Annotated in this window: 40 protein-coding genes and 1 riboswitch (2 of these 41 only partly in view); of the genes, 16 read left to right on the top strand and 24 right to left on the bottom strand. The window is 35.0% G+C overall.

Annotation, left to right across the window (positions count from 1 at the left end):
• The 6 genes from HGP29_RS22050 to HGP29_RS22025 all read right to left on the bottom strand — a co-directional run.
• Nucleotides 1-488, bottom strand: partial view of a TolC family protein gene (locus HGP29_RS22050; protein WP_168884608.1) — the 5' end (the start) only. The gene continues 1,846 nt to the left of window position 1, outside the view; 488 of the gene's 2,334 nt are visible here — the first part of the coding sequence; the start codon lies at nucleotides 486-488; its stop codon lies off the left edge, out of view.
• A gap of 313 nt (nucleotides 489-801) precedes the next feature.
• A complete protein-coding gene (locus HGP29_RS22045) occupies nucleotides 802-1,251 on the bottom strand; it encodes a GbsR/MarR family transcriptional regulator (protein ID WP_168884607.1) in 450 nt (149 codons plus the stop codon).
• Between the two features lie 289 nt (nucleotides 1,252-1,540).
• Nucleotides 1,541-3,229 carry a ribonucleoside-diphosphate reductase subunit alpha gene (locus HGP29_RS22040; protein WP_168884606.1) on the bottom strand — a complete coding sequence of 563 codons (1,689 nt, stop codon included), beginning with the start codon at nucleotides 3,227-3,229 and terminating at the stop codon, nucleotides 1,541-1,543.
• 90 nt (nucleotides 3,230-3,319) lie between these two features.
• Complete coding sequence (locus HGP29_RS22035; RefSeq protein ID WP_168884605.1) at nucleotides 3,320-4,297, bottom strand: ribonucleotide-diphosphate reductase subunit beta; 978 nt, start codon at nucleotides 4,295-4,297, stop codon at nucleotides 3,320-3,322.
• Between the two features lie 160 nt (nucleotides 4,298-4,457).
• Nucleotides 4,458-4,660, bottom strand: a riboswitch (cobalamin riboswitch).
• Between the two features lie 440 nt (nucleotides 4,661-5,100).
• Complete coding sequence (locus HGP29_RS22030; RefSeq protein ID WP_168884604.1) at nucleotides 5,101-6,228, bottom strand: BamA/TamA family outer membrane protein; 1,128 nt, start codon at nucleotides 6,226-6,228, stop codon at nucleotides 5,101-5,103.
• Nucleotides 6,229-6,382: 154 nt separating this feature from the next.
• On the bottom strand, nucleotides 6,383-7,513 hold the full coding sequence (locus HGP29_RS22025; RefSeq protein WP_168884603.1) for a BamA/TamA family outer membrane protein: 1,131 nt from the start codon (nucleotides 7,511-7,513) through the stop codon (nucleotides 6,383-6,385).
• Between the two features lie 145 nt (nucleotides 7,514-7,658).
• On the opposite strand from HGP29_RS22025, the gene HGP29_RS22020 reads away from it, so the two are divergent.
• From HGP29_RS22020 to HGP29_RS22000, 5 genes are all read left to right on the top strand, one after another.
• Nucleotides 7,659-8,579 (top strand): exonuclease domain-containing protein, encoded by a 921-nt coding sequence (locus HGP29_RS22020; RefSeq protein WP_168884602.1) that lies wholly within the window; start codon nucleotides 7,659-7,661, stop codon nucleotides 8,577-8,579.
• A 397-nt stretch (nucleotides 8,580-8,976) separates the two neighbouring features.
• Nucleotides 8,977-9,717 (top strand): molybdate ABC transporter substrate-binding protein, encoded by a 741-nt coding sequence (modA, locus tag HGP29_RS22015; RefSeq protein ID WP_168884601.1) that lies wholly within the window; start codon nucleotides 8,977-8,979, stop codon nucleotides 9,715-9,717.
• Nucleotide 9,718: 1 nt separating this feature from the next.
• Nucleotides 9,719-10,111 (top strand): TOBE domain-containing protein, encoded by a 393-nt coding sequence (locus HGP29_RS22010; protein WP_168884600.1) that lies wholly within the window; start codon nucleotides 9,719-9,721, stop codon nucleotides 10,109-10,111.
• Complete coding sequence (gene modB, locus HGP29_RS22005) at nucleotides 10,112-10,777, top strand: molybdate ABC transporter permease subunit (RefSeq protein WP_168884599.1); 666 nt, start codon at nucleotides 10,112-10,114, stop codon at nucleotides 10,775-10,777. It begins immediately after the preceding gene.
• Nucleotides 10,774-11,643 carry an ATP-binding cassette domain-containing protein gene (locus tag HGP29_RS22000; protein ID WP_168884598.1) on the top strand — a complete coding sequence of 290 codons (870 nt, stop codon included), beginning with the start codon at nucleotides 10,774-10,776 and terminating at the stop codon, nucleotides 11,641-11,643. Before modB ends, HGP29_RS22000 begins: the two co-directional genes overlap by 4 nt.
• Here HGP29_RS22000 and HGP29_RS21995 read toward each other — a convergent pair.
• On the bottom strand, nucleotides 11,640-11,924 hold the full coding sequence (locus HGP29_RS21995) for a hypothetical protein (protein ID WP_168884597.1): 285 nt from the start codon (nucleotides 11,922-11,924) through the stop codon (nucleotides 11,640-11,642). The two genes, HGP29_RS22000 and HGP29_RS21995, sit on opposite strands and share 4 nt — an antisense overlap.
• A gap of 204 nt (nucleotides 11,925-12,128) precedes the next feature.
• Between HGP29_RS21995 and HGP29_RS21990 the strand changes: the two genes are divergently transcribed.
• Both HGP29_RS21990 and HGP29_RS21985 read left to right on the top strand, forming a co-directional pair.
• Nucleotides 12,129-12,809 carry a metal-dependent hydrolase gene (locus HGP29_RS21990; RefSeq protein ID WP_168884596.1) on the top strand — a complete coding sequence of 227 codons (681 nt, stop codon included), beginning with the start codon at nucleotides 12,129-12,131 and terminating at the stop codon, nucleotides 12,807-12,809.
• 14 nt (nucleotides 12,810-12,823) lie between these two features.
• A complete protein-coding gene (locus HGP29_RS21985) occupies nucleotides 12,824-13,225 on the top strand; it encodes a DoxX family protein (protein WP_262889544.1) in 402 nt (133 codons plus the stop codon).
• 23 nt (nucleotides 13,226-13,248) lie between these two features.
• On the opposite strand, the gene HGP29_RS21980 is transcribed toward HGP29_RS21985, so the two are convergent.
• The 4 genes from HGP29_RS21980 to dnaE all read right to left on the bottom strand — a co-directional run bounded on the left by HGP29_RS21980 (nucleotide 13,249) and on the right by dnaE (nucleotide 20,149).
• Nucleotides 13,249-14,625 (bottom strand): carbohydrate porin, encoded by a 1,377-nt coding sequence (locus tag HGP29_RS21980; protein ID WP_168884595.1) that lies wholly within the window; start codon nucleotides 14,623-14,625, stop codon nucleotides 13,249-13,251.
• A 153-nt stretch (nucleotides 14,626-14,778) separates the two neighbouring features.
• Entirely contained in the window at nucleotides 14,779-15,009 is a 231-nt protein-coding gene (locus HGP29_RS21975) for a hypothetical protein (RefSeq protein WP_168884594.1), read from the bottom strand.
• Between the two features lie 127 nt (nucleotides 15,010-15,136).
• The gene (locus HGP29_RS21970; RefSeq protein WP_168884593.1) at nucleotides 15,137-15,391 is read right to left on the bottom strand and encodes a hypothetical protein; all 255 of its coding nucleotides are present in this window, start codon (nucleotides 15,389-15,391) and stop codon (nucleotides 15,137-15,139) included.
• A gap of 492 nt (nucleotides 15,392-15,883) precedes the next feature.
• The gene (dnaE, locus tag HGP29_RS21965) at nucleotides 15,884-20,149 is read right to left on the bottom strand and encodes a DNA polymerase III subunit alpha (protein WP_168884592.1); all 4,266 of its coding nucleotides are present in this window, start codon (nucleotides 20,147-20,149) and stop codon (nucleotides 15,884-15,886) included.
• Between the two features lie 222 nt (nucleotides 20,150-20,371).
• On the opposite strand from dnaE, the gene HGP29_RS21960 reads away from it, so the two are divergent.
• Nucleotides 20,372-21,007, top strand: coding sequence for a trimeric intracellular cation channel family protein (locus HGP29_RS21960; protein WP_211093381.1), 636 nt, complete (start codon nucleotides 20,372-20,374; stop codon nucleotides 21,005-21,007).
• A gap of 61 nt (nucleotides 21,008-21,068) precedes the next feature.
• Here HGP29_RS21960 and HGP29_RS21955 read toward each other — a convergent pair whose 3' ends face one another.
• Nucleotides 21,069-21,305 carry a hypothetical protein gene (locus HGP29_RS21955; RefSeq protein ID WP_168884591.1) on the bottom strand — a complete coding sequence of 79 codons (237 nt, stop codon included), beginning with the start codon at nucleotides 21,303-21,305 and terminating at the stop codon, nucleotides 21,069-21,071.
• Nucleotides 21,306-21,586: 281 nt separating this feature from the next.
• Here HGP29_RS21955 and HGP29_RS21950 point away from each other — a divergent pair, with 281 nt between their 5' ends.
• Nucleotides 21,587-22,123, top strand: a complete 537-nt coding sequence (locus HGP29_RS21950; RefSeq protein ID WP_168884590.1) for a dihydrofolate reductase family protein — start codon at nucleotides 21,587-21,589, stop codon at nucleotides 22,121-22,123.
• Nucleotides 22,124-22,135: 12 nt separating this feature from the next.
• Here the strand turns inward: HGP29_RS21950 and HGP29_RS21945 are convergent, their stop codons facing one another.
• From HGP29_RS21945 to HGP29_RS21930, 4 genes are all read right to left on the bottom strand, one after another.
• Nucleotides 22,136-23,080, bottom strand: a complete 945-nt coding sequence (locus tag HGP29_RS21945; RefSeq protein ID WP_168884589.1) for a hypothetical protein — start codon at nucleotides 23,078-23,080, stop codon at nucleotides 22,136-22,138.
• A gap of 30 nt (nucleotides 23,081-23,110) precedes the next feature.
• The gene (locus HGP29_RS21940; RefSeq protein ID WP_168884588.1) at nucleotides 23,111-23,653 is read right to left on the bottom strand and encodes a hypothetical protein; all 543 of its coding nucleotides are present in this window, start codon (nucleotides 23,651-23,653) and stop codon (nucleotides 23,111-23,113) included.
• Between the two features lie 207 nt (nucleotides 23,654-23,860).
• A complete protein-coding gene (locus tag HGP29_RS21935; protein ID WP_168884587.1) occupies nucleotides 23,861-25,735 on the bottom strand; it encodes a SusD/RagB family nutrient-binding outer membrane lipoprotein in 1,875 nt (624 codons plus the stop codon).
• Between the two features lie 12 nt (nucleotides 25,736-25,747).
• Nucleotides 25,748-28,840 (bottom strand): SusC/RagA family TonB-linked outer membrane protein, encoded by a 3,093-nt coding sequence (locus tag HGP29_RS21930; RefSeq protein ID WP_168884586.1) that lies wholly within the window; start codon nucleotides 28,838-28,840, stop codon nucleotides 25,748-25,750.
• A gap of 809 nt (nucleotides 28,841-29,649) precedes the next feature.
• Between HGP29_RS21930 and HGP29_RS21925 the strand changes: the two genes are divergently transcribed.
• On the top strand, nucleotides 29,650-32,736 hold the full coding sequence (locus HGP29_RS21925; RefSeq protein WP_168884585.1) for a SusC/RagA family TonB-linked outer membrane protein: 3,087 nt from the start codon (nucleotides 29,650-29,652) through the stop codon (nucleotides 32,734-32,736).
• 38 nt (nucleotides 32,737-32,774) lie between these two features.
• Nucleotides 32,775-34,685: a SusD/RagB family nutrient-binding outer membrane lipoprotein gene (locus HGP29_RS21920; protein ID WP_168884584.1), complete on the top strand. Its 1,911-nt coding sequence runs from the start codon at nucleotides 32,775-32,777 to the stop codon at nucleotides 34,683-34,685.
• 137 nt (nucleotides 34,686-34,822) lie between these two features.
• Here the strand turns inward: HGP29_RS21920 and HGP29_RS21915 are convergent, their stop codons facing one another.
• Nucleotides 34,823-35,311 (bottom strand): hypothetical protein, encoded by a 489-nt coding sequence (locus tag HGP29_RS21915; RefSeq protein ID WP_168884583.1) that lies wholly within the window; start codon nucleotides 35,309-35,311, stop codon nucleotides 34,823-34,825.
• Nucleotides 35,312-35,796: 485 nt separating this feature from the next.
• Here HGP29_RS21915 and HGP29_RS21910 point away from each other — a divergent pair, with 485 nt between their 5' ends.
• From HGP29_RS21910 to HGP29_RS21895, 4 genes are all read left to right on the top strand, one after another.
• Entirely contained in the window at nucleotides 35,797-36,300 is a 504-nt protein-coding gene (locus tag HGP29_RS21910) for a GbsR/MarR family transcriptional regulator (RefSeq protein WP_168884582.1), read from the top strand.
• 53 nt (nucleotides 36,301-36,353) lie between these two features.
• Nucleotides 36,354-36,698: a hypothetical protein gene (locus HGP29_RS21905; RefSeq protein WP_168884581.1), complete on the top strand. Its 345-nt coding sequence runs from the start codon at nucleotides 36,354-36,356 to the stop codon at nucleotides 36,696-36,698.
• 19 nt (nucleotides 36,699-36,717) lie between these two features.
• On the top strand, nucleotides 36,718-37,101 hold the full coding sequence (locus HGP29_RS21900) for a hypothetical protein (protein WP_168884580.1): 384 nt from the start codon (nucleotides 36,718-36,720) through the stop codon (nucleotides 37,099-37,101).
• A 775-nt stretch (nucleotides 37,102-37,876) separates the two neighbouring features.
• On the top strand, nucleotides 37,877-38,902 hold the full coding sequence (locus HGP29_RS21895) for a hypothetical protein (protein ID WP_168884579.1): 1,026 nt from the start codon (nucleotides 37,877-37,879) through the stop codon (nucleotides 38,900-38,902).
• 47 nt (nucleotides 38,903-38,949) lie between these two features.
• Here the strand turns inward: HGP29_RS21895 and HGP29_RS21890 are convergent, their stop codons facing one another.
• Entirely contained in the window at nucleotides 38,950-39,735 is a 786-nt protein-coding gene (locus HGP29_RS21890) for a DUF3050 domain-containing protein (protein WP_168884578.1), read from the bottom strand.
• Between the two features lie 476 nt (nucleotides 39,736-40,211).
• Between HGP29_RS21890 and HGP29_RS21885 the strand changes: the two genes are divergently transcribed.
• A complete protein-coding gene (locus tag HGP29_RS21885) occupies nucleotides 40,212-41,171 on the top strand; it encodes a hypothetical protein (RefSeq protein WP_168884577.1) in 960 nt (319 codons plus the stop codon).
• Nucleotides 41,172-41,452: 281 nt separating this feature from the next.
• Here the strand turns inward: HGP29_RS21885 and HGP29_RS21880 are convergent, their stop codons facing one another.
• The 6 genes from HGP29_RS21880 to HGP29_RS21855 all read right to left on the bottom strand — a co-directional run.
• On the bottom strand, nucleotides 41,453-41,959 hold the full coding sequence (locus HGP29_RS21880; RefSeq protein ID WP_168884576.1) for a hypothetical protein: 507 nt from the start codon (nucleotides 41,957-41,959) through the stop codon (nucleotides 41,453-41,455).
• Nucleotides 41,960-42,286: 327 nt separating this feature from the next.
• The gene (locus HGP29_RS21875; protein WP_168884575.1) at nucleotides 42,287-46,948 is read right to left on the bottom strand and encodes an MBG domain-containing protein; all 4,662 of its coding nucleotides are present in this window, start codon (nucleotides 46,946-46,948) and stop codon (nucleotides 42,287-42,289) included.
• 135 nt (nucleotides 46,949-47,083) lie between these two features.
• On the bottom strand, nucleotides 47,084-49,219 hold the full coding sequence (locus tag HGP29_RS21870) for a sulfatase-like hydrolase/transferase (protein ID WP_168884574.1): 2,136 nt from the start codon (nucleotides 49,217-49,219) through the stop codon (nucleotides 47,084-47,086).
• 53 nt (nucleotides 49,220-49,272) lie between these two features.
• Nucleotides 49,273-51,900: a carbohydrate binding domain-containing protein gene (locus HGP29_RS21865; protein ID WP_168884573.1), complete on the bottom strand. Its 2,628-nt coding sequence runs from the start codon at nucleotides 51,898-51,900 to the stop codon at nucleotides 49,273-49,275.
• 217 nt (nucleotides 51,901-52,117) lie between these two features.
• A complete protein-coding gene (locus HGP29_RS21860) occupies nucleotides 52,118-53,530 on the bottom strand; it encodes a sulfatase family protein (RefSeq protein ID WP_211093380.1) in 1,413 nt (470 codons plus the stop codon).
• A gap of 187 nt (nucleotides 53,531-53,717) precedes the next feature.
• Nucleotides 53,718-57,671: the 3' portion of an MBG domain-containing protein gene (locus tag HGP29_RS21855; protein WP_168884572.1), read on the bottom strand. The gene runs 87 nt beyond the window's last position; 3,954 of the gene's 4,041 nt are visible here — the last part of the coding sequence; the start codon falls outside the window, past its right edge; its stop codon occupies nucleotides 53,718-53,720.

Below are 57,671 nucleotides of genomic sequence, written 5' to 3'. Positions count from 1 at the left end.
ATCCCTACATGTTGATATTTCACCAACTGGCTAAAATCCTTTAGGTCATCTTTATAAGAATAAGGAGTTATAAAGTAGGTAAAATTCTTTATTCCAGAACTTTTCTGTCTAAACGGTATTTCATCAATAATATCTTTATTGACAAAGCTTAGCAAGATGGTTGGCACTTCAAACTCAATATTTGATTCATAAAACATAATTGAATTAGCAATACCAAAAGAGAGTATAATATCTGCTTTATTATCTACAAGGGTTTTATAATTTAACCTTGCCTTTTGTGGGTCATTGTCACAAGACAATACTTCTTGAAAGTCGATGACATATTCTTTACCAACAAGATGATTAATTTCAGAGGTAAGCTGTTCGTACAAAGTCTGATTATCATTTGATTTAGCATCAACCATAATACCTATTGATAATTTCTCTTGAGCAAATAGAGAGAGACTAAGCATAAATACATAACATGTAAGTAGTAAATATTTTTTCATGATATTGATTTTTGTTTCCGACAATGGAAACTTATTAGAGATAATGATTTAACGATTTGTCTTAAGTTGACAGTGGAGAATTAGATGAAGATAGATTTTACCTTAATTTGTTATAATGATAGCAGTTACCGAGATAATAATTAAAGGTAAATACATTTTAATCCATTGAATGATATTGTCTTTTTTCATTTTTATTAGAGTTAAGTTTCCGTGAATAGAAACCAATAGGATGTAAAAATCAGCCCATATATCGAATGTTCTGATAATGGTATAGGAAAAATTACAGTTTTATTGAGTGACTAGGATCTTATAATTAATCCTTCGGAAAGTATTTATGTGTTACCAACTTAAGAAATTGAATAATCTCTTTATTGAAAGTAACTGTTTTACTCATCAACTCTTTAATATCAGGAGCATTATCATTTCTTCTAGAAACACATTCATCAATTAGTTCTGTTTCCCTAGTCATATTCTGTACAACAAGATCCATGTAGGTTGAAATACCATCAGAATCTAAGTAGAATAATCTTTTTCTTGATGAATTAGGATCCAAAATAGAGTCCACTCTATGTTTATCTTTTAATGATTTAAGGGCTTTACTTACTGCTCCTTTCGTTGCTCCAGTGATCTCCACTAAATCATTAAAAGTAAGGTATTTATCATTTGACAAATAAAATACACCTAATATCTTACCTGCTAATGGTGAGAAGCCTCCCCCTTGGTGGGTGATAGATAATTGCTCTAATATTTCTTCTTTATTCATCGTAAATAAATCTTGTTCTATTTATACTTTCCAACAAAGGAAACAAATAATTCAGAGAATTACATCAATTTAAGTCAGAAGATTATTCATTAAACTTTTATTGAAAACTCTTAACCACTTTAGTTTCCTTACTCAGAAACTATGATACAATTATACGGGTAAGTTTCCAAATAAGGAAACACAGTTAAACTGTATTAACATAAAAAGCAATAATTATGAAAAAGAGCAACAAAAAAGCTGCTACCCTACTAAAAGGATAACAGCTTCTAAATTTATCTTTGATTTGAGATTAACCCTCACATGAGACACAAACATCTTCTGTGACATTCATTTGAGCTCTCAAAATACTTTCACTTCTTTGGTAGTATAATGTTTTTACTCCTAAAGCATGTGCTTCAAGCATTACCGCATTAATATCTTTTACCGGTGTTGATGGAGGGAAGTTCAAGTTCAAGCTTTGAGATTGGTCAATAAATTGTTGACGTAACGCAGCTTGACGAACAATAGCCATCTGGTTGATTTCTTTGAAAGTAAGAAACAATTCTTTCTCTTCTGGAGTTAAAGCATTGATGTTTTGTACTGAACCACCATCTGCTAAAATTTGTTTCCAGATATCATCATTGTTCAATCCTTTTTCTTCTAACAACTCTTCTAACTGCTTATTTTTTCTTGAGAATACACCTTTAGCAGAGTCCATTACATAATAGTTACTTGCCATTGGCTCAATACCAGTAGAGTATCCACCAGCAATCAAAGCATTAGAAGTTGTAGGAGCAATAGTTAACAATGTAGAGTTTCTTCTACCTGTATCCATCATTACCTTAGGCTCACCATAAGCGTTCGCTAACTTTTCTGAAGCTCTGATAGATTGCTCTTTAATTTGTTTGAAGATAATTCTTGTCCAAGAATCAGCCGCAATACCAGCAAAAGGAATTTTCTTCTTTTGTAAGAAGCTATGCCATCCTAAAACACCCAGACCTAAAGCTCTATGGTTTTTAGCAAAGTTCACAGCTCTTTGCATATGATCAATACCTTTGGCTTTATCAATAAACTCTTCCATTACTGCATCTAAGAAGAAAGTAGCTGTCTCAACTAAGTCAGTATCTTTCCACTCATCATAACGCACTAAGTTTAATGATGACAAACAACAAACGAATGATTCTTCTTCATTAGAAGGAAGCATAATCTCAGAACAAAGGTTAGAGGCTTTGATTTCCATCCCTTGATCTTTGTACCATCTTGGACGTTGATTGTTCGCGTTATCTTTATATAAGACATAAGGAATGCCTTTTTCAATTCTCGATTTGATCACTTTTGCCCAAACCTCACGGCTACGTCTGTCTCCTTCTCTTACCTTTTGAATAAAGTTATCAGAAACAGTTACACCCATGAAGATGTTTTGAATTGTCTTTCCAACATCTTTAATAGTTAGAAATTCGTCGATATCTTCATGCTCAACGTCAAGGTAAGCAGCAAGCATACCTCTTCTTGTACTTCCTTGGTTTGTACCGTTGATTACTGAATCAAACATTTCCAAGAAAGGGTATACACCGTTAGAAGTACCATTATTTGTAATTTCAGCACCTCTAGGACGTACATCAGACATATTGATAGAAGTACCTCCACCAATTTTCGACATCATCATTACTTCTGCTAAAGTAGAACCGATACCAGCAATACTATCAGGCACATAACTACCAAAACAACTGATTGGTAATCCTCTTTCTGTACCCATATTTGACCATACAGGTGAAGCAGGACATAAATAGTTATTCCAAATAGCGTCAAAGAATCTTTTTTCGAAATCGGGTCTTTTTAATCGAGTTGCAGCAGCTTTAGCAATTCTTGTTACAGCATCTCTTACAGTTTCACCTTCTAATAGGTAACCGTTATTTAAAGTTTGCAATCCTTCATGAGTCATCCATTTTGGGCTTGCTTCCAAATTAGATGCTTCAGCAGTTAAAGTAATTTCAGACATAATTAAGAACTGAGGGTGTGTAGTGGTGTTTAGAAAGAAATTGAAATTACAAGGGAGAATAGCAGCTCCCTTGTATTGTAGTATTTTTGCTTAGAATAAATCGTCAGCGGTAACTGACTGAGTTTTCTTTGTATATTCTGTTGGACGTACGGCAAAGAAATCATCATGAGCAAGGCCGAATACTTCCTCATCAAACCATTGCATTTCTTTAAGTACTTCTTTGTCTACTTCGAAAGTTGGCTTTAAACCAATTTCTGATAAACTCTTATTTAAACGATCTCTCATGAAATGTACCAAGTGATTGATTGGTAAGAAATCAAACTCCCCATTTTCAAAGATGCCTGTAAGTAACCTTACTTCAACATCATGAGAAATCTTAGCCGCTTCATAAATACGGTTTTGTAATTCTTCAGTATTCAACTCAGGGTATTCAGCAATCATTGAGTTGTATAACCACATACCCGCTCTTGCATGTGAGTTTTCATCTTTCGCAGACCACTTAATGATATTACCAATACCTTTTAATTGGTTCTTGAATTTTTTGAATGAAAGAAGAATAGCAAACTGAGAGAATAAGTTTACATTTTCAGTGAAACAAGAGAAAATAGCAATCGACTGAAGTAAATCTTCTGGTTTTGCATTTCCTTGTGCATCAACTGTCACTTGTGATAACATTTCAAGACGTTCCATAGCTGTTTCATCTTCTAGGAATGCCTCAAAATTATCCAAATCTAACAATTCGTTTAAACGAGCGTACGCTGATGCATGTCTAGCTTCATTTTCTGCAAAAGTGATCGCCATTGCTTTAATCTCCGGTTTAGGAATAAATTGTCCGATCACACCCCAGAAATCATCCTGAACGTTTGTTTCTGTTTGTGCAAATGTCTTTAAAATATTACCAATAACATCACGCTCATGATCACTTAAGTTTGTTTTGAATTGCTGAATATCAGCATCAAAATTCACTTCTGAGTGAATCCAAAAAGTCTGATGAATTGCATCAATGAACTCTTGTGCTTTTGGGTATTCAAAAGGTTTGTAAGCTACACGTTTATCTAGTAAACTCATTGTTATATTTAAAGTTTTTAATGTAAACAACACTGACAACTAATTTGTTGCCGCACATTTGACGTTTGCTAATTTTACTTTACAAGACTCTTTGACTAAAACTTTGAAAAAATCCAAAGAAGATAGATCAACGATTTGCTCTCCCTTATCCCGAAGGAGGTAAATTAAGCACACGATGGCAGGTCTTCTGGCTCGTTTTCAAGTGATGAAATTCTCCCTTCCCATACCCAAAAGATATAGTGGTTAAAAATTGAACTCATCTAAAAACTTACAGCTGCGGGAACAGCATAGGAATTACACCTATTTCCCTTTTCACTGAAGCATTCTCAACTTCACTTCAGCACCTTCGTTTTAACAAATAAATAGCCTTTTCGTGATTATTGCAAACATTTTTGATGGTAATTTTATAAAAAAAAATATTCTCAATTTTATCATTTTTTACTTGACTGAATCAAAAATTAGCGCTAATAAGAAGAGAGCTAACTATCTATTAATAATTGTACTATTCTAATATTTCAAAAAGTAACACCTGTCCCAATCAATGAAACATTTTTTGTATTACTTGTTCAAAAAAAAATATAATATATAACACAATAAATCAGGATTTGTTTTCAGAGATCACATAACGACTATATACAAAATTAAATTTGGATTGTATCATGAAAAAAAAGCTCATTTTTAATAAAAGATTTTTTTTCATGATTCACCTTTTATTAAAAATGAGCTTAATGACTGTTTGTAAATTTCAAACAAACAGAGTTATTGTCTTGATTTTTTATTCAAAAAATAATAATGATGTCATCTTAAAAAGCTTCACCAAAAGTTAGATAAATTCCGGAGCTTCCATCAGGGCCAATTCCATAGTCCGCTCTTAGTGATGCTTTATCTTCTTCATTAATCAGTAACCTTACACCAACACCTCCCGAAAGTTTAGTTTCTGAAAAATTAAAATCACTGCTATTTTCATAAACGTTAGCAGTTGCAACAAAGGCTGTCATTCCTAATCTCCAGAACATGTGCTGCCTTACTTCTGCTTGAAAGGCGATCATATTATTATCTCTATATCTACCTTCATAGACACCTCTCATCATATTCAAACCTCCCATAAGTGCCATTTCTCTAAAAGGAACATCACCATATGTTGAGTTGTAAATACCCTGAAAAGCTAATACTGTTTTTCCTTCCTTCTCTCTACTCACATCAAAGTACTTTCTTGCATCCAAGTAAATACGTTCGAATTTATAATCGCTTCCTAAAAAAGAGTTATAGGTTTCGATTTTAGCTTCAATATAATGCCCGCCAGAAGGTGTCAATACAAGGTCTCTTGTGTCCCATTTGTACACAAATCCTAATCCTGAAAGTGAACCACCTGCAGACCCAGGTATTTCAGAGACATCACCATAACTTCCATCCTCTCTTGGTCCAACACTTATATCCCAAAAATTAGCGTATCTGTATTGAAGACCAAAAAACATCTTGTCTCTAATTTTTTTCAGAAACTGTTGTCTAAAATCAACTTTAGTCCAATCCATCAACTGTTCATTGCTATTCGGAGTGTCCCCTCCAATACCGTAATATTTCTCTGGGTATTTAGCGTACTCCCATGTCCCTTCGAATAACCAGTTTTCATCTTTGGTAAAAATGGTATGCTCCAACTTCAACCTCATTTGGTTTTCTAAAGTATAGAAACCTATAAATGTTGCATTTGATGGTCTAGTAGCTAAAGTGGCATTGGGTGTTTTAAATTGAAACACACTTACTAGGCCAAACTCCCAACTTGTTTCTTGGGCATAAGCCGGGTAAGGAAAGGCGGTTATCTTCTTCTTATATAATGTATCTATTTCACTCGAAATTGAATCGTCTTGTGCTAAAATCGATGATGAAATAAATAGTGAAAATAAAATTAGTAGAAGTGATTTCGATGTTTGCATAAATATTAGTTCAGCGATAATATAAGATCGTAAATCTACTAATTTTCAGACACATTATAGGGTATTAATAAAGAAGTTTAAAATTATTGAATAGAATTGTCAAAAAAGGGAGAAAAATTGATTCCTTTAGAAAAAATTTAATCTCCCAACAGTATTAAAATGCTTCACCATAAGTAAGGTATAACCCAGAACTTTTATTAGGCCCAAAGCCGTAGTCCGCTCGTAATGAAGCTTTATCTTTTTTATTGAAGATGAATCTAAGTCCAGCTCCTCCAGCAAGTTTTGTCTGATCGAATTGAAAGCCATTCATTTGATTATAAACATTGGCTGTAGAGACAAAACCAGTCATTCCAATTCTCCAAAATAAATGTTGCCTCAATTCAGCCTGTACCGCAAGCATATTATTATCTCTATACCTTCCTTCGTAAATTCCTCTCATCATATACATTCCTCCCATCAATGACATTTCTCTAAAAGGTACATTTCCATTGGTAGTCTGTAATATGCTTTGAAGTGCTAAGACTGTATTTCCTTCCTTTTCTCTAGTCAAGTCAAAGTATTTTCTAACATCTAGAAAAAAACGGCGGAAACTATATTCTGATCCCATCCATGTTTCATAGGCTTCTAATTTAGCTTCTATAAAATGGCCATTTGTTGGTGCCATTACATAGTCCCTTTTATCCCATTTATAGACGAAACCAAAACCTGACATACTACCTCCTGCATATCCAGGAATTTCAGACATATCACTATATGTTCCATCTTTTCTTTTGGTCACACTAATGTCCCAATAATCAGCATATCTATATTGAAGGCCTAAAAACATTTTATAGGAAACCTTCCGAAGCACTTGCTGCCTAAAATCAACCTTTGTCCAATTGATGATTTGCTCATTACTATTGGGAGTTTCTGCTCCAATACCGTAATATTTTTCAGGGAAAATCACATATTCCCAGGCACCTTCCAATAGCCAGTCTTCATTTTTGGTAAATACTGTATGTGCCAGTTTTATCCTCATCTGGTTTTCAATTGTATAATAACCAAACAGTGTAATATTGGAGGGTCTCGTGGCCAAAGTTGCCTTGGGAACCTTAAATTGATAAATACCAGTCACTCCAAATTTCAACCGTGTTTCTACCGTATATCCGCAAAACGGGAAAGCGGTGATTTGGTTTTTGTAGACAGTATCTAGTTCATTCAAATACTCTTCTTTTTCTTGACCAAAGCTATTTATGGTGAATAAAAAAAAGAGCAGTATAAAGTAGTTTCTTTTATAGTAGCTCATAGCGTTAGTTGGATGAAAATATTGAGTAAAATGAGAAGTCGTTCCTTAAATGTAATAATTTTTTTGAAAAATAATCAGCAAGAGGGATAATGAAACTTCATATCACTACTACATCCAAATCCTTGTGATTAACTATCTTTGCTTTATGGATTTTATTTCGATAGATTTTGAAACGGCGAATGCAAAAAGAACTTCAGCTTGTTCTATTGGTATTGCAGTGGTAGAGAAAGGTAAAATTGTTGATACACAACATCATCTTATTAAGCCTTTCCCGGATTATTATGCACCGAATAATGTAGCTATTCATGGTATAACACCACAAATGACATTAGATGCACCAACTTTTGAACATGTATGGTTTAAATTGTCTCCATTATTGACAAAATATCCATTGATTGCTCATAATGCTGCTTTTGATCTGAGTGTATTAAGAAATTCTTTAGCCCTTTATGATGTTGCTCCACCATCTATCGATTATTTCTGTTCATTGATTATGTCAAGAAAAGCCTTCCCAGAATTATCATCGTATGGTTTAAGTGCTTTATCAGATCACTTCGATATCCAATTAAACCACCATAATGCTGAAAGTGATGCAATGGCTGCGGCTATCGTAGCATTGAAAATGATCGAACGACATGAAGTTGATTCTCTTTATGATTTATCAGATAAGTTAGGAACAAAGATAGGCCAACTTAAAACTGATGGTTCTTACCAATCTTTTGGTAATGGTAGGCCTGAGAAAAAAAGAAAGGCATATACTTTTTCTGCACCAAAAAATCCTCAACCGAATCATCGGTTCTATAAGAAACATGTCGTTTTTACTGGCCGATTATCTGAGATGACCAGAAAAAACGCAATGCAAAAAGTAGTCAATATCGGAGGATACGTTTCTCCTGATTCTCTAACACCTCAGACAGACTTTTTAGTGTTGGGAAGACAAGACTTTGAACGCTATGGACAAGGTTATAAATCTTCTAAAATTAAGAGTGCTGAGGTATATAGATCACAGGGTTTCCCAATATTCATTATGGGAGAAAATGAATTCTTTATGAGCTTTGATGATTAAGCCATTTGTTTTAACAGCTGGTTCCAGTAGATTTTTTGAGGTTTTCTCTCACTGTCCATCCTGTAAAAATTATTTCTTTTGAAGAGCAATTCCCCAATAGGAACCTCTTGAACAGCACTTGGATAAACTTTCTTTAGGGTAAAAATTTTATCATGATGCTTAAATTGAAAAGGTGCTTCAGAATATTTAAAAAAACAGGTAAAGGTTGAATTTGAATATTCTTCATGCAACAAACACTGATAGTACATGAATTAGTCATTTTTGTTGTATAACATCGGGCATTGTAATGGTAATGAAAATATTTGTTAATAGGTAGATTACGTAATAAAAATACCTAAAAAAGGTGAGAGCTATCTTAGTTTTGTTTAATGTTTTCATTGTTTATTTAAATTTGTGTATGCGTAATATTTTAAGTGGACTTGTCCTATTTCTAGTTATATCACTACAAGGTTGTGATACTTCTAAGAGATCAACATTAAAAATAGCTACCTCTGCCAATATGAATTTTGTGATGAGAGAGCTAGTTCAGGAATTCAATAAAGAAACAAGTATTGAGTGTGATATTATATTAAGTTCATCAGGAAAATTATACCACCAAATAAAAGAGGGAGCTCCATACGATGTTTTTGTTTCTGCTGATATGAAATATCCTCAACAGTTATTTGAAGAAGGTAAAACATTAAAATCGCCCGATATTTATACTAAAGGAACTTTAGTCGCTTGGACAATAAAACCAATTGAATTACGCAACATGGATGATATTTTCTCAGCCAGTATCCATAAAATTGGTATTGCCAACCCCAAAACTGCTCCTTATGGTGTAGCAGCGATCTCTGCTATACATGAAGTTTTTGGCACTAACTTAGACGAAAAATTAGTATATGGAGAAAGTATCTCTCAGATCACTCGATATGTCCATAGCGGTAGCGTAGATGTTGCCTTTACTTCATTATTTATTGCAAATTCTCCCTCACTAAAAAATGTAGGGCATTGGGTGAAAGTGCCAAATGAACTATATCCAAAAATTAATCAAGGTGCTGTAGTAATTAAGGGCAATGATGAAGAAAATGCACAATTGTTCTTAAATTGGCTTATGAGTAAAAAAGGACAAGATATTATTGCATCATTCTCAAACTAATTTGAACAAATTCAAAGGACATATTACAGAAATTCTTGGTGATGAAAGTATCTTATTAATTAAGGTGAAAATAAATAGTGAAACATTATCCACCTTAACAATAAGTTCAACATCTTCACCCTTAAGTATTGGGCAAGAGATCCAAATTGTATTTAAAGAGACAGAAGTTTTTATGGGTAATGAATTACTTACAGATCAGATAAGTATTCAAAATCAGTTACATGGTACTATCACTAAAATCGCTTGGGGTACAGTGTTATGTAGAGTGTTATTAGAAACAAATATTGGTAGCATCTCCTCTGTAATTACTACACAATCAGCACAACGTCTTCAACTTCAGGTAGGAGGAAATGCAGTTGCTTTTATAAAAACTAATGAAATTATTTTAGAGTAAATGGACTGGATACCAATATTATTGACAATTCAGTTGTCTGCTATTACCACAATTATTCTTCTTGTTATAGGTCTTCCTATAGCCTATAACATATCTAAAATAAATTCTATACTTAAACCCTTTATTGAAAGTATCATCAACTTACCCATAGTATTACCCTCCACTGTTTTGGGTTTCTACCTCTTGCTCGCCTTCAGTCCTTCCAATACCTTTGGGCAATGGATAGAAGACACCTTAGGTATCCAAGTATTATTTTCTTTTACGGGATTAGTGATTGCCTCTGTAATTTACAGTGCACCCTTTATGATTCAATCATTACAAACTGGTTTTCAACAGATACCACAGCAATTGATTCAAGCTTCCAAAATATTGGGTAAATCAGATCTGGAAACATTCTTCCGAGTAATACTTCCCAATATAAAACATAATATCCTGAATGGAATTGTGCTCACATTTGCGCATACATTAGGAGAGTTTGGTATTGTACTTATGATCGGTGGAAGCATACCAGGAAAAACTAAAGTTGCCTCAATTGCTATCTATGAAGAAGTTGAAATGTTGAATTATACAAATGCACACCTCTATTCAATTGTATTATTAGCTATTGCATTTTGCATTCTTTTTTGCCTTTACATTATTCATCAAAAAAGTGATAATAAATTATGATTTCAATTGATGTACAACATAAATTCCCAAATAGTAATACCTCCATCAACTTCAAAATTGAAGGTGAATTACAGCGCTTTTATGGTGTCTATGGTCATTCTGGGGCGGGTAAGTCAACCTTACTAAATATCATTTGTGGTTTTATCACTCCACAAAAAGGGAAGATCATCATCAACGATGAAATATGGTTCGACGCAACCAAAAACATCAATCTCCCTCCTCAGAAGAGAAGTATAGGAATGGTTTTTCAAGACTATGCCCTTTTCCCCAATATGTCTGTAAAGGAGAATTTGGAATATGCACTTCCAAAGAAAAAAGACAAAGCAGTGCTCCAAGATCTGGTTGAACTTATGGAATTAAAATCCATATTAAACCAATTTCCACTAACACTATCTGGAGGACAAAAACAAAGAGTCGCCCTAGCAAGGTCGGTCGTTCAACAACCTAAATTATTATTGCTAGACGAACCACTTGCCGCATTAGATCAAGAAATGCGTCTTCGACTTCAAGATTACTTACAACAATTACATCAACAATATCGCCTTACCACTTTTCTCATTAGTCATGACATCGCTGAGATGTACAAACTATGTCAGCAAATTATTGCTATTGATTCTGGGAAAGTTACGGCAATAAAAAGCCCTTCTGAATTTTTCCAAGGTCAAAAATTACATGGGAAATTTCAGTTCACAGCAAAAGTCCTAGATGTTATCCATCAAGATATTATGCATGTTGTATCCTTACTTATTGGGGAAGAAATTGTAAGAGTTGTGGTTGATCCAGAACTTGGTCATACCTTAAAAAGTCATGATACAGTTGTTGTCACTACTAAAGCTTTTCAACCAATTATCCATAAAATTGGCTAAACTTCCTCTACTTTGTCTTCCTCTTTCAAATAGAATTTATCTAATTGATACTTCACAAACATTCCTTCTATTATTTCTTCCGAAAGTTCAGATGAGCCAATAAATAAAGGCCTTTTAGTCGTGTTGCTACCAGAAAGAATCATCACCGGATGTCCTTCTTTTAATAGTTTAATTTTGTTTGAGTTTAATATGACGCCTAATTCTCTTTTTAAGATTGTTCTTTTAGTTGTTTCTAAGACGAGAGAGTAGTCTAGAGCGTCATAAATAAATAACTTATCCATACTTATTGATAGTTTGATTTTAAGCAATACGCTTATTTAAGTAAAAACAGCACATGAAATTCTTTGATTTAAGTTATAAGCTAAAGAAGAAATTTCACGATTTGAACCGCTTTTTTTGATAGTTAACAATACAATATATGCACAAATTAGTAATGTTTTTTATAAATTTAATCATCATATCAATAATTTTTCAATTTAATTACAATGAAGGTAAAATTTTTAGGACATGCGTCCTTATTGATTGAAACAAAAGGTAAGAGCTTAATTGTTGACCCTTTTATTACACCCAATGAACTCGCAAAAGACATCGATATTAATACACTGAAGGCAGATTATATCCTTATTACACATGGTCATCAAGACCACGTAGTCGATGTGGATGCAATAGCTGAAAAAACTGGTGCAACAATTATTTCTAATTTTGAAATTGTATCGTATTACGGAGAAAAAGGATTCACTGGTCACCCATTAAATCATGGTGGTGCTTTCGATTTTGATTTCGGTAATCTGAAGTATGTCAATGCCATCCACTCAAGTGTTCTACCTGATGGTACTTATGCGGGTAATCCCGGTGGATTTGTATTAAGTAACGAAGAAGGTTGTATCTATATAGCAGGAGATACAGCTTTAACAATGGACATGAAGCTTATCCCTATGACTTCACCTAAATTAGATCTAGCAATATTACCTGTAGGTGATAATTTTACAATGGGTTATGAAGATGCTCTCATTGCATCTGATTTTATCGAATGCGACCATATTATGGGTTATCATTTTGATACCTTCCCTCCTATTGTTATTGATAAGGAAAAAGCTATTGATCTTTATAATAAGAAAGGCAAAAAATTAGTACTTCCTACAGTTGGAGATACTATTGAATTATAATTATTAAAGGTAGGTTGAAAAATCTACCTTTTTTACTATCCACACTTATCTATGAAAAAACTAAAATTACATATCTAGTTAGTACAGGATTCCTGTCGTTAATCATGGTTTTTTCTGCTTCTATGTACTTTTTACATAATGAAATGATACAAGAGGCATTTACTAAACTTGGGTATCCAACGTACATCATTTATCCATTAGCAGGCTTAAAAATACTTGGACTCGTTGCCATATGGTCCCGCTCCAATTTACGCCTCAAAGAATGGGCATATGCAGGTTTTTTCTTTGACTTAGTACTAGCTGCCACTGCACATATTGCAGTAAATGACAACGAACAATTACCTGCTATAATTGCCATTGTAGCATTATTGATCTCTTATTTTTCGGGAAAGAAATACTTTAATGAACAGTATTAATCTGATTTCAGAATGGTTGTTGATTAAAACCACCATTCTGATTTAAGCCCTAAATACTGACCAAAATCTCCAGCATTACCGGCTTCATAATATTGTGAGAGTCCGTTTTGTTTTACCACATCATTATAGAAAGCTAATGTGTAAACTAACCTTATGTGAGGCCTTGCCATTAGTTTTCTTTCTCCTGAAGGAACATATACAGGAGCAATGGTAAACTTATTCATCATACCTAACCCAGGATTGTACCCTACAATCCCATTAGAATATTCTTCAAAGTCTCTTATCTGATAATGGTATTCAAAAATCATCTGTAGCTTATCTGTAATATATAACTGTGGTCTGAATCCGATCGTAAAATCCCATTTCTCATTTGGTCGTTGATCGTTCACAAAAACTGGATTTCTTGCTCCAATGGCATACCTGAAAACTGAATATCCCATAATGCCCCATTTTTGATTGACATCCCACACAAAGTTCTCCGTTATATTCAGACCATATGCTCCTATATATTGGCCTGTTTGATTAGGGTTACCAAAGTTTATAAACGTTCTTGATGACCATCCATCATCTCCGGGTCCATTGGCTATTCTCGTACCATACCTTATTGATGCATTATTTAGAAAATTACCTTTTTGGTGTAAGTGCATTGCTCCAACGACAAACCCAAAATCGCTAACTCTATCTTTTATAAAAACAGGATCATCTAAAGAGTCTTTACCTGTAAAATGATACTCACCAAGAAAGTTGATGGTATTATGTTTATTGAGATGGTAGCGATGCTGTAATGCTAAGATATGCTTTTGTCTTCCATCTTCATACAATTCATCACCATAGGGGTTATTCGGTTGATCTTGTAGTACCAAAGAGCTCACAAATGCTAACTGTGTATTACCAACAGTAAGTCCGAACCCCTGACCTGTTAAGTTATTAAAGGTCCAGTAATCAGCCATGTCGATATTCCGATCTCTATAATACCTGCTACCTACCCATAAGTTTAATGGAACATTAAAAATGGTATCACTCACATCAAGATACATCTCTGCAAAGTTGATGACAGTATTATTTGCAATAAAGGTATTATCACCAGAGAAAGACTGTGTAGTTAAGACAAACTTAATCTTAGGTTGCTCAGGTTCCATTTCAAATAGCCGATCTATGTTGGCTACTACAGTCATTTCAATGTAGTCGTTTTCCTCAAATCTACCACCTATTGCTCCTTGACTTGATAGATTTAACCGAGAGCCTACTTTTTCTTCATAGACAGAAGAAGACACTCCTATTCTACCATAAGAATGAAATTCAAATTGTTTATTTTTTTGTATAGGTTCTTCTTCTTCCTCTTGAGCATAGAGAGATGTTACAATAGATAGAAGTAGAAATGAAAATAATAGTTTCTGCATGTGTTGAGTTTGAATTGTATTTCAATATAAAAAATTACAGATTATTTCCTATGTAGATGACTGTAAAATCTCTTTCTCAACAACATAACACAAAAAAAGAGCTCATATATTACCATATGAGCTCTTTTTATATTTTTAGCATTAAGCCTCAAACTATGAAGTTTTTGTACAACAAGCCTTTTCGCCATTAGCTACTTTTTCTTTACAACATTTGTGCATTGCAGCCTCTTCTTTTCCCATTTTACATTCTGACTTATCTCCGCTGCTACATTTTTCACAATTTGCACATGATTCTTGTTTACAACATCCTTCTGAAGATTCTTGAGCACAGCTCATCATCGATAATGCTGCAACTAAGCTGATAATTTGTAGTAATCTTTTCATTTCCCTAGTTTATTTAAAATATAAATTGTCACATCAATATGCTTAAATATACAAAGACTCTACATTTTAGACATAAAAAAAGGCTACCAAATTGGTAACCTTCACAATACCTTTTTAAGAAATTAGCTTAAGCTAAAGCATCTTCTAGTTGATCCATTAACTTCTTAGCTACGCTTCTCGGTTTTTGAGCTTTTAATTCAGCTAAAGCAGACTTCGCCTCAGCAACTTTTTGAAATACACCTTCAGGGTTACCGTCATTTTTGAAAGAAGCTAATACCCAAGTAAGGTCGTTTACTTGTTGCTCGTATTCTCCTTTTTTGTTTAAACTCGTTAATTTTGTTAACGCCGCTTCAGCAGCAGCTACGATTTTTACTTCGCTCATGGTTATTTTTTTTGTTGCAACAGATATAATTCTGGTATCATTAACTATACAATTATACACGATTACTTTTTTTTAAACAAGTATTGCAATCTTCATATAATTATATAAAAGTCATTTTAATAGTATAGTTGTCAGAAAATACACTTATTAATCAGTATATTATTTTATATTACAAAAATAAATCAGAATAATATTTTTGTCCTACATACACTTTTATACAAGTTTCACAGTTGACTGATTTTCAATCTAATGATAGGAATCACCAATATTTTTTTGAAAAATCTCAAAAAATTGGAAAAATCAAGAAATTAATAGCTCATAACAGTGCAACCATCATTACATTATTATTGAATTTTATTATCTGAAATATTATTTAAAACTTAATTATGTAATCAGAATTTACTTTTAACATCTCAATCAAAAAAATTAAATAATAAAAAAGGCAATACAGTGAAGTATTACCTTTTAATAATAATATTTATTCTCTTTTTTTTAGAATACTCTATATTCGATTCCTTCCAAGAGATCTAGTTTATTTAATAACTCCGTAGATGGATCTACTTTATAAGACTTAGAGAATAGGTTCAATACCATATTATCTTCTCTAGAGAAAACCTCTAAAGACATTTCTCTTGTTCCTTGATGCTCACCCACTATTTCGACTAGCTCCATAATCATATCATCATTCAAAGAGGATACATCTACTGACAAGTCGATACCTTTACAGAAATGGTCTTTTACAGATGAGAGTGCCATAATTCGTTGTGGGCTTAATTCCCAAACACCTTTATTTCTGTAGCTCTCTTTTACTTTTCCTGTTACACAAACAAAATCACCTTCATTAAGGAAATGTCTATGTTTATTGAAAGCTTCTCCGAACATAGCCATTTGAGTAATTTGGTCATAGTCTTCAACAGAGAAAATACCGAACTTATTACCGTTCTTACTTTCAAGAATCTTCGCTTCTGTAATCATTCCACCAACTTTGATCTCTTGCTGTTTATGAAGATCAATGTTTTTAATTGGAATACAGAAGTTTTCCAACTCCATGCGGTACATGTCCAATGGATGGCCCGAGATAAAGAAACCTACTACTTCTTTTTCGAAACGAAGCTCAACAAGTTTTGACCATTCTTCAACATCTGGAATTTTCGGAGGAGGCACAGATGCCCCACCTGCTGCACCAAATAAAGAAGCCTGAGCGGACAACTTATCTGCCTGCACACGGTTACCATATCTTAATATCAGATCAATACCTGAGAATTTTTCACCTTCAGGAATATGGAAATATTGTGCTCTATGAAATTCAAAATCATCAAAAGAACCGGCGTAAGCTAGACTTTCCATCACCTTACGGTTTACGGCTTTAAGGTTTACTCTTTCAACGAAATCAAAAATTGAATCGTAAGATTTTTCTTGACGACCTTCAATAATTGCATTAATCGGTCCTGTCCCGACACCTTTTACGGCACCCAATCCGAAACGAATCGCTCCATTCTCATTTACTGAGAATTTATACTCTGATTCGTTGACATCTGGTCCTAACACTTGGATACCCATACGGCTACACTCCTCCATAAAGAATGTTACCTTTTTGATATCATTCATGTTATGGGTTAATACCGAAGCCATGTACTCTGCAGGGTAATTCGCTTTTAAATAACCCGTATGAAAGGCGACAACAGAATAACATGTAGAGTGAGATTTGTTGAAGGCGTAAGCTGCAAAGGCTTCCCAGTCTGTCCAAACCTTCTCTAATGCTTTCTGATCGTGACCATTAGAAGTACCTCCTTCAATAAATTTAGGCTTCAGTTGTTCTAGTAAGGCGAAGATCTTTTTACCCATCGCTTTACGTAACATATCGGCCTCACCTTTTGTAAATCCAGCCAATGACTGAGACAGAAGCATTACTTGCTCTTGGTAAACTGTAATACCATACGTCTCCGCAAGGTACTCATCCATTTTTGGAATATCATAGACAATTTCCTCTTCTCCATGCTTACGAGCAATAAAGTTTGGAATGTATTCTAAAGGACCTGGACGATACAAGGCGTTCATGGCAATTAGGTCACCAAAAACATCGGGTTTCAGTGATCTAAGGTGCTTTTGCATACCTGCTGATTCAAACTGGAAAGTACCGTTTGTCTCTCCTCTTTGATACAACTCATATGTCTTTCTATCATCCAATGGAATATCGTCTGGATCGATTTCTATTCCATGTCGTTGTTTAATTAACTTAATAGCATCCTTAATGATCGATAGTGTACGAAGACCAAGGAAGTCCATTTTTAGCATTCCTGCATTTTCTACTACAGAGTTATCAAACTGCGTCACCAAAAGATCTGCATCTTTGGCTGTAGTTACAGGAATAAATTTAGTGATGTCATCTGGAGTAATAATAATACCACAAGCATGAATACCGGTATTCCTTACAGAACCTTCCAATACTCTTGCTGTATTCACTACCTGTCCTTCCAGACCTGTTTCATGAGATAGCTCTTTTAAAGCATTGGCCATCTCAATTTGTTCACTGTTTAACTTTTCATTTAGTTGTTCATCAGACATTCCGAAGAGTTTCTTCAGTTTCATATCTGGAACAAGCTTAGCGATTCTATCGGCATCACTTAATGGTAAATCCATTACTCTGGCAGTATCTTTTATTGAAGATTTTGCCGCCATAGTACCATAAGTGATAATATGAGATACTTGGTTGAAACCATACTTATCCACTACCCAGTTGATAATCTTCTGACGACCTTCATCATCAAAGTCAATATCAATATCGGGAAGAGACACACGGTCAGGATTCAAGAATCTCTCAAATAGAAGATCATACTTGATTGGATCTACATTGGTAATACCAATAGCATAAGCTACGGCGGATCCTGCTGCTGAACCACGACCTGGCCCTACAGAAACCCCCATGTTTCTTGCTTCGGTGGTAAAATCCTGTACAATCAAGAAATAACCTGGATAGCCTGTATTTTCAATGGTCTGTAATTCGAAGTCAAGACGCTCTCTAATATCATCCGTGATTGTTCCATATCTTTTTTCCGCCCCGACATATGTCAAGTGTCGTAAAAAGGCATTTTCACCTCTTTTACCTCCGTCTTTCTCATCCTCTGGATTAACAAATTCCTCTGGAATATCGAAGGCAGGCAAGAGGACATCCCTGGCTAGCTTATATGATTCAATTTTATCTACAATTTCCTGTGTGCATTCAATCGCCTCAGGTAAATCATAGAACAGTTCTTTCATCTCATCAGCAGATTTGAAATAGAACTGATTGTTTGGAAAGCCAAAACGGAAACCTCTACCTCTACCGATAGGAGTAGATTGCTTTTCTCCGTCTTTTACACATAATAAAATATCATGTGCAGACGCTCCCTCTTCATCTATATAATAAACATTATTTGCCGCAAAGTACTTTACACCATACTTTTCAGCAAAACGTAATAATACCTCGTTAACGTGGTCTTCCTCATCCAATCCATGACGACAGAGTTCTATGTAGAAATCATCTTGGAATTGTTCCAACCACCATACAAATTCTTGTTCTGCTTGCTCTTCACCAACATTCAGGATCAAGTTGTTTACAGGAGAAGACAGTCCACCTGTAGTTGCAATTAGGTCTCCTTTATATTGTAGAAGAAGTTCTTTATCAATACGAGCATAAGTACCATCTCTATCTGTATAAGCACCATCGATAAAACCTTGTGAGGATAGCTTTGCTAAATTATGGTACCCTGCCTTATTTTTTGCGATCAATACCGGCTGAGAACGTCTATCAGGATCATCTCTTGTGAACTTTCTCTTCTTATGATCATTTACCAAATAAAACTCACAACCTACAATAGGTTTCAAATCTGCTTTTAAAACATCTCTAACGAAATGGTAAGCAGTGTACATGTTACCATGGTCTGTAAGACAAACCGCAGTACAGCCATCTGCTTGAGATTTTGCTACTAAATCTCCAATGGTACAAGTTGCTCTTAGAATGGAGAATTGTGTATGTGTATGCAAGTGAGTAAAAGGAACATCTTTTAGACGAGCTAAACCCTCTTCCTTACTTACCTTACCTCTACCTTTATCTTTACTTTTTTCTTTAAAAGCGAAGTTGGCCTCATCAAGGACAGGAGCTTCATAAACAACTGCTTCAACAGGTACATTATTGATCGGCTCAACAACGCCATGCTCAATTAACCCAAAGAAACATCGAGCGGTAGCATCAACGTCATAAGCTGCATCATGGGCATCAGCAAAGGGAACACCAAATAGTTTTTTATGGAGTTCCGTTAAGCTTGGTGATTTGAATTTACCACCTCTACCTCCTGGTAAAGCACAGAAATCTGTCGAAGACTTCATCGTATCAATCACTTCCACTTCTGTGATTGTACTTTCAATGCCTTCTCTTAAGAATTCTGCTCCTGTAACATTAATATCAAATTGAAGGTTGTGTCCCACTTGTCGATCGGCTTTTGCCAAGTCGATTTTGAACTCCTCCAATACATCCTTTAACAGATGACCATGCTCAATTGCATGTTCAGTGGTAATACCGTGAACTTTAGTCGCATTAAATGGAATTGTATAACCATCAGGTTTTACAATCAGGTTTTGTGCTTTAATCAGTTGACCATGATCGTCATGCAACTGCCAAGCTAATTGAACCACTCGGGGCCAATTTTCAAGATCTGATATGGGTGCGTTAAAGTTTTTCGGTAAACCTGTGGTCTCCGTATCGTATATGATGTATGCCATGCTACTTTCCTGCTCTAAAATTTAGTCTACAAAGCTAACAAAAAAGGACCTAAAGTGTATATAAAAATTGATAATCTAACTTATCAATCATCGCTTGAAGGAAATCAGACATTTAGTTTATTGAAGTTGAATAAATATCTATTAAAATTTTAGAATTTTGATGATAGAATATTTTTAAAATGATATTTTTAATACATCAATTAGACATAATAACATACGTATTTGGAAGAAATCATCTATTACATTGGAGTTGTAGGTACATTTGCCTTTGGCATATCTGGAGCTCTGGTCGCTATGAATAAAAGGTTAGATGCCTTTGGAGTGGTCATCGTGGCCTTTGTTACATCCGTTGGCGGAGGTACCCTTAGAGATACATTAATAGAAGGTAGAGATGTATTTTGGATTGATGATCCTACCTATATCTACTTTATCATTGGTGGAGCTATCACAGCAATGGTTTTTCAAGAAAGGTTAGAATTACTAAGAAAGCATTTAATGCTTTTTGACACTATTGGTTTGGGCCTTTTTACAATTGCAGGGGTTCAGGTAGGACTGAATTATAATCTCAGCTATAGTATTTGTATTATTTTGGGAGTGATCACTGGAGCATTTGGCGGTGTATCCAGAGATATTCTAGTAAATGAGATCCCCTATATTTTCCACAAAGAGATCTATGCCACCATCAGTATTTTGGGTTCTGCTATTTTTCTAGTGATGCATTATTTTGGTTTTGGTGACGGTTTGTATCAACTCATTCCCATTTCAATAATAATACTATTAAGGCTTTTGGTTGTTTCTAGAGAAATTACTCTACCATCACTTTACACTGACTTGAAAAGGAAAAAGAAAACGGAATAAAAAAAGAGCGATATTTCATTAATAAGAAATACCGCTCTTTAAATCTATTGTTGAAAAACTTTTAATTTTCTGTTTCAAATTCAGGGTTTGGCTCAATTCCTCTACTGATCATAAAAGGCCAAATGCTACTGAATATAATTACCGGAACATATATGTAATACCTCTGAGGGATATCAAAACCCTGAGCTAAAAAGTAAGACTTAATGTATGCAGCTAAACCTAAAAGTACGAATGTTAATACAATTCCTACTTGTGCGATTGGTAATAATTGAATAGATCCTATTTTAAGTGGCTTCATGTATATATGTTTTTAAGTAATTTCTGTAATTAATATAGGTTTTATATACGTAAGATCAATGATTTTGTTCGATAAATAGTGTAAAATATACTTTTATTCACATTCCTTTAATAGTTCAAATCAAAGACTTTACATTATTTGGGTAATGAGCTAAACAGCAACATAATAAGAACAACTATTAACGATAAAAGTTCTTTAAAATTCAATTTTATTTTTACCGTTTAAATTTATTAAATTGTTAATAGTTATTATTTCACCAATCGACCCCCCAAAACTAACCCATGCGAAAAATCATATCTTTTGTTACAATGAGTATTGATGGTAAAATTGCCAATTCTAAAGGTAGTACAGAATGGCTTGAAGAACTTCAGAAAGAAACACATGAAGAGTATGGGTTTACTGAATTCTATCAGGGGATTGATACCACAATTATGGGAAATACTACTTATCAGAAATTAAAGAATAGTGGCAAGGAGTTTCCATATAAAGGAAAAATAAATTATGTCATCACAAAAAATACTGAAACCAGAAAAGATGACAATGTAGATTTCATTGCTGATGATGTAATGGGAACCATAAGGTCTCTAAAAAACCAACCATCGGATAAAGATATTTGGTTGATTGGTGGAGGTAAAGTAAATGCACTATTACAAGATAATAGTTTAATAGATGAACTTCGATTATTTATTGCTCCTATTGTATTAGGCAATGGTGTCCCTCTATTTTCACCTTTTGGTAAGACAACAACTTTTGAACTCACCTTTTGTAAAAACCACCCTTCAGGTATTGTTGAGATGCACTACCACGTTGCCCGTTAATTTTATCTGCATTTACTCTTTTAATAAAAGGTATTCTATTAAATATTGTGATCCATCTACATTGATTGGACCTTCATGTTCTACCCACATGGAATCTCCTTCCTCGTTGTGTTGAGTCATAAATTGATAGACCGTTTGGGCATCCAATTGTAAACGAACCATTCCATTGTAAATATCTGCTCTATCTGACTGTTCTCCACTTTCCCAACTCCATGTACCATGGTATTCCCCATTTTGCAAAAACAAAGGGTCTTGAGTGGTTTGAAAATTTTCTGATACATAATTATGTAATGAAGAATCTACGAACCAATTAAAGGTACTACTTCCTGTGAAAACCATAGAATAATCTAACTCAACAGGAAACGGCCCCAACCAATCCGTCCCATTACTTGTTGTGTATAAATGAGCATTTTCTACATTCCATGAATTACCACTTAGAAAAAACCTGCCATCCGCAGGGTCTGCAACAAGGTCAAATTTCACATCCAAGTGATTGGCATTGCCGATCTCATCTTCAAACATAAACCGAAGAGTAACTAAGCCTGTATAAGACAATACTGCATTTATGATATAGCCATCCAAAGTAAAAATTGCTTCACTTTGGCCTAATAAATTATTACCAATGGGAACATTTGTCGTACTACGCTGATTTACCACGGTTAATTGTGCAATTAAGTTTGCAGGCAGATCAAGTAGATCAATTACTTCAGCTTCAGTATTATTGACTAATACCTTTAAGTGTGCAGAATTTATTCTAGAGGGTGTCTTTACAGAAAAACTAACATAGATTTTATCATCTTCAAAACCTCCTGCAGTATCTTTAAAAGTTGTATTTACATCAAAGTTGTTGGTGCTTTCTAATGTTAGTGTAGAGATATTAGGTTCTTCATTAGTATCACAAGAAACGCAAAGAAGAATTATTAAAATTGTAATTGAGAGGTTAGATAGGAATTTCATTTATTTCAATAATTAAGGGTAAATACTTTGTCAATTCGTCTTTTCTAACCAAAACTCAATTCTATAGCGATATGTTCTACCTTCGAACCTTAAATTTTCTTCCATATAGCAAAAAACTTTTTCAGGCTCATCATCATACACCCTAGTTCTTATTCTTGTAGGCCCTACCGTTAGCACACCTGCTTGGTAATGTTCGATGGTATTTTTAGATAAGATTTCTTTGTAAGACCAATTCAATAGGTGTTCCGTTGAATTGAAAAAAATAGGATCTTCAATAGTGAAAAAATGTGAGATATATGAAGATTCTAAACTTTGCTGTGTATGCCAACTCATAGATCCATCTACTTTAGCCTCAACATCGAAGTTAACGGCTACTTCTCCGGGTCCATGATCTAAGGAAGATGAGTATGAACGATCAACATGATCAAAATTTGTATAATAAGTAGCATTTGTTACCGTCCAATTGGATGAACTAATGACATTAGTGTTCCTCATTTCATTGATAGAAATGTCTTGATACGGTTCACAGGCAATGAACGGTATTGATATAATAAGTAAAACTAGGTATTTCATTTTCACAGGTCTTTAGAGCTGATAATAAAACACTTAGACACTAAATATTGGTTCGGAATAGGGTGATTTTTGTCTTCTAATACAATAGATTCTTGAATGAATGAAAAAGGAGTTAGACAAATTATCTAACTCCTTAAAAACATGAATTATTCTAAGCTGTTTTTTTACCTTCTGAGGGGTAAAATTGGCTCATTTAAAAACCATCTTCTATTTAAAACTCATAAATTGTTTTGCCGTAATAAAATCACCTGAAGGATTACCACTTTCTTGATTACTGATTGCACTATTTACGTTTGTAGGGTTTACAGTAAACTCTCTATTTGGATAAGGGAATCTTGCAGGGCGAATACCGTTTGTTACACCTCCAGAGTGTAATTCTACGTCAGTAGTTCCTGTTGGAGCCGCATCTTCTTCCATTAGTGGATCTTCGTTATAAGTAGGAATAGTCACATTTTTATGATCTCCACCCATATTTGCATGTACTATGCTAGGCAGGTGAGTTCTATTCCACAATGCGAAGGCATTATATCCATTTCCAATTTGAGATAACCAGTGTTGATAAACAATATCCTCTAAACGGTTACCTTCCTGACCGAAGTTAGCTACTACTCTACTGATATAATCTTCTACTGCCACATCCCATAAATAAGAAGGGTTCGTCTGTGATTTATATAGATCAACAAATGATGTTACATAATCTTGACCTTGGTAGAAGTTTGGATACTTCTTAATGGCTTGCTCTACACCTGTTCTAAAGTGTTGTACAACATCTGCATTAATCCAACCTCTTTCTGCTGCTTCTGCAATCATAAAGTGTACTTCATCAGAAGCTAATACCATTGTTGGTGATGTTGCATTTAAGATAGTAGAAGGGTTTACAGCAACTAATTGAGAGTACTGACCGCCATCTTTAAATTTGTAATGCATATTATTTACATAATCACCATCTTCATCCTTACCTGTAATAGTTAAGGCAGTATACATCACTTGGTCATCAATTACATAAACACCTCTGTTACCGTCAGGTCTATCTCCCTCTCTACTACCTCTGAAGTGAATCTTTTGGAACTCTTTTCCTTCTGAAGTATCATAAGCAAATGGATCAAAATCTGTATAAGCACTAACGTCTGTAAACGCTGCTGTTGATGAACCAGAGTTATCGATATGAGAAGCTACCCAGAAAATACGAGGGTCTTCTAACTTCTGCATTGATACTAACGCTTGGTCTGAGATAAACTGATAAGATTGTCCACCTACTCTACCTTCATTGGCAACTCCAGAACCGTTCACTGTTTGTCCCCAAGGACCATCACTTTCGTTGTGCCCTAACACTGCTGATTGTGATAAACCATCGATATATTTGTTGGTATTAAAAGCTTCTGCAAAGATCTCCTTACCTCTTGCAGGGTCACCTGCAGACATGTAAATACCAATCTTCATTAGTAATGAGTTACATAAACGCTCCCAAGAGTCAGCATCACCACCATAATAGAAATCTTCAGTAAATAACGCTCCTTCACTAATGTTTTCTCTTGCTGCTTTTAATTCAACAACCATGGCTTCAAAGATATCTTTTTGTGGGTCATACGCTGGGTATAAAATCCCTTCAGAATATCCTTTACCTGCCTCAGAATAAGGAACATCACCATATATTGATGTTGCTCTTAAGTAGTTGATTACTCTTACAATCGCTACTTGAGCTAACTTACCTTTATTCTCTACACCTTCAGCTTCCATTTGAGCTTCTAGACGAACTCTGATATCCTCTATGTTTTTAGCGATATCATTGTAAATCAATGTCCAAGTAGCTTCTGTGTAAGAATCATTTCTATTAAAACCCTGTCCTTGATTATACTGAGGGTTAGCAGTTACACCAGACATTGGTCCAGCCATAATCAGGTTTCCTCTAAACCCTTCGTGACCACTAGAGAACACTTTTGCTTGAATAAAAGTGAACTGGTATTTAGGGTCCATATCCCCACTTGTATAATCGTTATCGTTCATTTCTCTGAACATATCAGTACAAGCAGTTGAGAAAAGTAATGCACCAGCTAATGCTGCATATTTTATAATTTTTTTCATGATAGTATCTGATTAGAAGTTAGCATTTAATTTGAAGCCAAATGTTCTTGGTAAAGGCATATTGAAATATTCAATACCTTGACCGTTTCCTGAAGTAAATGATGCCTCTGGATCGATGTTATCCGTATTTCTCCATAAGTAACCTAAGTTGTTACCATAAGCAGTAAGCGATAAGTTTCTAAATGGTGTTTTCTCTAAAGACTTCGCTGGTAGTCTGTAAGAAATTGAAACTTCTCTTAGCTTAATGAATGATGCATCAGATACGAATTGCTCATCGATTGTTGCTACTCTTCTATAATATTGTTCCGGATCTACAGAACCTGTGTAAGGTTGTCCATCTGAAGTAACTAGGTTGCCTGGATTCCAGTGACCGCCTTGGTAATACTCGTCTCTACCCACAAGTGTTTCCTCATGCTTACCGTTAGCATACATCGAAGCATTTGTTTGTGAGTAAATCTGACCACCGAATTTACCATCGATTAGTACTGAAAGTGATACATTCTTATAAGTGAATGTGTTTCTCCATCCTGCCATCCAAGGTTGAATCGCGTTACCAATTTCTGATACTTCATCCGATACTACTGGTAAACCGTTTTCATCTACTACGATATTACCCGAATTATCTCTTGTATATGTTTTACCCATAATCACACCATATGATTCACCTGGGATTGCTTGTACTGATACAGATCCTGTAGTAGGCATTAACAAGTAAGACTCAACACCTTCTGTTAAAGAAACTACTTCGTTTTGGTTGTATGCTGCTGTTACCATCATATCCCAACGGAAGTTGTCTTTTTGAATTGGTGAGTAATTAATCATTACTTCCACACCTTTGTTTTGAATCTCACCAGCGTTAATTAATGCTTGGCTAAATCCTGAACCACTAGAAACATCAACACCTAAAATTTGGTCTGTTGCTCTTTGGTTATAGTATGCGATATCAAATCCAACTTTGTTGTTGAATAATCTTAAGTCTAAACCGAATTCATAAGAGTTAGACATTGAAGGCTTTAGATTCTGGTTAGGAATAACATTTCCATCAATACCACCCATTGACCATCCATTGTTTGGATATCCACCAGGGTTACCGTTCACCATGTATTGTAAGTGTAAGCTATAAGGGTCTGTATCAGAACCTACTTGTGCCCATGATGCTCTAACTTTACCGAATGATAACCAATCAGGCATCGTCCAGTCCATGTCTGAGAATACCCATGAACCACTTACTGATGGATAGAAGTATGAGTTATTGTTTAAAGGTAGTGTTGAAGACCAGTCATTACGACCTGATACATCTAAGAATAAGAAACCTTTATAACCAATTGATGCTGTAGCATATACAGAAGCAATCGCTCTTTCATATCTATTTAATGAGATAAACCTATCAGAACCAGCTTGCGGGTTTTGTAAATCTTCAGAAGTGAAGTTTGATGAACCAATATCTGTCATATCATGTAATTGGTGCATGTATGAACCACCAGCAGTTGCATTAATGTCGAAATTACCGAACTTCTTACTGTATTGTAATAAGAAATCCATGTTGTTTTCAGTCTGTAGGTTTGTTCTTTCGTAAGCTCTACCTTGCTCATACAATGGAGTATAAAGCGGATCTAAAGTATTTTGTCTAAATGAAGTAACGTCAGTACCACCACGAACAACTAAGTTTAATGCTTCGTTAAACTGATAGTTTAAGCTTAACATACCTAACATTCTGTCTTGCTTATCCATGTTCTGCACTTCGTTCATCGTCCAGTATGGGTTAGAGTTTCTCTCATTGTAACCAATCGGTCTACCGTTGGCATCTTTGTAGTTACTCATCCAATCCATGCTGATAGTATTAGGAATACCCATTAATGCATTTTGGTAGTTATAAATGGAGTTACCCATTGCCATACGGTTATTTGCCTCTTGGTGAGTATAAGTTACCCTTGTATCTAAAGTTAACTTATCATTCATTAATTTTGTAGTACCTCTAACGTTGAAAGTGTGTCTGTTAAATGTCGAATTTTCAACGTTACCACTGTTGTTCATGTTTGAGTAAGAGAAACGTACATTGGAAGTTTCGTTTCCACCAGTCAATGAGATACTATTGTTAAAAGTTACACCTGGCTTGTAGAATTGATCGTAAATATTGTAGTGTTTTACTTCTCTTGTCTGGCCATCATAGAACTTATCCGTTGTCATACCTGGTGTCACTTTTGGACCCCACATTCTAGTACCATCCGTTGATTTTGGATCTGTTGGGAATTGTCCCATTGTACCGTGTGCATATTGGTTTTGCATTGTTGGAGTGATCCCTACTAAATCGAAGTTTACACCTGTAGAGAAATCAATACCTAATCCTTTTCTATTCTCACCTGATTTTGTTGTGATTAAGATCACACCGTTGATGGCTCTGGTACCATATAGAGCCGTTGCTGCAGGTCCTTTTAATACTGACATCGATTCGATATCATCAGGGTTGATAGATGACAAACCATCACCTGTATCGATACCTCCATTGTCCATATCGTCGGCATTTTCGAAAGTCGAGTTACTCATCGGAACACCATCAACAACATATAATGGTTGGTTACTTCCCGAAAGTACTGCGTTACCACGAATAACAACATTAGATGACGAAGCTGGTCCTGAAACCGGAGTAACTTGAACACCAGCAACTTTACCATTTAATGAGTTCATTAAGTTGGCTGATGAATTTTCACCTAATTGCTCAGATTTCACTTCAGATACCGCATAACCTAGCGATCTTTCCTCTCTTTTAATACCTAAAGCGGTAACTACTACCTCTTCAAGTTCTTCAGCATCTGCTTCAAGAGCGATATCGACATGGTCTGAGTTTGCGATATTAAAATCAATCGTCTTATAACCTATAAATGAAAAAGATAAGACATCTTGTCCTTCTTGAACTTGAACAGTGAAATTACCATCAAAATCGGTAACAGCACCGCTTGAAGTTCCTTTTATTAAGATATTAACCCCAGGTAGTGGTGCTTGGTCGACAGCATCAGTTACAGTACCTGTAATGGTTCTTTCTTGGGCATAGGAAGCCCCCGCCGAAAGCATAAACATGCTGATCAGCACCAAGAAAAATTTATTCATGATATGATAATAGAATTAGATTAGTATAGTAAAGTCATAAAAAGGCGGTAGTGCCCTATTTAAGTAATAAATGAACTAACATTACATTCTAGATCAACAAATGGTGATCAGGCAATTGAATAGTGTAGAATGATAAAAAGTTAGAAACGTAGTTTAGATAATGTAGTGTTTTATCATACTTTATTCTAGTTAAATTAAATGGTTTTATAATGTTACTTTTATTCTTCTGAAGTATATAAGTGTTTTGTTTACATTACAAACGTAGCAACATGCATAAACACGCACAACATAAAATTAAACTTTAATACAAATTACCTTTCTCTAACAAAAAAAATCTTAATAATACCTACATTTTTTAATAAACAAGCATAAACAGGCAAAATCAACATCAAATTAGCCTGTAAATGCTGCATAAATTCGTGATTTTGGGTCTTTTTAGTTTGATGTTAATCATATTTTAAATAACACTATATACACTTAACAATAAGTGAGTTACCTCTATTAACAAAACCACTAAAAACAATGTGAATATGCATAACCCAAAAACAGGCACACTCATGAAAACCGTAAATTACTTGCAAATAATTAAGATATTTTATCTCCGAATCTATTTTTTTTAAATATAAAATCGCCAATCACTGCATGTTTTTGCATGTATTTGCATTGATTAACAGATAAAGTCGTGCATTATGTTGCAAATATTTAAAAACCTTCGATACATTTGTGTCATCAATACACTTAAATAGTATAGTTGTATGACAAACATAAATTAGTAGACTAAATTTTTTATTTCACTTCGCAAAACAAAAATGAGACGATTATTACATTTTATTATTCTATTTTGTTCTGTTCTCCTTATGAGTAACACTGTTTCTGCTCAAGAACGCAGTGTTAGTGGTTCAATCAAAGATGCCGGTAATGGAGATCCGCTTGTTGGTGCAAGTATTAAAATACAAGGAACAACTACAGGTACCATTACAGATTTCGATGGTAAATTCTCATTAATGGTAACAGACGAAACGGTGTTAGAAGTCTCTTACATCGGTTATCAATCAAAAAAAGTAAATGTAGGCAACCAATCTGTATTAAACATTTCGTTGGATATGGATGCAACACAAATGGAAGAAGTTGTGGTTGTCGGTTTAGGTGTTAAGAGAGAAGAACGTTCTCTTGGTTATGCCGTTCAGGAGGTTACAGGTGACGATCTTGGATCTGTACCTAACTCTGCCAATGTGATGAACTCACTTTCAGGTAAAGTAGCTGGTGTTCAAATTAATCAAGTTGGTGGTGGTCCAGGTTCATCTTCCAATGTTGTTATTCGTGGTAATGCTATCTTAGATGGTTCAAACCAACCGCTTTACGTTGTCGATGGTATTCCATTAAACAACAACAACTACGAAAATGCCAATGACAAAGACAATGGCGGTGTAGATACTGGTGATGGTCTTTCGGGTATCAACCCAGAAGATATTGAATCAATGTCTGTACTGAAAGGACCTGCAGCGACAGCAATTTATGGTTCAAGAGGTATCAATGGTGTAATCATGATTACAACAAAATCTGGTAAAGGTGGAAACCAAGGTTTAGGTGTGGACTTCTCACATGCTTCTACTATCTCTACTTTTGGTATCACTCCAGATAACCAGGAACAATATGCACATGGTACAAACGGAGCTTTCCCAGCTTCTCCAAAAGATGATTTTGGTATGTGGGGTCCAAAGGTAACGCCAGGCATGACAACAAATGCTTACTATGACGGTCAGGAAAGAGAAGTAAAATTCTATGATAACTACGATGCACTTTTCAAACCATCATATACTGCTAACACTAACGTTGCATTGACAAAAAACACTGAATCTAGCTCAGTACGTTTCTCTTATTCAAATATGAGTAACAATGGTAACGTGGACAACCAAGGGTACGACAGAAACACTTTCAGTTTGAGAGGTACTTCTGATTTAAATGACAAACTTCACTTAGATGCAAGAGCCAACTATGTGAAAGAAGATGCCAAAAACAGACCGTATATGGGTAACAACGGTTACAACTATATGGGCTACCTAGCTGCGATTCCAAATTCTTATGATGTAAATTGGATGAAGGATTACAAAGATGAAAACGGACGCCCAGTTGGTTATGACCAAAACAACAACAACCCTTACTGGACAATGAATGAGGTGTCTTATGAAGATACAAAAGACCGTTTTATGGGTATGGCTTCATTAACGTACGATATCACTGACCACTTAAAAGTGATGGGTAGAGCAGGTACTGACTATACTTCATGGAGAGCTTATTCTGTTGACCCATTATACACGCCTCAATACTCAGGTGGCCGTGCTTATGAAAGAACACAATTAGAGAGAGAAGACAACTTTGATGGCATGTTAACTTACGACAACAAGTTTGGTAAGTTCGATGTGGTTGCCAATGTTGGTACTTCATACATGCACATTCAAAGACAATATTCTGATACAGGTTCATCAAATTTCTCAGATCCATTACAACAAAACCCGATGTCTGGTTCTGATAGATTTATGTACTACAGTGCTTATGAAAAAGCGATTGCATCAGTATACGGAACAGCTTCTATTGGTTATGATGGTTACTTATTCCTAGACGTATCAGGTCGTAATGACTGGTCATCTACTCTACCATTAGATAACAATTCGTACTTCTACCCTTCAATCAGTGGTTCATGGGTATTCTCTGATATGGATTGGGATACTCCAGACTGGTTAACTTTCGGTAAAGTAAGAGCATCATGGGCAAAAGTAGGTTCAGATACTGATCCTTACATGTTATATCAAAACTATGAGATCGATGGTAACTCTCAAGACGGTTTACAAACAGGTGGTATTAAAGGTAACACAATTAATAACTCTGCTTTAAAACCATCAATGCAAACTTCTTACGAACTAGGTTTCAACCTAAGAATGTTTGATGACATCGTTAACCTTGATGTAACGTACTACAACTCAATGTCAAAAGATCAAATCATGAAGGTGCGTATTCCAGAATCATCAGGATATGAAGATGCGATCATTAACGCAGGTGAAATTGCCAACAAAGGTGTTGAAATAGCTTTAGGTATTAATGTTGTTAGAAAAGAGAACTTCAACTGGCATTCACAAATCAACATGGCTTACAACCAAAACGAAGTAATTTCATTAACGGATGAGGTAAATCAGTACTTAATTGGTGAAGGTCCTGTAAACATTGTAGCTGCTCCGGGTCAACCTTACGGTGCCATTTATGGTACAGCATATAGAAGAGATGACAACGGTAATATCATTGTAAACGAAGATGGTATTCCTCAAGTAGAAGACGGTTACCAACAAATTGGTAATTCTGTTCAACCTTGGATGGCCGGTTGGATCAACAACTTCCAATATAAAAACTTCACATTGGGTATCGTGATTGAAGGTAAATTCGGTGGTGACCTTTACTCTCAAACAAATGCTCAAATGTACTCCAATGGTAAGCACCAAGATACTGCAGACGGTAGAAACCAAATGCATAACACTGGTACCTACAACCCTGGAAATATGGTATATGAAGATGGTACAGCCTTCACAGGTTTCACTAACTCACAAGATATTCAGAACTACTACCAAGCAACTTCTGGTGTAGACGAAGAGTTTATCTATGATGCTTCATACATCAGAATCAGTGAATTATCATTTGGTTATACATTCCCTAAAGTGATGATTAGCAACCTTAAGATGCAAGATCTAAGAGTTTCTTTCGTAGCCAACAACGTTTGCTACTTATGGAAGAAAACAGAGAACATTGATCCAGCAGCATCTTTTGCTTACGGTAATGCTCAAGGTATGGAAGTGGGTTCTTACCCTCTACCACAGACATTCGGTTTCAAGCTTAATGCTAAATTCTAATCCTCTTACATCACTTTAGTTTCAAATAGAAAATAGTTATGAAATTCAATAAATATATTGTTGGTGCTGTATTGGCAGTGTCTATGTTCTCATGTACTCAGAAGTTCGAAGAAATGAACAATGACCCTTGGGCTTCTAGTGAAATGGATCCTAAGTACCAATTCACTCACATCCAAAATAAACCTTATACGGATGGCGGTGAAAGCTGGAGAACAAATATTATTATGACAGGCCCGATGTCTCAAGCAACAGGTAACTTGTATGCATCTGGTGAAGCGTTCAGTACTTCTTACAAAGAATGGGCTTGGAACAACATCTTTAAGGATGTATTAAAGAATGTCACTGACCTAGAAACAAAACTTGCTCCTGAGACTGCACAATTAGGTCAAGTAAAAATTGTCAAAGTGATTGACATGATGAAGGTGACTCAACTTTACGGAGACATCCCTTATGCAGAAGCAGGGAAAGGATATGTTGAGCATATTTTATATCCTAAATACGATAGCCAAGAAGCTGTATTCGAACAAATGATTACAGACTTAAAAGCTGGTCGTGATATGATGGATAAAGGTGAGACATTTACTGATGACTTCTACTATAGAGGTGATGCCGCTGCTTGGAAAAGATTAGCCAACTCTATGCTAATGAAGATTGCATTATTTATGTCTGAAGGCAATGCTGAAAGAGCTAGTGAGGTATTCCAAGAAGCATTTAACCATAGTGCAGGTTATATCTCAACATTAAATGAATCAGCAAAATTAGAGCACTCATTAAATGGTGGTCCTTGGGGACAACATATGAATGGCGCTGGTGCTGCAATGACATCTCAGGTAGGTGGTTTCGCTTACGGTTACATAAGTGAGACTTCTTTAAAGTCGATGCAATCTCGTAAAGATCCTCGTTTATTTTATGTAGCTGGTGTGCATGACTACTCACAAGCACCAAGTAAAATGATTTACCCTACAGAAAACTTCGATCCATTTGAAATGGCTGAAGAATGGGGTGAAGCTGTTAAGCCTGTTTCATTAAGAGGTACTCGTATGGGTGATCAAGATGGACAAATCGCCATGTTTGCTTTTGAAGCTAGTGGAAACGCTGACGACGCTACAATTATTAATGCTGATTATTTTGCTAGAGTTAATACAACAGATTCAACTGCATATCCTAGTGAACTACCATTACGTGGTGCTGATAAATTTACGTTAGCATCACTAAACAACGAAACGATCTTAAACCCATTATCTCCTACCATTATTATGGGTTCTGATGAAGTTCATTTTTTAATTGCTGAAGCGATTGAAAAAGGTTTAGTAGGTGGCAATTCTGCCACTCACTTCGAAGCGGGTATTAGAGATGCTTTCAAGAAATACCAAGTGTTCTATCCAGGTCAGGAATATGCTGAAGCAGCAATGCAAGTATATAGAGAGACTTCTGGAGATCAAGGTTATTCTTATGATGGTGCAATGGCTGATTATGTAAGTGCAGAATTGCAAGCATTTAATTCCTCAACAAATAAATTAGATAACATCATTTACCAAGCTTGGGTATCTCAAATTGGTAATGGTATCTCTACATTCTCACTTTGGAATAGAACTCACCTACCATCGTTTGTAACTCCTGTATTAGATAGAGATCAATATGAATTCTTAGACATCCCAGTATATACTGAAGATATCAGACCATTATATATCGCAGGTCAGGATTTACCAGATCCAGTAGGAATCAAGAAAGTTCCTTTCCATTCTCCAGGTTCAACATCTTATGTTCGTTCGAGACGTTTTGATTATCCTAATAACGAAATGTCTTCTAACACTACCAACTACCAAGAGGCGGTAGAAAGACAACGTGGTGATGCTGGAAACACAGGGCAATTCAACACTGTAGATATGTGGAGTAGCTATAAAGGTACTTTCTCCAATGCACAAGGTGTTGAGATCATCAAAAATTAGTATTTAGAAATTATTCATTATCTATTTACAACTTTGCTAGAAGCTTGCTTTGTATCCATTTTGGATATGAGGCAAGCTTTTCTTTTTAACATAAAAAAAGAGTATGCCTCACTAGAAAACATACTCTTCTTTCTTTTCTATTTTGATTGATGATCGTCGATCATATTTTTATGGTCTTGCATCATCTTCGCATGACTCTCATCTAATCTCTTGTGATCGGCTTTGATTTGGTTATGTTCTTTTTCCATCTTAACATGGTCTGCCTTCACCTCCTCTTCACTCATAGATCCATTTTCATGTTTCTGTTCTAGGGCTTCATGATTGGCCACTAGTTCGATATGCCTTTCAACAATTTCCTTGTGCTCGATTATAATTGCATTATGATCATTTTCCATTTTTATATGGAGTGTATCATCTTCACTCATCACTGACATATGCTCATCGATCATTTTTTGATGGTCTTGTTCCATTTTCTCATGTGCCTTTTCCATTTGTGCATGATCCTTTTCAAATTGATCGTGTTTTTTGGCCAATTCATCGTGGTAATTGCTTTTCTGACCACATGAAAATATGAACATAGAGAATAAAAAGGCACTAATAACTAATTTTGGGTGGATACTATTCATTTTAAAATGTTGTGTTATTGCAGTTAAATAAATACTCGTTAATCACTGATAGTAAACAATATAAGATATTATTTTAATTTATGCCATTTGATATTGTGGTATAAAAAAAGGAAGCCATTCCAAATAAGAAACGGCTTCCTCAGATTCTTTACATCTTTAAACTATCATCATCTTAACAAAGCAAAAAATTGATGGGCTAAAAAATCATCGGTCAGTTAAAAAAATTAGTTAATTATTGAGTTAAAAAAGTAGATTGTAAAACAATGAATCTCAATATAGTATACCCTGTTTCTTGCCCTTTCTACTTTTATTTATTGACAGAAAAATTTCATAATCCGATTTTGTTTAGTGAAAAGTGATTAAATCATACCATTAAATGAGCATTATAAGGGTATTAAGCTCTTTTTTGTATCTAGTAGATTATGATCTAGAAATAAAGTTTCAATTTTTTCTGAAACTTTAAAAACTTTATATATATTTGAAATATGAAATTTGAAGAAGCAAAAAATAAGTACATTCAAACTTGGGGAGCTTTGGGTTCACAATGGGGCATAAATAAAACTATGGCTCAAATCCAGGCACTTTTAATGATCTCTACCGAAGCACTTTCGATAGAAGAGATTATGAGTGAACTTCAAATTTCTAGAGGGAATGCATCGATGAACATTCGAGCTTTAATTGACTGGGGTATCGTTTTTAAGGAAACAAAATCTGGTGAACGAAAAGAATTCTTTACAACCGAAAAGAATTTGGACCGATTGGCAGTGACGATTGCTAAAGAAAGAAGTCGAAGAGAATTACAACCTGCAATTAGAATGTTAAAAGAGGTTTCTACTATTGAAACTAACGATTCTATTGCTGAAAAGGAATTTGTCTCTCAGACAGAAAAGCTACACGATTTTGTATCAAAAGCTGATAGTCTTGTGGATAAGGTTACTCAATACAAAGAAAATTGGTTAAGCAAATTGATTATGAAAATATTAAAGTAAAAAATTTTATTCTAAAGTTTCAATAATTTCTGAAACTTCAAAAGTTCACAAATATGAATTACAACATTTATGGGTATTTCATCTATTTGATATGCGTCATATTCATTATTGTGAAAGTAGGTAAAGTCTGTTACGATAACGGAAATGTATTTGCCAAAAGCTACTTAAAAGGAAAAGAAGAGTTATCTGTACAAATCAATAAAATGTTATTGATAGGTTACTATCTATTAAATATTGGTTATGCAGCAATCACTATTATTTCCTGGAATAACATCAATAGTATTGAAGAGTTAATCATTACCATCTCTAATAAAATTGGTGTTATCGTTCTGGTTATTGGCCTACTTCATTATATGAATATATACATCATCAAAAATTACATTCACAAACTATTTTAAATCTCTTAATCTAATCATTATGGAAAATTCAAAAGCACTAATTGGTTACCTCATCTATATCCCCACCGTATTTGCCCTTACAATATTTGTGGCAAGGTCTCTCTTTAAAAATAGTAGAGTTTTTATGTTAGATATTTTCCGCGGACGCTCAGAAATTGCTCTATCAACGAATCGCTTATTTGAAACAGGTTTTTATTTACTAAACATTGGATGTGCTTTGCATATCATTGAAATGAATCTTGACAGAGAGTCAAGTTATCAGAAATTGGTAGAAGAACTAAGCTATAAGGTTGGAGGGTTTTCGATCTATTTGGGAATTATGCTTTTTATCAATCTCTATTTATTCTTTAGAGGAAAAAGAAAAGCTGCTCAAAAAATAGCTCTTGATCATGTGGAAAGTTAAACATCTCAATGAAAGACTAATGGATGTAAGGCGGATTAGCATTGCCTTTTTACAATGCTTTTCGCTGTCCATGATGACTATCCCTATCCTTCAATATCATATATTAGGTTCTAATTCTCGACCTTTTGTTACACTGGGCTTACTCAGTTTCTACTTTCAGATATTATTTCTAGTATGGTTCTTCTTAATACATTTGATTCTTGAATTTATCCATGCTAGAAAGAATAAATTCTCTTATTATCAACATTTTGTAAATAATAAGATCATATTTTGGAGTTGGTCTCCTCTAGTAATATTTGTTGTACTCTGTTTGTTTATTTTCTTTCTTAAGCATCTTAAGAATTAAACATTTTATAGGATAGAATTATATATAAAAAGACAGCCATCTCAATATTGAAATGGCTGTCTAAAATCTTTACATCTTTAAACTATCATCATCTTAACAAAGCAAAAAAATTGATGGGCTAAAAAATCATCGGTCAGTTAAAAAAATTGGTTAGTTATTGAGTTAAAAAAGTAGATTGTAAAACTATGAATCACAGTATAGTATACTTTGTTTCTAGCCTATTCCATTTTTATTTATCGACACAAAAATTACATAATCCGATTTTGTTTGTCGAAAAAGGCTGAATTGTTATCAAAAAGAGACTTTTAATAGAACACCTCTTTTTTAGGCATTACTCTACTCTCTTTTTTCATAAACTAATAACCATATTTTGAATAAAGGATTAAGCATACGATCGTAAGAAGAAAGATTACGAAATTTTTTTATTCGATGAAGACGAAATTACTATATGTAGCCAATATACTTTTTTGTGGTTTTCTAGTCTATTCTTGTGAGACTGTTGAGAAAGCACCAATAGAAGATAATACTGATATTATCAGCGACACTATACCCAATAATGTAGCGGACACCGATTCTACACTAAATGATAGTATTGCCACAACCCCTGTAGATTCTACTTTAGTAGAACAAGATACAATTCCAGGATTTCCTATGGGTCCTGCTGAACAAATCGATGCTGTTAACCTTAAAGCAGACTTCTTGATTAAGATGTATGATATAGAAGGAAGACAAAGGGCTGAAGACCAAATTCTTTTTAATCGGGACTTAATTGTTGTTTATGATGAACACAATGGTCAAACTCCTGATGAATATTATTATGATGAAAAGGAATTAATGCTTATGAATGTACCAGTTGGTGAAAATTCATTTTGGTCTGAGTATTTAGCTCCAATTCCAGAAGGCCACCAGGTTGCCACTGCTTCTTTAGTTCATGAAGATGATATGTCCTACTTTAGTTCAGCTTCTATTATAGAACAAATAAGGAATGAAAAAGAAGCAATAATGAATTTCCGATCAGAGGTACAATACCAAAATGTTGATGCAAATACAACATTAGATGTATTTAATATGCATGCTAAAAATGGTCGTATAATCGTTGGAATATCATATAACGCTCCTTCCACTAAATATTATATTTCTGCCATCATGAAAGTGTATAACAAACATGGAAAAGAGATTTTTACAGTAAACTCGGATGACATAGAAACTACCTCTAGTAGAAATGAATACGGTGTAGGTTTAGACTTTACAGACCCCCTTGCCACTACTGGAGCCTTTGTAATTATTGATGTTTCATTGATCAATACTGAAAACGAAAGCGATACCAAATCCTGGACTTTGGATGGTCAATTGGATGAACGTTTCAAAATAGAAAACGGTATCTCCAAAGGCATCTCTATTGATATAGATAATAATGCAGCTCCCAAACTAAAAGTCCGTTTAGAAAGACAATAAAAATAAAAGCGTCAACCCTATTGATAATAAGTGGTTGACGCTTTTTTTTATGCCATCGCTTCTTCAGGTTGATTCTCTTTTATGAGATCATTAATTGCATCCCAAAGTTCTATTCTTTTTTTCAAAGCCTCCTTAGCTGTTGCTAAAGTTTCTTCCCATTTTATTGGGTCATCTCCACAAAGTTCTGTCACCATTTGTAAGGACAATGGACCATGCTCATCACCATCTAGCTCTATATGTCTTTTTAGGTAATAGATTACCTTATTATACTTTTCCTGTTCCTCTGTATTCTTTAAGATTTCAAAGAACATATCTGGAATAACATCTTCCCTACCAAATGTAAAAGCAGATGCAACCAAATGCGTTTTATTGGTATGGATTACAGAAAATGTATAGTTGACAAAAGCTGCTACTCGTTGATCGATTCCAGTATTTTTTAATGCCTCTTCTACTGATACCCCGTTTTGAATTTCATTTACGAATTGGAAGATAGGAGCAGTGTTAGCTGACACTTGAGCCATTGCATCCAAATACATTTCATAATGACTCTTTGGTTCACCCAACTCATTGATATCACTTTCCTCTCCACAAACGATTTCATTGATAAATCTTGCTACGGCAGGATTGGCAGGTGGTGTCCAAGGGAATGTGACATTTGTAAGCTGCTGTTGTAATGCTTTTAAAAGGGACATAAAATCCCATACAGCAAAAACATGATGCTCCATAAAAACTTTGATATCTTCTACCTCTTTTAAGTTTTTATATAACGCATGGTTAGAGAGTTCATTCCTTAATTCCTGAATCTCCTTTTCGATATTTTCTACAGTAAGCATTGTATAAAGTTTGATTGTTCTCTTATATAGACAGTAAACAGATTGAGATCAAAAATGTTCTTCTTCTGATGAGTACTGTTTGTAGTTTATCATGCTGGATGAATCACAAAGGTAATCAATTGAAGTAGGCAGAAAAACCCAAAAAGATATAATTCCCGAAAACGTAATTATTCATCACTAAAAGTAAGCTTCTTTTTTATTTCTTCTTTAAGTTCTTATCTCATCATTTGATTATAAATGAATGATTCCTTCCTTAAAATAACTCATTAATAGCAATAAATGATGTTTTTTCTTCAAAAGACAGAAATTGAAAACAGACAAACACTATTCGTATGTCCAACCCTAAAAAGTGGCGTTATAGTAATTAAGTTTTCAATAACAGCTCTAATAATCTTCAAAAATAATAACCCAGAGTAAGTTAAAGAAAGCGACTCAAACATATTAATTATAACAAATACTTTTAATTTTTTTTAAAAATGAAAAACAATTTACTTGCTAAATTAGGTGTAGCTTCAATCGCGTTAGGTGCAATTGCATGTAACCCACAAGAATCATTAATGACTCCAGGAGCTGATCAAGAAAACGTAATTCCTTCACAGTCTCTATCAGAATTACCAACTTCATTTATCATGGGTGGTGTTTCTAGAGCTGCAGGTCAAGAAACTGACGACGTAACTGTAGATTATGCTAACATTAACGTTCACGTTTCACAAAACGGTGTTGCTGCTCGTGGTTATTCTTACGACCCAGTAAACCAATTATTAAAAGACATTCCTTACGGTTACAACGACTTCTACGCAGACTACCCAGCAGTTATTCCTGCAGGTCATGAAGTAGCAGTTGGAGAGCCAATCCACATCGATCAATTATCTGAGTACAACGGTGAAGCTGTTTTAGATTACATGCGTGAGCAAAGAGAGCCAATCGTTAACTTCTTATCAGGAACTCAATCTCAAGATGTTAACTCTGCAACAGTTCTTGATCCATTCGTAATGATGCCTCAAAACGGTCGTATCGCTGTAGGTATCGCTTTCGAATCTCCAAACGAAAACTGGAGACTTGGTGCTGAATTTACTGTATACAACAAGCAAGGTAAGAAAATCGGTAAAGTAGAAGGTATTCCAGTAGAAAACCAAATGCCTAACGATATCTTCGCTATCGGATTTGACTTCACTGACGTTGAAGCTGTAACAGGTGCGTTCGTAGTTATCAAAATCGAAGTTGTAGAAGTAAACTCTCAAGGTGAAAGAACTGGTGAATTCCACCAATGGACATTAGATGGTCACAAAGACAAAACTTTCTCAATCGAGAACGGTTTATCTAAAGGTTTCGTATTCGATATCGATGAGAAATTCACTCCATCATTCCAAGACTTAACTTCAGAATTCGAATTCGTACAATTAGTAATCGACGACGAAGTAGTTGAGTTAGACTAATTATCTAATAAAATTGATAAACTTCGAAGGTGAGGTAATGTATATCTAAAAGTAAGGTTCCCTCCAGATGTATTATCATGTTTAGGTCATATGACCTCTCGAGAAGTTTTTAATATAAATAAAAGGAAGCAAGGTGATTTATTTACCTTCGCTTCCTTTTTGTGCTTACAAACCCTTAGATATACAAAAAAGCCTACTCCATTTAGGAAGTAGGCTGAATAAATAGTATACGTACACCTCTTTAACTTTTCGAGATGTCTGGGTAAAGGGTTATTAATTCTTTAAAGCTTTCTAGTAATATTACCATTACTTATATCGATATAAATTACTTGTCTAGTAGTTTTTGAGATCATCTCCCATGTGTTACCTGTAAATCCTCTATCAATATATTTTTCTCCTTTATAAATGTAATAGACCTCTTTTTGACTTTCGAAACGTTCTGCTGTTCTTGGTACAATTTCATTATTCAAAGTAACTTGAAGGTCAAGATTATCATCGCTAATTCTTTTTGCTGTACCAATTACAGGAGATACAATGATATCGTCATCTCCACCTGGGTTACCAAAATCAGGGTCGATAGGCTCTTCCGGTGCTTCTGGGTCTACTACTGGAGGTCTAATTCCAATATCAGTATCACCGTCTTTGTCTGAACCATTACCGTCTCCATCTGTTGGAGGAATTCCTTCGATAGGATCATCCTTATCAATTCCGCCAATAGGTCCCAAATCATCACTTCCACAAGATGACAACAAAACAATAGACAATCCGAATAGTAAGATTTTTCTCATTTTTAAAAGTTGGTTATTAAAATTAATGATAGGTAAATTCTGAAGCCATCCTGAAATGTGGTTTTAGTTTGGATGACGTTCGATTAGTATAACGGGAGTAATTAAAGTTAGTATTACCAAATTGAAGTCAAATGCTTCCGAATAAATACCAAAAAAGAGGTTACTTTCTCAATAACCTCTTTTTTGTATCACTATTAAATTATCCTCTCGATGGATTTACTGTGTTTTATTTTTCATCATTTCTTTCCAATATTCGGAATGTATCAATCCTTTTAAAAAAACGAAGCCCCCAATTACTGGAAGCTTCGTTGAACTTAAATACACATTTTATTTTACATATATCTTCTCAATTGAAGATTTATCTCCGCTAATCATTTTTACAATTAATACTCCTTTAGCATTTGAAGGAAGAGTGATGACTTTGCTATTCACCAATTCTGTACTATACACCTCAACACCACTTACTGTGTAAATCGAAATACTTGTAGGGTTTGATGTACCTACATCAATAGTAAACTGACCGGTATTTGGGTTTGGATAAACACTTACACCAAATAGATCATCTGCTGCAGACAATGGTGGTTCTTCTTCCGTTACTGCATTAATTACGAGAGTTTCTGTTGCTGTACCCTCATAATTAGCATCTTCAATATTTGCTACTACTTCGTACTCTCCAGCTTCCATTGGAGCCTCAGTTTCTCCATCATAGGTTACTGTTACTTCCAATCCTTCAACATCTGATGTTGCAGTTGCTGATTTAGAAGTACCATCGAAATCATGTACTAAATCTGATAGGGTGATCGTCGCTATTGCTTTAGAGATCACTAAAGATACCGTCGTTGACCCTTCATAATTATCGTCTACAATTGTTGCGACAACCTCATAAGATCCTGCATTCATTGGTAACTCTTCAGAGTCATTGTACGTCACCGTCATTTCTAAATTATCCATATCAGTTGTAACGGTAGCTTCTTTTTCTGTCATATCATATGTATGATTTAATCCCGACACCGAAATGTCCACAGCTGCTTTACCAATTGAATAAGTCACTTCATCCGAACCTTCATAATTTTGATCATCTACCGATAAAGAGAGTGTATGTGAACCGGCATCAATACCATTACCTGCAGTAAGTTCAGTGATCGCTGCTATACCATTAACGTTGGTTGTGACCTCAGGAGTTTGAAGTTCGCCTGTGTAAGTAAAAGTTTCTGCACCTACTGTAAACTGAACTTCTGCTTTATGAATCGTATAAGAGAAATCGGCATTACCGGCATACATATCATCCGTAATACTGATATTTACATCATATGTATCAGCGTTGGTTGGAACGTCTGTTTCACTATCGTAAGTAATATCCACTTGATCTACAGAAATTAGTGTTCCTTCAGCATCTTTAATTTCATAAACGATTGGTTGGGCCTCACCATTATATGTAGTTGATGTTGTTGCTGTAATATAAGCAATCATCTTCTCCGTGATTTCTAATGTGGCCGTTTCTGTACCTTCATAATTATCATCAGTTATCATAACGGTTACATCATACTCTCCTACCTCAATAGGCAAAATTTCTTCATCATTTTGTTTGTAAGTGATATCGTAATTTACATCTAAATCCTGACCTTCATTATCCTTGATTATAACAGTAACTGCTTTTGCATTACCATCATGGATAAAAGTTAAATCTGAAATTTCAATTTTAGCTGTAGCTTTATTAATCACAAAGTTACTTACATCTGATCCTGTATAATTGTCATCATTAATAGTTGTTGTTAACGTATAACTACCAGCATTTATACTTTCTGATGCATCTCCAGTTACTGTTTGATTTAAAGCTACTTCAATACTTGGGGTCACCGTAGGTATTTGTTCTTCTCCATTGTAGGTAAATGTGGTTTCACCTACTGCAAAAGTGACTGTTGCAGGGGTGATAGTGAAATTAGTGCTCAAAGTATTTTCTGAGAAGTTATTATCATCCACAACAGTGACTACAACAGCATATGTTCCAGCATCTGATGGTACTGTCTCAGACATATCATAAGTTGTTACCGTATTTACTTGATCAGAAATATCATTATCATCTCCATCTTTAACTACATATTGAAAAGCTATAGCTTCACCTGTATATGAAGGTGTTGAACTTACTTCTTCAATGGTTACAGCTCTTTGCGTAATAGTATAAGTTGAAGAGAAATCTCCCTGATAGTTTTCATCAACAATTTCAACTGTTACGTCATAATCTCCTGCATTCATTGGAGCTTCCGATGATTCATTATTCAGCTCATCAACATATAAAATAGAATATTGAAAATCAGTTACTACATTCACCTCCTGAGTATTTCCATTATATTCAACTGATAAGTCATCATCAGAAATTGTGATTTCACCTTCCGCCTTTTCAATAACAAAAGTGGTCTCTAATTGACCGGAATACATGGCTTCATCTACTGTAGCTACGATGTTGTAGTTTCCTGCATTTAATGGCATTTCATCTTTACCATTATACTTAACCATAAGAGATACACTTTCTGTAATATCGTTATCTTGGTCATCTAAAACTGTGAAATCCAACATTACTTCTTCACCAGTATAGACAACGTCGGCTGTATTTAATGTGATTAAAACCGGCTCTCTTGTATCGATACCATTTAGTTCGAATACCCCTATATCTCTTGTGCCGTTCACTTCTTTACCTAATATATCAGTTGCAGTACCGAAATCATTAATACCAGCATCTACTGCAACACTACCCTCAGTAATTTCTATAAAATGTACTCCAAGCTGATTGGTAGAAAGAGTTGTTGCAACTTTTATTTTATCAATAACTTCTACACCATCCGCATTGGAAGCTTGTGTGTTGTTACCGGCTGTAGGCATTTGGAAAACTGCATTTACAGTATGGAAAAGGTTATTTCTAAAAGTAGTTGTATTTGCATTGATCACGTTACTACCTGAACTCACAAAAATATCCAATTGCCACCCATCGCTGACTTGCCATACATAATTGTACAATAAGTTATTGCTTACATTAATAAGATTTAAAAGGTAACCATTGGTACCATGACTTAACCATAAACCTGTAGCTCCTCCAACTGTTTCTTCTCCTAAGTAATTATAGTTTGCAGTAAAAGTATTGTTCTCAAGTATTAAATCTGTATTTCTTGTTGAGTTAGCAAAAACAGCTACTGCACCACCACCTTTAGCAGTTGTGTTTTTATGAACAGTGGTATTTTTCATAGTAAATGAACCTGTAGAGACTGCGATAGCTCCTCCTCTATTGAATGCTCTATTTTCGCCAAAGTAAGAGTTATAAACTTCCAATATACCACCACTTACAATTGCACCTCCATTTAAGGATTCTTCTCCATTAATCGCTTGGTTATTGATAAAGTTACAGTTCTTTACTACTAAACTACCTGTTGAAAGAACGTTGATAGCTCCACCACCATCGGCGGATAAATAATCTTTTACAGTAATTTGATCTAAGGTCACACTTCCCAATACAGATAAGAATTTGCCTGTTCCAGAACCTGCAAATACAGCCTGTCCGTCCCATCCTTTAATCGTTATATCACTCCCTTCTGCAATTTCTAAAGATTGGTCATTGAATGTCCCTTTTACAAAAATTGTTACGCCTGTTGAACCATTCAATAATGTCAATGCCTTATTAAAAGATTGTAATGGCATATCCATTGAACCACTATTCGTGTCTAAACCATTTTGACTATCCACATACAATTCTGATGCAGGAACCTGGTACTCAATAGCACCAATATCTCTACTATCACCCGATTGTAGATTACCAATCATATCTTTTTCAGGGGCATACATCATATTTGCTGCATCCTCTAATACACTTCCAGCTAAAACAGGAATAAATTGTACTCCGTTTGCTGCAACCTCTATATTATCACCAAACTTTAATGATTCGATATCACCACCAATAACATTCTGATCTTCGGCTTTAAAAGAATCACCAAAACTTGTTGTTTCTACAATATTATTTTTCAGTACCAACAGGTCGTAGGTATCATCTTCACCTTTAGTATCCCAGTTAATACTTTTGTACCAACTGTTCTTCAGGTTATAGTTATTAAAAGCAACGGTATTGATAATTTCAACAGAAGTTAGCTTCCCATTTTTATCACTTAGGTTTATACCTGCACCACCTGTACCATCACTACTGTTATTAAACACTGTACTGTTGACCATTTTAAACGTAGCCGTTTTATCTACAGGAGGAGCGACATTTATCGTTCCTGCAGTCCAACTTGTTTGGTACAGGTTATTTAATGTAAATAAAGAGTTGATTATTTCTAGCGTTCCTTCATTAACATGCACTGCGGAACCATTCGATTTTGTCTGGTTTCTTGCAAAAAACGAGTTATTAATATACAATTCACCCGAAGAGTAGATTGCTCCACCATTGTTACTCCCATAATTGTCAATTACGTTGACATTATTCAAAGTACCGGCTCCTGTAGGGTTAATTTTTATTGCAGGACCATTAACGGTGGAATTATAATTTCTTAGTGTAAGATCATGAAGAACAGCAGTGGTATTAAATACTAAACCTTGTACTGTATTATCGTATTCGTCCGTTGGCTGTAAGAATGTTTTATCTGCTCCTTCACCATAAAACGTATACATTTTTGAACCTCCAGAAATTGTCTGATTGTCTACTTTTGCAATACCTTTAATATAAATATTGATCTCCGTTAAATTCGAGTATTCTCCTGTATAGGCTCCTTCTTTCCCTTCTCCAATACTTGTTGTGTGGTAAAGGATAAAGCCTAATGTTTTAAAAGGATGTTCTGGTGTTAAACCATAAATGATCTCTTCATCATCAATTGTTTCAGAGATTAAGTCTTCACCAATTTCTGCATCTACATAAAATGCGTCTTGAGCAAAAGCCTTTCCTTGGAGAGCTACGATAGCGAGAAAAGCACAGATAGCTGTAATTTTGTTGAGTAAAATTCTTATCATCATCTAATTCAAAAAGAAGGTGTTAGTAAAAAAATGTTTTTTTGTGTGTTTAATACACTTTATGTAAACCTACTACTCTTTTAAGTCTCTTGTTAGCATTTGTTTACCCTAGTTAAGTACTATTTTGACTATAAGGATCTAGTGCTTATTAAAGCGTATATTGAGTTGGTTATTAATCATCAAGAAATAGGTCCCAGCAATAAGTTTTGAGACATCAATAGTATTGGTGTTCAATTCCTTTACTAGGATTCGACCATTTATATCTTGCACTATTAATTCTGTTACTTTAAAATCAGCCTTAATATGTAGCTCCGATGGAGTAGGATTTGGAAATAGTGTTAATTCAGTACTGCTACTATCAAATGAGGTCACTTTATCATCTTCTGATTTACTTCCCTCTTGTTCTTGATTATTTACTAAACTCAATTGGAAGGAAATAGTGGATGTTGCCGGGTGATAAATATGATCACCTTCTTGTGAAGCTGTGACTGTCACCTTACCTATCGCAATATCTAATGTGATCATATTCCCCTCTATAGTAGCTGGCCCATCAATGGTATATTTCAATGGATATCCAGAAGTTGTAGAAGCCTCTACTGCAAACGAATCATCAGCTGTTGTTTTATCTTCAATAGGTAAAATCGTTATTTCTTGTTCTACTTTTGTGATATAGAAAGACTGTTTTACAGCTTCTGCTGATTCATGATGCTCATCTCCTGATTGTTGTACTTCTATTTCAATTTCACCTGCCTGATTTACCGTTAGCTCATTTCCAGAAACAGTAGCATCTCCTTTTAATATATTAATATCAACAGGTAAATATGAGCTTGCTTGAACTTCTAATTTAAAAGTTCTTTCTAACATATTTCGGTCAGCGATAGCAGGAAAATCTATGATTTGTCTCGCTTTTGCATCAATATGAATTAGACCTAAAAAAGTAGGGTATATAAGTTCCTTTTCCCAAGCATATAAATCTTCTTCCATTTCTTTGACAAGATCTTTATGAGTGGAAACTAAGCTTTTGGTTTCGCTAATATCATCTTTAAGATTGTATAGATCATTGGGCCATTGTCGATTTCCTGTAACCATCAGCTTATAATCTCCTTTTCTGATGGTGTATTTATTATTATCAAATTTTCTTAGGTAAATCGCATCATGGGGTTCTCCTGTTCTTTCTCCTGTTAGAAATGGCACTAAATTGACTCCATCTAGAGGCTTTTCAGGATCAAGCTTTGCATTTGATACTGCTGCTGAAGTAGCCAAGATATCCAACGCACTTATTGGTTTATCATAACTTTGTGGTGTAATTTCACCTTTCCAAGACATCAGAAAAGGTACTCTGTATCCTCCTTCAGTCACACTGCTCTTACCTCCTCTAAGGACACCATTATCTGAAGCATTTTGTGCCTCAGGACCTCCATTATCTGACAGTAAGAAAATGATGGTATTCTCATCTATTGCTAACTCTTCTAGTTTATCTAGTATTTGCCCGACACCTTCATCTACAACATCAACCATTGCTGCATACGTTCTTCTATCATTATCTACAATTGAAGCATACTTATCTAAGTACTCTTGTGGGGCTTCTAAGGGTGTGTGTGGTGCATTATATGATAAAAACATAAAGAAGGGGTTGTCTTTATTCCTTTCAATATACCTTACCGCTTCCTTAGAAAATTCTTTAGTGAGATAATCAGATACCTTAACTGGCTCGAAATCTCTTTGTATCCATGTTCTATAGCTTTCACTCTCCGTAGAAGCTTGATGGGGATATTGTATAGTATACTTTTCAGGGAAATAAGAATGACCACCACCTAGATGGCCAAAAAACTCATCAAAACCTCTGTTTAAAGGATGTAATTTTTCTGTGGCTCCCAAGTGCCATTTCCCAATAATTGTAGAATGATACCCTGCCGTTTTCATGATATCGGCAAATGTATCTTCTGTTAATGGAAGTCCCATATTATCATCTTCAGTAGTGTACTGGGGATTACGCTCGAAACCAAATCTTTGCTGGTACCTACCCGTAATAAAACCAGCTCTACTAGGACCACATACAGGATAAGAGGTATATGCACTACTAAAAGTCACTCCTTGTGCAGCCAATCGATCCATATTAGGAGTCTGAATGTCTTTACAGCCATGGAAACCAAGATCTGCGTACCCTAGATCGTCCAACATAATCACAATGATATTGGGGGATGTAGAAACTTGACCAAAAACTGAGATGCTAAAAAATAGAAATATAAAGAAAGGTGTAGTCTTATTCATCATATTAATTCGCTTTTAACCAAAATGTTACCATAGATCTTTTCATTAAATAATGATCATCTCTTTAAGAACTTCTTGGTCACTCTTCCTTCATTTGTAACCACCTCTGTTACATACATCCCTGGTAATATTCCTTGAACATTTATTTGAAGATTATTCTGTACATTCTCATAAAACGAAGACAAAAGTACCTCTCCTGTAATACTATATATATTGATTGAAACATTTTGGTACGTGTTGCCAAAACCAATCGTTAGTGTGTTCTCCACATTATAATTGGGTTTTAGAATTATCGACACTCCTTTTTCTGGATGTATTGCAGTTGGCAATTCATTTTCCGGATCTGTTGGATCGGGATCGGTAGGTTCTTCAGGATCAACAGGGGTTTCTTCCTCTTTATCAGGATCAAATGGAAGGTCATCTTCTGTTTCTTCTTCAATACCTCCATTATAAATGGGATTTTCTCCTGCACCATTATATGCACCAACATTAGGTTGACGTATACTTGATACAAATGTCTGAAAGAAGTCCTGTCCACCATTATTGCTGACCAATTTACCTTTGCTGATCAACGGGCTATCTTCTTGTAAAATATAGTCTAGCACTTCCGATGCTCCCGTAGTTTTAAATTGTGGATCTCCAACGATTGCATTTTTATCATTAGGAACAGTCATTTCTCCGAAGTAGGCATTGTTGTCAAATACTACATCTTCACCAATACCATAGATAAATTTTGTAGGTTCTTCAGAATAGAAAATATTATTGATGATGTCGAATCTTTTTGGTGTACCCGGCCCCCAAGTGGTGAAATCTATAAGTTCATTTTCAAATGTCTCAGGCTTTTTATGCCAATAGAAGGTGTTATTATAAATCTGAACATCCTCCACTGGTCCCGCCACATGGATTGCGGGACCATAGTTTTTCTTCGATCCCCATGTTCTGAATCCATCGTTAACACTAATATTATAACGGACGATTGAATTGGTATTTGCCGTTCCACCATTTGTCTTTGTACCGTCTGAGCAGATTAGAATAAATCCACCAGCATTATCATGCGAATAATTGTATTGAATGACCGTACCATCACAATAAAAATCGGAATCATAGCCTTGTGCATCATGATGAGCTTTATGACCACTCACTTCGTTGTATTGAATGATCGTATTGTTTGAGCTAAATGCCCAAATCCCTGCAGCCGCATTATTTCCATCATTATGATATTGTAAGGAGTCTGTAAATGCCCTACAGTTATTATGTTCGATTACCGCATCTTCACATCCAAAAGCAACGATACCATCTCCGGGGATTCGTTCAATCAGATTGTTTTTCACCAATAAATTTTTTGTATAATAATCTCTTCCATATCCAGTTTTCCCATAAATACCGTTCCTAACAACATCATATATATGGTTTCTTTCAATCACTGCATTTACTAATCTGGATCTATTTTCCCCAATCATATAATAGAGAATACCTCCACCATGGCCCAAAGCTTTTCTGTATTGACCATTAACATCATGAATTGCTAAATGTCTTACTTTGGTCCCATAAATTTCTCCTTGATTATTGGCTAAAATTACTACTCCATACCGTTGATTTCCGGGTGAGTTACCCATATTTGTGATTTCAAAGTGAGATACTTCTGTATATGCTGCATTTTCTAATAAAACAGTATAGTCTTTATTCCCCCAACCGTTAATTTTGGGTTTGTCTCCTTCACCATATCTAGAAAAAAGAATAGGATGATCTTCTGTGCCTCTTGTAGTGGTTATCTCCAATTGACCTTCCCAGATTTCTCCTGCTTTAAATAGAATTTTATCTCCCGGAACAAAAGATCTACTGTTTACTTTATCTAAAGATTTCCATGCTGTCTCTTTCGTTATCCCGTCAGCAGTATCATTACCATTAGAAGCATCAACATAATAAATATGAGACTCATACCCCTTGATCGATAAATCGATGGTACTTTTTAATGTTGGAAAATTACTGTAAGATGTCGTTACTGTCACATCACCTGCATCAAGAGTAGTCAGTAAACCAGTTGGATCTACTTCTGCATTTTCGTTTGAAACTTCCCAAGAAATAGTCCCAGGATCTTCCCATCCAGGTATAATAATGTGTTGCAGTTGATACTCTAGCCCCACTAATGGTTGGGAAATATTCTGAATAGCAACCGTTCTTACTTGAGGTAATGTTTCTTCTGTTTCTACTAAAGTAACCTCATCGATATAGATCTCTTTATCTACATCTACAAACTTGTAAAAAGAAAGTTGACTAATTTCCTCTACATCGTCTGTAGAAAACGTCTCTGTATATTGTTGATAGGAAGTTGTCATTGTAATAATTTTATTGATCACTGAATTCCCATTTACCTTCATAATCACCCTTACCTGATCACTAGCTCTTTTTGCTTTCGCCCAGAAGGTGATGGTATATTTGCTATTGGATTTTAATTCGATAGATTGAGATAGACTTCCTTGTGTGTCACTAAAGATATAACCACAATAAGTGCCTGAGTAGGCTTCTTCATCGGAAACTCCATTGTACCAAGTACCCCATTGTTCAGAATGACCTTCCTCGAAATCACCATTCAGTAAATAATTGTCTGAAGATTGTGATAACGTTTTCAGAGGGATGGATAGAAAAAGTCCTATTATTAATGTTCGAAAGTAAATGTTAGTCATATAAAAGTCATTTCAGTAATTCACCATTTCATTTTTTGTAAATTTAGAGTAGAAAGACATGTGATATAAGACCCTTTTCATCACATCGCAGTACTATTTTGACTGATCATTTAACGATAGAAGTTCTTTAACGTAAAAAAGAGTGTAGAATACATAATATTGCTACACTCCTCGTCCTAGTTTTTAGTTAGTTAAAGTAAATCACACAGAATAAATCTTATTGTTTCGTCCACCAATTGTCACCGTTTAGACGAGGGAAAACACGATCCTTCAGTTGGTCGTTCCACTTCATCCATTCAGACATTAATTCTTTGGATAATTTCTTGTTCTGTCCTTTAATATTTGTTGTCTCATATGGATCATTTTCGATATCAAAGAGCTCAGTAGGGTTACTCTCCATATTTTTGTTCGCCAATAGCTTATAGTTACCATGACGAACTGCCATACAGTTTTGCTCCCATTTTCTCCAGAACAAGTAATTATGAGGAATCCCATCAACTTCTCCTTTTAAATAAGGGACTAAATCTACTCCATCTAATGGTCGCTCTTTATTTATTTTAATATTAGCCTGAGCAACGATTGTAGCCATTATATCCAAAGACGAAATAGGATGTTCGTACTTCATTCCTTCAGGTAATTCGCCTTTCCAACGCATTGCGAAAGGAACTCTTACGCCACCCTCAAACATGTCCGTTTTAAAACCTCTTAAAGGACCGTTATTGGATGCATTTTTCTTGGATCCTCCATTGTCTGATAAAAAGACAACTAGTGTGTTCTCATCTATTCCTTTATCTTCTAAAGCCTTTAATACTCGACCTACTCCATCATCTACTGCACTTACCATAGCAGCATATGTTTTTCTCCTTTTGTTTTCAATATGATCAAATCTTGATAAGTATTTTTCTGTTGCTTCTAAAGGTGCATGAGGAGCATTATATGCCAAATAGACCATAAATTGTTGGTCATTTTCCGCTTGCTTGTTGATGTATCTTATAGTAGCATCCGTTAATTCGTCTGTTAAATAATCGTCGACTTCTACCGCATCATAGTTTTCTCTAATTTTTGTTGAGTACCAGTCCCACTTTTTCGTCACCTCCGATAAATCTTTTAGTGTTAACAACTCAGGTAAGTAATGGTGTCCACCTGATAAGAAACCAAAGAAATAGTCGAATCCTCTTTTTAATGGGTGAAATTTCGAATGAGTACCCATATGCCATTTTCCAATGATTGCACTATTGTAATCTCCCTTTTTTAATACTTCAGCCATTGTTTCTTCCTCTACTGGAAGTCCACATCTTTCATCCTCTGGATTAATAGAAGGGTTCGTTGTAAAACCAAACCTATCTTGATATCTACCTGTTAGGAAACCCGCTCTACTAGGTCCACAAACAGGGAAACTAACATAACCTTGTTCAAACTGTACTCCCTCCTTAGCTATTCTATCAATGTTTGGAGTAGGGATATCTTTACAGCCATTAAAACCAACATCTTCCCACCCCATATCATCTACCATAATTACAATTAGGTTCGGTGATTTTGCTTTCTTCTTCGTTAATGGGTAATCCATTGCCGCAATAGTGACAACACCTATCGATAAAAGAGCTAGAAGTTTTAATAAATTTTTTCTCATGGTCATGTTATTTCATTTCAACGGTAAAGATCTATTTTTTGATTCAATAGGATAGACTACTAATCTGTACATCCTTTAAATTGTAGATTTTGTGCTCATAAGTAGGCTTTTCTATGTTCAAAAAAAGAAAGGCTACCTAACTTATTAGGTAACCTTTCTTCTTGTCGGTCGTTGTCTTATTTCTTCTCTATTTGATATAGATTTTTGATGTCGATACTTGATCACCACTTACCAGCTTCACAATGTATACACCTGATACCACATTTTGTAAATCTACTACAGATTGTTGTACAACATGTGATGTGTAAACTGCTACACCCGATAAGTTAATTACTGAAAGTTCAGCTTCGTTGACATCATTTAGTGATACTGTGAATTGTCCATTACTAGGGTTTGGATATACTGATACTCCAAATGTTGTATCATCAATCGCTGTTGGCTCAGACACTTCTTCAAAAATCACTAATGTATCTAAAGCAAAACCTTCATAGTTATCATCGATAACTGCTACGGCAACTACATATTCTCCTGGCAGAGTAGGAAGAGACGTTGAACCATTATAAGTCACAAAGATGTCATCTACTTCTTCTGATGTAGTAATTGTTGCTTCTTTCTCTTCGAAATCAAACTGATGTTCTAAATCCGAGAAAGTGATTGTTGTTGTGCCTTTGTTGATTACAAACGTACCTTCAAGGCTACCAAAGTAAGAAGGGTCATTGATAGTAGCTACTACAGTATATTCTCCAACATTAATTGGTTCTGCTTCTTCTTCACCAACCATGTAGCTGTATGTAATACTTTCGAACTCCACTTCTCCTGCTGCTTCTGCATATTGCATTGTTCCATCGTATTTACCTTCTAAAGTAGTAAACGATAATGCTGCTTCAATTTTATTGATTGTCAATGTTGCAGTAGCTGATCCTTGATAGTTTTGATCATCAATTGAGGTAACAACTGCATACTCTCCACCAATTGTTGGTGCTTCTGTTGACCCATTATAAGTACTTACTACCGATAGACCTTCAATACTTGGTGTACCTAATAGAGTCTTTGGTTGACCATCAAAATCTACTGCAAGGTCAACAGCTTCTACTGTTGCTTCTGCTTTTTCAATAGTTAATGTTGCCTCCGCTTCACCTTGATAATTGGTTTCATTGATCATGGCTTTCACTGCATATTCTCCAGCATTCATTGGTAAATCAGCTACATCATTATACATCACATCTACCATTAAACCTTCTTTTCCAAGTACCACAGTTGCACTTTTTTCTGAAGCATCATAAACATAAGATAGATCTGATAACGCCACTGAAATTGGTGCTTTTTCAATTGTATATTCAATGATTAACTCACCTTGGTAGTTCACTTCATTGATCATTACCTTTAATTGGTGATCACCTGCATCTGTACCATTACCGCTTGTTAATTCTTCCATCACATTCAATGCATCCATTGACAAAGTATAAGTTGGTAATTGAACTGCTTCATTATACACGAAGCTATCCAAGTCCTTTGTAATTGTCACTTCCTGCTTTGTAATTTCAAAATCAAATGAAGTGAATCCATAGTAAGTATCATCCTCATAAGTAATTTTCACTTGGTATATACCTGCATCTGATGGCACCTCTTCTGCATCATTGTAAGTAACAGTAACTGTACCCGCAGAGGTATCGATTGCATTTTCACTTTCATCAGCTACTGAATATACTACTGCTTGAGCTGAGCCATTGTATACTACCGATGTAATTTCAACAGAAATATCAGCAGTCATTTTGCTTGAAATGATAAACTCTGCTTCGTTACTACCTTCAAAGTTTTTATCATCAATTTCAGCATATACCATATAGTCACCACCTTCTTTAGGATCTACTACTTCTTCGCCTTCTTGTGAATAAGTTAAGTTTACAGTAACCATCACTTCCTCACCATCACCATCAAGTACTTTATAAGATGCCGCTTTTACATTTCCATCATTCAGATGTACCAAGTCAAATAATTGAATTGTTGCTGTAGCCTTTGTTATTTCATAATCAACCGCTACACTACCTTCATAGTTAGGGTCTGTAATTGTTGCTGTGGCAGTATATTCAGCGACATCAATACCTAAAGTGTTATCTTCTCCAGAAATTTCCACATCGAAATCTACTTCTGGTGTCACTGTAATCTCTGGAGTTTGTTTTTCACCGTTATAAACAAACGACTTATCTTCACCAACAGTAAACTCAACATCTGCTTTCTCGATTGTAAAAGTACCCTCTAAAGTAGCATCACTCTTGTAGTTCATATCATTTACGGTCACTACCACTGCATAAGCGTTGGCATCAAATGGAACTTCAGTTTCTGAATCGTAAGTAACGTCTGCATTTACAACATCAGTTAGATCTTCATCTGCTGCACCTGTAATTTTGAAACCATAACTTTGAGCCATAGCATTATAAGTAGCTGTTGCACTTGTTTCTGAAAGCGTAACCGTAGCTTTATCAATGGTTAAAGTAGCAGTTGCTTCACCTCGGTATAAAGTTTCGTCAATGCTTGCTACAACTGTATACTCGCCAGCATTTACAGGAGCAGTGGTTGTTGGATCTTCTTCACCTTCTTGGTACGTAATCGTATAGTTATAATCCGATGTTACGCCCACAGTTTTTTCAGTACCATCATAAGTAGCTGATAAGTCTTCTGTAGTTAATGTAATTGCTGCTGATTGTTTTGTTACTGTAATCTCAGTTACTAATTCGGCGTTAAAACCTGATTCTAACACATCCAATGTTGCTTTTACAGTATAAACTCCTGGCATTAAAGGTAAATCAGTGCCATCATTATAAGTTACTGTTAAAGTTACTTCTCCTGAAATATCGTTTCCACCTTCATCTTCGATAGAGAAAGTAGGTGTATTGATAGCTTCTCCTGTATACTCAATTTCACTAGCAGATGTTAATTTAATAGTTGCTGGTGAACCTGAAAATTCATACTGACCAACATCTTTTCCACCTCCAATCGCTGCGTTTCCTACAATATCATTCGTACCTGTATTGTATCCATTGTCAATCGCTACACTACCAAAGTAGATGGGTAAATAGTATACACCTTTATCATTCTTAGGTAAGACAAATGCTCCATTCTCATCCACTGCTAAGCTGGTACCCACTTTCATTTGTTCTTTTACATTCTTCACTATTAGCTCAGGGTCCTCCTCATCAAAGATATTTGAGATGACCTGGTTTGTTGAATTCTCACCGAACTCAACAGTTGCATTTTTTACATTAAGAACGTTGTATTCTAAATTTTGAGCTTCTTCAATAATACGGGCTTGCTTTGCAAATAAATCGACTGACCAATTTTGGCTTTTCCCGTCTACATAATTGTAAAGTAAGTTATTTCTAAACTCAAGGATATTTACCTTTGGTCCTTTCTTATGGTCTAATAAAATGATACCTGCTGCACCACCTGCTGCAAAATTTGAATAATTACCTACAATAGTAGTGTTATTCATCTTTAGGTTTGCATCATTTTTATCATTAGCAGCAACCATAATTGCTCCACCATATTCAGTTCCACCCGCATTCGTAGAGTTATTATAGATCAATGTATTTTCCATTGTCAGATCCTTTAAAGCCACACTAATTGCCGCTCCTTTATCTTCTGAAAAGTTTTCTGCAAAATAAGAATCATATACTTTTAGGAAACCTGCAGTATGAATGGCTCCACCACCTACTTTTTTTGACGCATTGTAGAGCGCTTTATTACCAATAATATTACAAGATCTAATTTCTACGTTGGCACTCCAATCAATAAATAAGGCTCCTCCATTATCAGCATTTCCAAAGTCTCTAATGGTAACATTTTCGAAAACCATATCTGTCACTTGGATTTTCATAAATCTAGCACCGTATGCTTTATCACCTTGGAATACGGCTTGTTCATCTCCCCAACTTTTGATGGTAACATCATATCTAGAAGTAGAATTATTAGACCCTTTAAGCGTAATATTCTTATCCTCTGTAAAAGTACCTTTCACATAAATAATAGTGGCCACTTTCTGTTGTAAGTGATCCGTACTTAATGCTTTTGTAAGCGATTTTAATGGGCTTAACTCTGTTCCGTCATTACTGTCGTTACCACTTGTGGCATCAACATAGATCAC

The organism is Flammeovirga agarivorans (assembly GCF_012641475.1).
In the GTDB taxonomy this organism is placed as follows: Bacteria; Bacteroidota; Bacteroidia; order Cytophagales; family Flammeovirgaceae; genus Flammeovirga; species Flammeovirga agarivorans.
This window is presented reverse-complemented; position numbering and strand designations above follow the sequence as displayed.

Coding starts and splice junctions, on each gene's coding strand:
- HGP29_RS22045 (WP_168884607.1), bottom strand. CDS start 1,251: ATGAATAAAGAAGAAATATTAGAGCAATTATCTATCACCCACCAAGGG.
- HGP29_RS22040 (WP_168884606.1), bottom strand. CDS start 3,229: ATGTCTGAAATTACTTTAACTGCTGAAGCATCTAATTTGGAAGCAAGC.
- HGP29_RS22035 (WP_168884605.1), bottom strand. CDS start 4,297: ATGAGTTTACTAGATAAACGTGTAGCTTACAAACCTTTTGAATACCCA.
- HGP29_RS22030 (WP_168884604.1), bottom strand. CDS start 6,228: ATGCAAACATCGAAATCACTTCTACTAATTTTATTTTCACTATTTATT.
- HGP29_RS22025 (WP_168884603.1), bottom strand. CDS start 7,513: ATGAGCTACTATAAAAGAAACTACTTTATACTGCTCTTTTTTTTATTC.
- HGP29_RS22020 (WP_168884602.1), top strand. CDS start 7,659: ATGGATTTTATTTCGATAGATTTTGAAACGGCGAATGCAAAAAGAACT.
- modA (WP_168884601.1), top strand. CDS start 8,977: ATGCGTAATATTTTAAGTGGACTTGTCCTATTTCTAGTTATATCACTA.
- modB (WP_168884599.1), top strand. CDS start 10,112: ATGGACTGGATACCAATATTATTGACAATTCAGTTGTCTGCTATTACC.
- HGP29_RS22000 (WP_168884598.1), top strand. CDS start 10,774: ATGATTTCAATTGATGTACAACATAAATTCCCAAATAGTAATACCTCC.
- HGP29_RS21995 (WP_168884597.1), bottom strand. CDS start 11,924: ATGGATAAGTTATTTATTTATGACGCTCTAGACTACTCTCTCGTCTTA.
- HGP29_RS21990 (WP_168884596.1), top strand. CDS start 12,129: ATGAAGGTAAAATTTTTAGGACATGCGTCCTTATTGATTGAAACAAAA.
- HGP29_RS21980 (WP_168884595.1), bottom strand. CDS start 14,625: ATGCAGAAACTATTATTTTCATTTCTACTTCTATCTATTGTAACATCT.
- HGP29_RS21975 (WP_168884594.1), bottom strand. CDS start 15,009: ATGAAAAGATTACTACAAATTATCAGCTTAGTTGCAGCATTATCGATG.
- HGP29_RS21970 (WP_168884593.1), bottom strand. CDS start 15,391: ATGAGCGAAGTAAAAATCGTAGCTGCTGCTGAAGCGGCGTTAACAAAA.
- dnaE (WP_168884592.1), bottom strand. CDS start 20,149: ATGGCATACATCATATACGATACGGAGACCACAGGTTTACCGAAAAAC.
- HGP29_RS21955 (WP_168884591.1), bottom strand. CDS start 21,305: ATGAAGCCACTTAAAATAGGATCTATTCAATTATTACCAATCGCACAA.
- HGP29_RS21950 (WP_168884590.1), top strand. CDS start 21,587: ATGCGAAAAATCATATCTTTTGTTACAATGAGTATTGATGGTAAAATT.
- HGP29_RS21945 (WP_168884589.1), bottom strand. CDS start 23,080: ATGAAATTCCTATCTAACCTCTCAATTACAATTTTAATAATTCTTCTT.
- HGP29_RS21940 (WP_168884588.1), bottom strand. CDS start 23,653: ATGAAATACCTAGTTTTACTTATTATATCAATACCGTTCATTGCCTGT.
- HGP29_RS21935 (WP_168884587.1), bottom strand. CDS start 25,735: ATGAAAAAAATTATAAAATATGCAGCATTAGCTGGTGCATTACTTTTC.
- HGP29_RS21930 (WP_168884586.1), bottom strand. CDS start 28,840: ATGAATAAATTTTTCTTGGTGCTGATCAGCATGTTTATGCTTTCGGCG.
- HGP29_RS21925 (WP_168884585.1), top strand. CDS start 29,650: ATGAGACGATTATTACATTTTATTATTCTATTTTGTTCTGTTCTCCTT.
- HGP29_RS21920 (WP_168884584.1), top strand. CDS start 32,775: ATGAAATTCAATAAATATATTGTTGGTGCTGTATTGGCAGTGTCTATG.
- HGP29_RS21915 (WP_168884583.1), bottom strand. CDS start 35,311: ATGAATAGTATCCACCCAAAATTAGTTATTAGTGCCTTTTTATTCTCT.
- HGP29_RS21910 (WP_168884582.1), top strand. CDS start 35,797: ATGAAATTTGAAGAAGCAAAAAATAAGTACATTCAAACTTGGGGAGCT.
- HGP29_RS21905 (WP_168884581.1), top strand. CDS start 36,354: ATGAATTACAACATTTATGGGTATTTCATCTATTTGATATGCGTCATA.
- HGP29_RS21900 (WP_168884580.1), top strand. CDS start 36,718: ATGGAAAATTCAAAAGCACTAATTGGTTACCTCATCTATATCCCCACC.
- HGP29_RS21895 (WP_168884579.1), top strand. CDS start 37,877: ATGAAGACGAAATTACTATATGTAGCCAATATACTTTTTTGTGGTTTT.
- HGP29_RS21890 (WP_168884578.1), bottom strand. CDS start 39,735: ATGCTTACTGTAGAAAATATCGAAAAGGAGATTCAGGAATTAAGGAAT.
- HGP29_RS21885 (WP_168884577.1), top strand. CDS start 40,212: ATGAAAAACAATTTACTTGCTAAATTAGGTGTAGCTTCAATCGCGTTA.
- HGP29_RS21880 (WP_168884576.1), bottom strand. CDS start 41,959: ATGAGAAAAATCTTACTATTCGGATTGTCTATTGTTTTGTTGTCATCT.
- HGP29_RS21875 (WP_168884575.1), bottom strand. CDS start 46,948: ATGATGATAAGAATTTTACTCAACAAAATTACAGCTATCTGTGCTTTT.
- HGP29_RS21870 (WP_168884574.1), bottom strand. CDS start 49,219: ATGATGAATAAGACTACACCTTTCTTTATATTTCTATTTTTTAGCATC.
- HGP29_RS21865 (WP_168884573.1), bottom strand. CDS start 51,900: ATGACTAACATTTACTTTCGAACATTAATAATAGGACTTTTTCTATCC.
- HGP29_RS21860 (WP_211093380.1), bottom strand. CDS start 53,530: ATGAGAAAAAATTTATTAAAACTTCTAGCTCTTTTATCGATAGGTGTT.